At 61.4% G+C, this 55,778-nt stretch carries 52 protein-coding genes (2 of these 52 only partly in view); 22 read left to right on the top strand and 30 right to left on the bottom strand.

Annotation, left to right across the window (positions count from 1 at the left end; all coding sequences use genetic code 11):
- The 4 genes in view from ACFSM5_RS01370 to ACFSM5_RS01355 are tightly spaced (at most 36 nt apart) and all read right to left on the bottom strand, a layout consistent with a single transcriptional unit that may run on beyond the window.
- Positions 1 to 447: the start of an ABC transporter substrate-binding protein gene (locus ACFSM5_RS01370; RefSeq protein WP_379874418.1), read on the bottom strand. It extends 840 nt beyond the left edge of the window; only the first 447 of its 1,287 coding nucleotides appear in the window; the start codon lies at positions 445 to 447; its stop codon lies beyond the left edge, outside the window.
- A gap of 36 nt (positions 448 to 483) precedes the next feature.
- Complete coding sequence (locus tag ACFSM5_RS01365) at positions 484 to 1,569, bottom strand: ABC transporter ATP-binding protein (RefSeq protein ID WP_379874415.1); 1,086 nt, start codon at positions 1,567 to 1,569, stop codon at positions 484 to 486.
- A gap of 15 nt (positions 1,570 to 1,584) precedes the next feature.
- Positions 1,585 to 2,460, bottom strand: coding sequence for a carbohydrate ABC transporter permease (locus tag ACFSM5_RS01360; protein WP_379874411.1), 876 nt, complete (start codon positions 2,458 to 2,460; stop codon positions 1,585 to 1,587).
- Complete coding sequence (locus ACFSM5_RS01355; protein WP_379874408.1) at positions 2,453 to 3,382, bottom strand: carbohydrate ABC transporter permease; 930 nt, start codon at positions 3,380 to 3,382, stop codon at positions 2,453 to 2,455. The genes ACFSM5_RS01360 and ACFSM5_RS01355 overlap by 8 nt, the downstream gene beginning before the upstream one ends.
- 201 nt (positions 3,383 to 3,583) lie before the next feature.
- On the opposite strand from ACFSM5_RS01355, the gene ACFSM5_RS01350 reads away from it, so the two are divergent.
- The 3 genes from ACFSM5_RS01350 (at position 3,584) to ACFSM5_RS01340 (ending at position 6,767) form a co-directional block, all read left to right on the top strand.
- On the top strand, positions 3,584 to 4,789 hold the full coding sequence (locus tag ACFSM5_RS01350; protein ID WP_379874405.1) for a hypothetical protein: 1,206 nt from the start codon (positions 3,584 to 3,586) through the stop codon (positions 4,787 to 4,789).
- A gap of 64 nt (positions 4,790 to 4,853) precedes the next feature.
- Positions 4,854 to 5,894, top strand: coding sequence for a LacI family DNA-binding transcriptional regulator (locus ACFSM5_RS01345; protein ID WP_379874403.1), 1,041 nt, complete (start codon positions 4,854 to 4,856; stop codon positions 5,892 to 5,894).
- A 414-nt stretch (positions 5,895 to 6,308) separates the two neighbouring features.
- Positions 6,309 to 6,767 (top strand): hypothetical protein, encoded by a 459-nt coding sequence (locus ACFSM5_RS01340; RefSeq protein WP_379874400.1) that lies wholly within the window; start codon positions 6,309 to 6,311, stop codon positions 6,765 to 6,767.
- A 140-nt stretch (positions 6,768 to 6,907) separates the two neighbouring features.
- Here ACFSM5_RS01340 and ACFSM5_RS01335 read toward each other — a convergent pair whose 3' ends face one another.
- Entirely contained in the window at positions 6,908 to 7,504 is a 597-nt protein-coding gene (locus ACFSM5_RS01335) for a TetR/AcrR family transcriptional regulator (RefSeq protein WP_379874398.1), read from the bottom strand.
- Between the two features lie 89 nt (positions 7,505 to 7,593).
- Between ACFSM5_RS01335 and ACFSM5_RS01330 the strand changes: the two genes are divergently transcribed.
- A complete protein-coding gene (locus tag ACFSM5_RS01330) occupies positions 7,594 to 8,244 on the top strand; it encodes an NIPSNAP family protein (RefSeq protein ID WP_379874395.1) in 651 nt (216 codons plus the stop codon).
- On the opposite strand, the gene ACFSM5_RS01325 is transcribed toward ACFSM5_RS01330, so the two are convergent.
- Together ACFSM5_RS01325 and ACFSM5_RS01320 are read right to left on the bottom strand one after the other, a co-directional pair.
- On the bottom strand, positions 8,185 to 9,120 hold the full coding sequence (locus ACFSM5_RS01325) for a DMT family transporter (protein ID WP_379874393.1): 936 nt from the start codon (positions 9,118 to 9,120) through the stop codon (positions 8,185 to 8,187). The two genes, ACFSM5_RS01330 and ACFSM5_RS01325, sit on opposite strands and share 60 nt — an antisense overlap.
- A 51-nt stretch (positions 9,121 to 9,171) precedes the next feature.
- Positions 9,172 to 10,128, bottom strand: a complete 957-nt coding sequence (locus ACFSM5_RS01320; RefSeq protein ID WP_379874391.1) for a homocysteine S-methyltransferase family protein — start codon at positions 10,126 to 10,128, stop codon at positions 9,172 to 9,174.
- A gap of 162 nt (positions 10,129 to 10,290) precedes the next feature.
- On the opposite strand from ACFSM5_RS01320, the gene ACFSM5_RS01315 reads away from it, so the two are divergent.
- Complete coding sequence (locus ACFSM5_RS01315; RefSeq protein WP_379874389.1) at positions 10,291 to 10,914, top strand: TetR/AcrR family transcriptional regulator; 624 nt, start codon at positions 10,291 to 10,293, stop codon at positions 10,912 to 10,914.
- A gap of 54 nt (positions 10,915 to 10,968) precedes the next feature.
- Here ACFSM5_RS01315 and pheT read toward each other — a convergent pair whose 3' ends face one another.
- The 4 genes from pheT to rpmI form a co-directional block, all read right to left on the bottom strand.
- Positions 10,969 to 13,374 (bottom strand): phenylalanine--tRNA ligase subunit beta, encoded by a 2,406-nt coding sequence (pheT, locus tag ACFSM5_RS01310; protein ID WP_379874386.1) that lies wholly within the window; start codon positions 13,372 to 13,374, stop codon positions 10,969 to 10,971.
- On the bottom strand, positions 13,371 to 14,471 hold the full coding sequence (pheS, locus tag ACFSM5_RS01305) for a phenylalanine--tRNA ligase subunit alpha (RefSeq protein WP_379874384.1): 1,101 nt from the start codon (positions 14,469 to 14,471) through the stop codon (positions 13,371 to 13,373). Before pheS ends, pheT begins: the two co-directional genes overlap by 4 nt.
- Positions 14,472 to 14,563: 92 nt before the next feature.
- Positions 14,564 to 14,923: a 50S ribosomal protein L20 gene (gene rplT / locus ACFSM5_RS01300; RefSeq protein ID WP_379874381.1), complete on the bottom strand. Its 360-nt coding sequence runs from the start codon at positions 14,921 to 14,923 to the stop codon at positions 14,564 to 14,566.
- Positions 14,924 to 14,931: 8 nt separating this feature from the next.
- Positions 14,932 to 15,132, bottom strand: a complete 201-nt coding sequence (gene rpmI, locus ACFSM5_RS01295) for a 50S ribosomal protein L35 (RefSeq protein WP_379874378.1) — start codon at positions 15,130 to 15,132, stop codon at positions 14,932 to 14,934.
- Positions 15,133 to 15,343: 211 nt separating this feature from the next.
- On the opposite strand from rpmI, the gene ACFSM5_RS01290 reads away from it, so the two are divergent.
- Positions 15,344 to 16,504, top strand: a complete 1,161-nt coding sequence (locus ACFSM5_RS01290) for a DUF3095 family protein (RefSeq protein WP_379874376.1) — start codon at positions 15,344 to 15,346, stop codon at positions 16,502 to 16,504.
- Between the two features lie 370 nt (positions 16,505 to 16,874).
- Positions 16,875 to 19,022, top strand: coding sequence for an anthranilate synthase component I (locus ACFSM5_RS01285; protein WP_379874373.1), 2,148 nt, complete (start codon positions 16,875 to 16,877; stop codon positions 19,020 to 19,022).
- A 258-nt stretch (positions 19,023 to 19,280) separates the two neighbouring features.
- Here the strand turns inward: ACFSM5_RS01285 and greA are convergent, their stop codons facing one another.
- The 3 genes from greA to carA all read right to left on the bottom strand — a co-directional run bounded on the left by greA (position 19,281) and on the right by carA (position 24,423).
- The gene (gene greA, locus ACFSM5_RS01280) at positions 19,281 to 19,754 is read right to left on the bottom strand and encodes a transcription elongation factor GreA (protein WP_379874371.1); all 474 of its coding nucleotides are present in this window, start codon (positions 19,752 to 19,754) and stop codon (positions 19,281 to 19,283) included.
- A 230-nt stretch (positions 19,755 to 19,984) separates the two neighbouring features.
- Positions 19,985 to 23,239, bottom strand: a complete 3,255-nt coding sequence (gene carB, locus ACFSM5_RS01275) for a carbamoyl-phosphate synthase large subunit (protein ID WP_379874368.1) — start codon at positions 23,237 to 23,239, stop codon at positions 19,985 to 19,987.
- A gap of 26 nt (positions 23,240 to 23,265) precedes the next feature.
- Positions 23,266 to 24,423: a glutamine-hydrolyzing carbamoyl-phosphate synthase small subunit gene (carA, locus tag ACFSM5_RS01270; RefSeq protein ID WP_379874365.1), complete on the bottom strand. Its 1,158-nt coding sequence runs from the start codon at positions 24,421 to 24,423 to the stop codon at positions 23,266 to 23,268.
- A 251-nt stretch (positions 24,424 to 24,674) separates the two neighbouring features.
- On the opposite strand from carA, the gene ACFSM5_RS01265 reads away from it, so the two are divergent.
- From ACFSM5_RS01265 to ACFSM5_RS01240, 6 genes are all read left to right on the top strand, one after another.
- Positions 24,675 to 25,136 (top strand): GatB/YqeY domain-containing protein, encoded by a 462-nt coding sequence (locus tag ACFSM5_RS01265; RefSeq protein ID WP_379874363.1) that lies wholly within the window; start codon positions 24,675 to 24,677, stop codon positions 25,134 to 25,136.
- Positions 25,137 to 25,161: 25 nt separating this feature from the next.
- A complete protein-coding gene (gene dnaG / locus ACFSM5_RS01260; RefSeq protein WP_379874361.1) occupies positions 25,162 to 27,156 on the top strand; it encodes a DNA primase in 1,995 nt (664 codons plus the stop codon).
- A 77-nt stretch (positions 27,157 to 27,233) separates the two neighbouring features.
- A complete protein-coding gene (rpoD, locus tag ACFSM5_RS01255) occupies positions 27,234 to 29,237 on the top strand; it encodes an RNA polymerase sigma factor RpoD (RefSeq protein WP_379874358.1) in 2,004 nt (667 codons plus the stop codon).
- Between the two features lie 54 nt (positions 29,238 to 29,291).
- Positions 29,292 to 29,750, top strand: a complete 459-nt coding sequence (locus ACFSM5_RS01250) for a GNAT family N-acetyltransferase (protein WP_379874356.1) — start codon at positions 29,292 to 29,294, stop codon at positions 29,748 to 29,750.
- Positions 29,751 to 29,980: 230 nt separating this feature from the next.
- Positions 29,981 to 31,540, top strand: a complete 1,560-nt coding sequence (locus ACFSM5_RS01245; RefSeq protein ID WP_379874354.1) for a methyl-accepting chemotaxis protein — start codon at positions 29,981 to 29,983, stop codon at positions 31,538 to 31,540.
- A gap of 278 nt (positions 31,541 to 31,818) precedes the next feature.
- A complete protein-coding gene (locus ACFSM5_RS01240; protein WP_379874352.1) occupies positions 31,819 to 32,739 on the top strand; it encodes a DMT family transporter in 921 nt (306 codons plus the stop codon).
- A gap of 30 nt (positions 32,740 to 32,769) precedes the next feature.
- On the opposite strand, the gene ACFSM5_RS01235 is transcribed toward ACFSM5_RS01240, so the two are convergent.
- The 4 genes from ACFSM5_RS01235 to hflK form a co-directional block, all read right to left on the bottom strand.
- Positions 32,770 to 34,263, bottom strand: a complete 1,494-nt coding sequence (locus tag ACFSM5_RS01235) for a DegQ family serine endoprotease (RefSeq protein WP_379874349.1) — start codon at positions 34,261 to 34,263, stop codon at positions 32,770 to 32,772.
- A 158-nt stretch (positions 34,264 to 34,421) separates the two neighbouring features.
- Positions 34,422 to 34,706 carry a hypothetical protein gene (locus ACFSM5_RS01230; RefSeq protein WP_379874347.1) on the bottom strand — a complete coding sequence of 95 codons (285 nt, stop codon included), beginning with the start codon at positions 34,704 to 34,706 and terminating at the stop codon, positions 34,422 to 34,424.
- 113 nt (positions 34,707 to 34,819) lie between these two features.
- The gene (gene hflC, locus ACFSM5_RS01225; RefSeq protein WP_379874344.1) at positions 34,820 to 35,698 is read right to left on the bottom strand and encodes a protease modulator HflC; all 879 of its coding nucleotides are present in this window, start codon (positions 35,696 to 35,698) and stop codon (positions 34,820 to 34,822) included.
- Positions 35,695 to 36,813 (bottom strand): FtsH protease activity modulator HflK, encoded by a 1,119-nt coding sequence (gene hflK, locus ACFSM5_RS01220; protein WP_379874342.1) that lies wholly within the window; start codon positions 36,811 to 36,813, stop codon positions 35,695 to 35,697. Before hflK ends, hflC begins: the two co-directional genes overlap by 4 nt.
- A gap of 144 nt (positions 36,814 to 36,957) precedes the next feature.
- Between hflK and ACFSM5_RS01215 the strand changes: the two genes are divergently transcribed.
- On the top strand, positions 36,958 to 38,055 hold the full coding sequence (locus tag ACFSM5_RS01215; protein ID WP_379874340.1) for an Mrp/NBP35 family ATP-binding protein: 1,098 nt from the start codon (positions 36,958 to 36,960) through the stop codon (positions 38,053 to 38,055).
- 114 nt (positions 38,056 to 38,169) lie between these two features.
- Here the strand turns inward: ACFSM5_RS01215 and ACFSM5_RS01210 are convergent, their stop codons facing one another.
- The 5 genes from ACFSM5_RS01210 to ACFSM5_RS01190 form a co-directional block, all read right to left on the bottom strand.
- Entirely contained in the window at positions 38,170 to 38,490 is a 321-nt protein-coding gene (locus ACFSM5_RS01210; protein WP_379874338.1) for a heavy metal-binding domain-containing protein, read from the bottom strand.
- Positions 38,491 to 38,561: 71 nt separating this feature from the next.
- The gene (locus ACFSM5_RS01205) at positions 38,562 to 39,515 is read right to left on the bottom strand and encodes an acetyl-CoA carboxylase carboxyltransferase subunit alpha (protein WP_379874496.1); all 954 of its coding nucleotides are present in this window, start codon (positions 39,513 to 39,515) and stop codon (positions 38,562 to 38,564) included.
- A 59-nt stretch (positions 39,516 to 39,574) separates the two neighbouring features.
- A complete protein-coding gene (locus ACFSM5_RS01200) occupies positions 39,575 to 40,489 on the bottom strand; it encodes a tyrosine recombinase (protein ID WP_379874336.1) in 915 nt (304 codons plus the stop codon).
- Between the two features lie 5 nt (positions 40,490 to 40,494).
- A complete protein-coding gene (locus ACFSM5_RS01195) occupies positions 40,495 to 42,054 on the bottom strand; it encodes a hypothetical protein (RefSeq protein ID WP_379874334.1) in 1,560 nt (519 codons plus the stop codon).
- A 338-nt stretch (positions 42,055 to 42,392) separates the two neighbouring features.
- Entirely contained in the window at positions 42,393 to 42,533 is a 141-nt protein-coding gene (locus ACFSM5_RS01190) for a hypothetical protein (protein ID WP_379874331.1), read from the bottom strand.
- A 145-nt stretch (positions 42,534 to 42,678) separates the two neighbouring features.
- On the opposite strand from ACFSM5_RS01190, the gene ACFSM5_RS01185 reads away from it, so the two are divergent.
- The 4 genes from ACFSM5_RS01185 to ACFSM5_RS01170 all read left to right on the top strand — a co-directional run bounded on the left by ACFSM5_RS01185 (position 42,679) and on the right by ACFSM5_RS01170 (position 45,784).
- The gene (locus ACFSM5_RS01185) at positions 42,679 to 43,233 is read left to right on the top strand and encodes a shikimate kinase (RefSeq protein ID WP_379874328.1); all 555 of its coding nucleotides are present in this window, start codon (positions 42,679 to 42,681) and stop codon (positions 43,231 to 43,233) included.
- Positions 43,234 to 43,247: 14 nt separating this feature from the next.
- A complete protein-coding gene (gene aroB, locus ACFSM5_RS01180) occupies positions 43,248 to 44,357 on the top strand; it encodes a 3-dehydroquinate synthase (protein WP_379874326.1) in 1,110 nt (369 codons plus the stop codon).
- Between the two features lie 307 nt (positions 44,358 to 44,664).
- Positions 44,665 to 45,111: a CBS domain-containing protein gene (locus tag ACFSM5_RS01175; protein ID WP_379874323.1), complete on the top strand. Its 447-nt coding sequence runs from the start codon at positions 44,665 to 44,667 to the stop codon at positions 45,109 to 45,111.
- Between the two features lie 91 nt (positions 45,112 to 45,202).
- Positions 45,203 to 45,784, top strand: a complete 582-nt coding sequence (locus tag ACFSM5_RS01170; RefSeq protein ID WP_379874320.1) for a DUF2889 domain-containing protein — start codon at positions 45,203 to 45,205, stop codon at positions 45,782 to 45,784.
- Here the strand turns inward: ACFSM5_RS01170 and ACFSM5_RS01165 are convergent.
- The 3 genes from ACFSM5_RS01165 to ACFSM5_RS01155 form a co-directional block, all read right to left on the bottom strand.
- On the bottom strand, positions 45,775 to 45,990 hold the full coding sequence (locus ACFSM5_RS01165; RefSeq protein ID WP_379874318.1) for a ribbon-helix-helix domain-containing protein: 216 nt from the start codon (positions 45,988 to 45,990) through the stop codon (positions 45,775 to 45,777). The two genes, ACFSM5_RS01170 and ACFSM5_RS01165, sit on opposite strands and share 10 nt — an antisense overlap.
- Positions 45,991 to 46,122: 132 nt before the next feature.
- Positions 46,123 to 46,407, bottom strand: coding sequence for a BolA family protein (locus tag ACFSM5_RS01160; RefSeq protein ID WP_379874315.1), 285 nt, complete (start codon positions 46,405 to 46,407; stop codon positions 46,123 to 46,125).
- 140 nt (positions 46,408 to 46,547) lie between these two features.
- Positions 46,548 to 47,696: a glycerophosphodiester phosphodiesterase gene (locus ACFSM5_RS01155; protein ID WP_379874312.1), complete on the bottom strand. Its 1,149-nt coding sequence runs from the start codon at positions 47,694 to 47,696 to the stop codon at positions 46,548 to 46,550.
- Positions 47,697 to 47,872: 176 nt separating this feature from the next.
- Between ACFSM5_RS01155 and ACFSM5_RS01150 the strand changes: the two genes are divergently transcribed.
- The 3 genes from ACFSM5_RS01150 to cobT are packed head-to-tail and all read left to right on the top strand — an operon-like array spanning position 47,873 to position 51,469.
- A complete protein-coding gene (locus ACFSM5_RS01150; protein WP_379874309.1) occupies positions 47,873 to 48,487 on the top strand; it encodes a J domain-containing protein in 615 nt (204 codons plus the stop codon).
- A 57-nt stretch (positions 48,488 to 48,544) separates the two neighbouring features.
- Complete coding sequence (cobS, locus tag ACFSM5_RS01145; protein WP_379874306.1) at positions 48,545 to 49,564, top strand: cobaltochelatase subunit CobS; 1,020 nt, start codon at positions 48,545 to 48,547, stop codon at positions 49,562 to 49,564.
- A 42-nt stretch (positions 49,565 to 49,606) separates the two neighbouring features.
- Entirely contained in the window at positions 49,607 to 51,469 is a 1,863-nt protein-coding gene (gene cobT / locus ACFSM5_RS01140) for a cobaltochelatase subunit CobT (protein WP_379874303.1), read from the top strand.
- A gap of 6 nt (positions 51,470 to 51,475) precedes the next feature.
- Here the strand turns inward: cobT and ACFSM5_RS01135 are convergent, their stop codons facing one another.
- Complete coding sequence (locus ACFSM5_RS01135; RefSeq protein ID WP_379874301.1) at positions 51,476 to 52,642, bottom strand: hypothetical protein; 1,167 nt, start codon at positions 52,640 to 52,642, stop codon at positions 51,476 to 51,478.
- A 227-nt stretch (positions 52,643 to 52,869) separates the two neighbouring features.
- Here ACFSM5_RS01135 and ACFSM5_RS01130 point away from each other — a divergent pair, with 227 nt between their 5' ends.
- Entirely contained in the window at positions 52,870 to 54,291 is a 1,422-nt protein-coding gene (locus ACFSM5_RS01130; protein ID WP_379874298.1) for a methyl-accepting chemotaxis protein, read from the top strand.
- Here the strand turns inward: ACFSM5_RS01130 and ACFSM5_RS01125 are convergent.
- The 3 genes in view from ACFSM5_RS01125 to ACFSM5_RS01115 are tightly spaced (at most 60 nt apart) and all read right to left on the bottom strand, a layout consistent with a single transcriptional unit that may run on beyond the window.
- On the bottom strand, positions 54,288 to 55,133 hold the full coding sequence (locus ACFSM5_RS01125; protein WP_379874295.1) for an AraC family transcriptional regulator: 846 nt from the start codon (positions 55,131 to 55,133) through the stop codon (positions 54,288 to 54,290). The two genes, ACFSM5_RS01130 and ACFSM5_RS01125, sit on opposite strands and share 4 nt — an antisense overlap.
- Before the next feature lie 25 nt (positions 55,134 to 55,158).
- Complete coding sequence (locus ACFSM5_RS01120; RefSeq protein WP_379874292.1) at positions 55,159 to 55,377, bottom strand: hypothetical protein; 219 nt, start codon at positions 55,375 to 55,377, stop codon at positions 55,159 to 55,161.
- Between the two features lie 60 nt (positions 55,378 to 55,437).
- Positions 55,438 to 55,778 carry the 3' portion of a ferritin-like domain-containing protein gene (locus ACFSM5_RS01115; protein WP_379874289.1) on the bottom strand. The gene runs 469 nt beyond the window's last position, so 341 of the gene's 810 nt are visible here — the last part of the coding sequence; its start codon lies off the right edge, out of view; its stop codon occupies positions 55,438 to 55,440.

Raw genomic sequence — 55,778 nt, 5'->3', positions numbered from 1 at the left:
CAGCGAGAAGGCGTTGATCGACAGCGGAATGCCGGTGACCTTGCCGTCGACGGTGCCAAGCTCCAGGGCGCCCGGCGCGAACTTGTCGGTCTTGATGACGTTGCCGAGATACTTGTCCAGCGGCAGCAGGATGTTGCGCTTGGAATAGTCGGGCAGGGTGCTCGGTTCGTACTGGACGATATCGGGCATGTTGCGGCCCGCGATCATGGTGGTCAGCTTGGGCCAATAGTCGGCGCCATTGGCTTCGCCGACGATCTTGATGCCGGGGTTGGAGTGCTCGTACAGCTGGGCAACGTCCAGCGTGCGCTTGGAGCGGTCCTGCGAGCCCCACCAATAGAGGCGCAGGGACTTGTCCTGGGCAAAAGCGCGGGAGAGCGGCAGCTGCGAGGCCAGGGCACCCGCACCCATCAGCATCGTGTTCTTCAGAAGACTACGCCTGTTGATCATCGTTTCCTCCATGGCAGAGACATGTTGTTTTTGTTTTTAGGTGAGCGTGATGTTCGCGCCGGTTTCGTCGAACAGGTGGATAAGGTCGGCGGGCGCACTGACGGTCAGACTGTCGCCGCCCTTGATGGCTTTCTGGCCGTCGAAGGTGACGGTCAGTGTCTGGCCATCGGACAGACGGCCATAGATCAGGGTCTGGCCGCCCAGTTGTTCCACATGGTCGACGCGCACCTCGCCCAGGGCTAAGCCGCTTTCCGATCCGACGCGGATATGTTCGGGGCGGATACCCAGGGCGAGCGAACCGGAGCGTCCCTCCGCTACGCGCAGACCCGTGTGCAATTCGCGCCCGGCGAGGCTGAGCGCCAAACCGTCTTCCTTGATGCCCAGCGGTTGGACATTGAGAAAATTCATCTTAGGCGAGCCGATGAAACCGGCGACGAAGCGGTTGTTCGGGCGGTTGTAGATATCCAGCGGTGTGCCGAATTGCTCGACATTGCCAGCACGCAGCACGACGATCTTGTCGGCCAGCGTCATGGCTTCTACTTGATCATGAGTCACATAGATCATGGTGGCGTCGAGGTCGGCGTGCAGCTTGGCGATCTCCACCCGCGTCTGCACCCGCAGTTCGGCATCCAGGTTCGACAGCGGTTCGTCGAACAGGAAGATCTTCGGTTCGCGCACGATGGCACGGCCGATGGCGACGCGCTGACGCTGACCGCCCGAGAGGGCCTTGGGCTTGCGCTCCAGCAGCGGCACGATCTGCAGGATCTCGGCGGCTTTCTGCACCCGCACCTTGATCTCGTCCTTGGGCATGCCCGCGGTTTCGAGGCCGAAGGCCATATTCTTATAGACGCTCATATGCGGATAGAGCGCGTAGGACTGGAACACCATGGCGATGCCGCGATCGGACGCCGCCTTGTCGTTCATCCGCTCGCCCCCGATCAGCAGGTCGCCGCCGGAGATGGTCTCCAGCCCCGCGATCATGCGCAGCAGGGTGGATTTGCCGCAGCCCGACGGGCCGACGAAGACAATGAACTCGCCGCTTTTGATATCGAGGTCGATGCCGGGGATCACCTCCACCGGGCCGAATTTCTTGGCGACTTTCTTCAGGACTAAGCTTGTCATCGGTGTACTCGTGCCTCAGCGCTTCATGCCGGTGGTGGCGATGCCTTCGATCAGCAGGCGCTGGAAGAAGAAGAACAGGACGAAGATCGGCAGGACGGTCAGGGTCGACATGGCGAACAGCGCCGACCAATCGCTCTCGGCCGTGGCATCCACGAAGGTGCGCAGGCCCAACTGTGCCGTGTAGTTATGGATGTCGTTCAGATAGATCAGCGGCGCAAAGAAATCGTCCCAGGTCCAGATGAAGGAGAAGACGGCGGCGGTCGCCAGCACCGGGGTCGAGAGCGGCAGAATGATCTTCCAATAGATCCGCCAGGGGCTGCAGCCATCCATGGTCGCCGCCTCGTCGATCTCGCGCGGGATGCCCCGGAAGAACTGGACCATCAGGAAGATGAAGAAGGCATCCATGGCCAGGAACTTCGGCACCACCAGCGGCAGAATGGTGTTGACCCAGCCGAGGTTCAGGAACAGCACATACTGCGGGATCAGCACCGCATGCTGCGGCATCATCAAGGTGCCCAGCATCAGCGCGAACCAGAAGTTCTTGCCGAAGAACTTAAGCCGTGTGAAGGCAAAGGCCGCCAGCGAGCAGGACATGAGGTTGCCGACCACGGTCAGCACCGCGATCACCAGCGAGTTCAGGAAGAAGCGGTCGAAACCGACGCTCAATCCCTTCCAGCCGCGCGGATAGGCGTCCGTGCTGTAGTTCTGCGAAAAGAGGGTGGGCGAGCTGAAAATCTCGTTATTCGGGCGGAACGAGCTGATGACCATCCAGATCAGCGGATAGAGCATCACGAAGCTGACCACGATCAGCGCAGCATAGGCGAGCGCGCGCTTGGTCTGGCTGGCGACGGAACCGCTCGAAACCGGGGAGACGGCGGGGCTATCAATCATCGTAATGTACCCACAGCTTCGACGAGAGGAAGGAGAGGGCGGTGAAGAAGGCGATGATGATCACCAGCACCCAGGCGAGCGCCGAGGCATAACCGATGCGTAGGTGCGCAAAAGCTTCCTGATAGAGATACAGCGTATAGAAGAGCGTCGAGTCGATCGGGCCGCCACTGCCGTCGGAGATGACGAAGGCCGAGGTGAAGGCCTTGAAGGCATCGATGGTCTGCACGATCACATTGAAGAAAATGACCGGGGTCAACAGCGGCAACGTGATCTTCCAGAACTGGCGGCGCTGGCTGGCACCATCGATGCTGGCGGCCTCGTACATATCCGTGGGGATCTGACGCAGGCCCGCCAGGAAGATGATCATCGGCGAGCCGAACTGCCAGATCGACAGCAGCACCAGCGTATAGATCGAGGTCGAGGGCGAGGAGATCCAGCTCTGGCCTTCATAGCCGAACAGCGAATGCAGCAGCTTGTTCAGCAGCCCGTCGCCCGCGAAAATCTGGCGCCACAGGACCGCGACCGCGACGCTGGCACCCATCAGGGACGGCAGATAGAAGATCGCGCGGAACAGAGTCAGGCCGCGCAGTCCCTTGTTCAGCATCACCGCGATGCCAAGCGCGAACATCAGCTTCAGCGGCACCGACAGCACGACAAAGGTGAAGGTCACCGACATCGCCTTGGAAAAACGGCGGTCGTCCGTGAACATCTTCACGTAGTTATCGCCGCCGATCCAATAGGGATCCTGCGTCAAATCATAGTTGGTGAACGACAGCAGCAGCGAGCTGACGGCCGGACCCAGGGTCAGGAAAAAGAAACCCAGCAGCCAAGGGGTCAGAAAGCCATAGGCCGCCCAGCTGGACCGGATGGTCGCCAGGATGCGGACCGACAGCGGCTGTTTCAGCACAAGCCCTTCGCTCATGCTGTCAGCGCCTTACGCTGTTTCGGAGTTTCGCGAAAGTTTCGCGACATTCCTTGGCCTCCCCATAGGTTTAGGGGCGATTCCGCCCTCAAATTATGAAAAATCGTGGCGGCGATCCCGATTTTCGTCAATAGAAATTTTCTTGTTGACGAAATTTTCGCGAAAATGAGAAAACATTTTCGTGAACCAGGAGGAAGCGCCGTGTCCGCTCAACAAGAAACCGCCGCCCTGTCGAAAGCTGCCAAACCGACACTCGTCAAGCCTGCCTATCGCCCCGTTGCACGCTATCAGGCGGCGCTGGAGCGGTGTGTTGCCAAGCTGAAGACGACGATGCCGGTTATCGGCCTGCGCAACCCCAAGATCGGGCTTGCCGACAATAGCTGGAAATACTGCAGCGATATCGATTGGGTCATCGGTTTTCAATCGGGGCAGCTGTGGCTGGCTCTGCAGCTGACCGGCGATCCGGTGTTTCTGAATGCGGCGCGGGCCCGGCGCCCGGCCTTCCGCAAGATCCTGAATAATCGCCTCGCCCGCGACCATGACCTGGGTTTCCAGTTTTCGCTGTCCTGCGTTGCCGACTATATGATGACCGCCGACCGCGAGGCCCGCGATATGGGTATCAAGGCAGCCGAGGCGCTGGCCAGTCGGTTCCAGGACGAAGGCGGCTATATCCAGGCCTGGCATCCCAAATCCCATCCGGAGCCTGAGCACGCGTCGTTTGTCGCCGGCCGCGTCATCGTCGATTGCATGCAGAATCTGGCGCTGCTCCATTGGGCCTATGCCGAGACGGCGGTGAAGGACTTCCAGGAGATCGCGCTGATCCATGCGGAAACCAACGCCAAACACCTGATCCGGGCCGATGATACCAGCTTCCATACCTTCATCTTCGATGCGGCAAGCGGCAAGCCGGTGCGGGGCGAAACTCATCAGGGGTATAAGGACGACAGCTGCTGGTCGCGCGGTCAGGCCTGGATGATCCATGGCTATGCCCAATGCGCCCTGACCACCGGCCGCCAGGAAGACCTCACCATCGCCAAGCGTCTGGCCGCCAAGGCCGAACAGCTGATGGGCAATGATAAGGTCCCGATCTGGGACTATAACGTCACCGATCCGGCCATCTCTCATCGCGACAGTTCGGCAGGCGCCATCATGGCCGCCGGTGCCTATCTGATCGCCGATCAATGCGAGGGCGATGAGGCTGCGCGCTGGGCCGCCTGGGGCGACCGGCTGCTCGACGGGTTGCTGGAAACCTGCGACCTGACGGAAGATCCGAATGCGCTGGGCCTGCTGGCCCATGGTGCCTCGCACGTCGGGCGGGGCTTGAGCGACGCCATGCTGCCCTATGGCGATTATTACTTCATGGAAGCGCTGATGCGCGCTGTCGGGCATCGGCACTTCTTCTGGTAGAGGCTGTTGCATGCGGGCGCCATTTACCCCCTTAATGGCCCCGTTCCTCGGTTAGGCATGGGATATGGTTGAAAAAACTTCGGCGACCTTAAGCGACATAGCCCTCAAGGCAGGGATATCGGTCGCATCGGTTTCCAAGGTGCTGAACAACCGCCCCGGTGTCAGCCTCAAGGTGCGCGAGCTGGTGTGGGCGATTGCCAACCAGATGGGCTACGCGCCCAAAAGCGCCCGTTCGGACGTGCCGGGGGTGGTCAGCAATGTCACCATCGCCACCCCGGCCGAGTTTTTTGCCAGCGGCCAATTCTATGAAGAGATCATGCGGGGCATGCTGGATGCGGCAACCGCTGCTCAGCTGAACGCCAATGTGCGCCTGCTGCCCAACAATGAAGCGACGACCCGGGCCGAGATCGAGGATCTGATCGCGACCGCCGCGCCGGAATCGCTGCTGATCCTGGGGCTCGACCAGCCGGAAATCCTGGAGCCCGTCGTGGCCTCCAAAATTCCGACTGTGCTGGTGAACGGCATGGATCGGATGATGCGCCTGGATGGGTTGACCCCCGATAATCGCTTCGGCGGCTGGCTTGCCACCAAACAGCTGATCGATGCCGGACATCGCGAGATCGTCCATGTGACGCGCAAACACCGCATCTCACGCAAACGCCGTCTGGACGGGTTTCAGGACGCGCTGGCCGAGGCGGGGCTTGTCTATGATGAGAAGCGCCATCTGATCGATCTGGAAGAGAACGACCTGCTGGAATTCGAAGCCGGCATCGCCATCGACAGGGCGTTCGAGCGCGGCATGCTGGACAAGGTCACTGCGTTCTCTTGCTGCACGGATGTGATCGCTATCAGTGTGCTCCAGGCCCTGGAGGCGCGGGGACTGTCGGTCCCGGGCGATTATTCCGTCATGGGGTTCGATGATGTGACCATCGCCCATCATTCGCGCCCGCCGCTGACCACCATGCGGGTCCAGCGCGAGGAGATGGGGCGGCTGGCGGTCGCGATGCTGAAGGACCGTATCGCGGACCCCGACGCCAGCTCCCGCCGGATGTCGGTCGGCGTCGAACTGGTGGAACGCGCCACCATCGGGGCGCCTCGGAAGTAGCTTTTGTGTTGGCCTACCGCGCTTTGCGCTACATGAGGCCGTTTCCCCTTAGAGACTCGTCATCCCGGGACTTGATCCCGGGATCTTAGGTGGCCGAACTCCGTTCGGCTTTTGACGCGGTTGGTCTACACGAGATCCCGGGATCAAGTCCCGGGATGACGAGTATTGTCTATTGCGTGCCGAGGGGCGCCTCGTCCCAAATCGGAACCTTTCGCCCCTCCGCGACATTTAATTACCAGAACCGATGGCAAAGCGGCAGCTTAGGCGCCGATACCATATTTAGTATGCGATGACCCTGTTCAATCTCACAGGTCACCAACCTGTGGGTAATACGAGCTGTCGGGATTGCGAGCTTGATCTGCGTTTGTTCTCGCTGTATGTTCCCCTCATGTTCCTATTCCAAGGGAGGGCGTCATGAGTGTTCTTCGCTCGATTTATCAAGGTGCGGTTGCTGCCGGTTGGCAGCCTTTCGATTGCCAGCACGGTGAACAGCGCTGGATGCCAAAAGAGTCCCTGGCGTTCTGCCGCCCTGAAACTCCCTATTGCGGAATCATCTTCGCGCGTCCCGATGCGCGGATGAGCATGAATGATATTCTCGATTTCCAGATCCGCAGCCTTCCCCATGGATTGCGTGTCTGCTGGCTGTTGGATCATGTGCCGAACGTGAAGTTCCGCCGGGTCGCTATGGTCCGCCTGATCGATGACGAATGGGTCAAGATGCCCGGCGAACGCCCGATGCTGGTGGCGGAGTTTGTCGAGCAGGCGCTGCTCGACTGGCCGGAATTCAGCGACAAACTGACCGGCAAGACCGCCGCCCCGCAGCTCTATCCGCCTGCTAACCGCCGCCAGGGTTATCTGCAACTCGCGTCGTAAGGTTTGAAAGAACTCGTCACCCCGGGACTCGATCCCGGGGTCTCCTCCGGGTGTGTTCCGCGCCGTTTGGATCAGAATTGGACAAGCTCCCGGAGGAGATCCCGTGGTCAAGCCACCGGATGACGACCTCAAGGTAGGTTTCACTCCACCTTCCACAATTTCGCCAAGGCCAGGGCGCCGTTCCGAAGAGGGGCGGCGCTCTGGTCCGTTTTGGCCAATGCCATGGCGCCGGAATATGTGGCGACGATAAGATCCGCCATGTCGGAAGCGGGCAGGGGCGTTGCCTCCGTTGCCAGCCGGTCGCGCAAGGCCGCGCGCCAACGGTCGAAGAGACCTTTCAAGGCTGCCCGGAAATCGGGGTCGGCCAGCGACAGTTCCAGCGCCAGGTTATTGACCGGACAGCCCTGAACGCGCTGCCGATCCTCCAGGCCTGCCGCGATCTCCTCGAAAATGCCGAGGATCGCTTGCCGGGCAGGGGCCTTGAGGAGCGGATCGATCCAGGTGGCCTGCACCTCGGCCGCCACAGTCTCCGTAATCACCGCCAGCGCCAGGGCCTTTTTGGTTGGGAAATGATGGTAGAGCGCGCCGCCGGTCATCTGGGCCAGCGCCATGATGTCATGCATCGAAGTGGCGTGATAACCGCGCGCCTGGAAGGCCTCGGCTGCCACAGACAGCACCCGCCTGCGCATGCCTTCGGGATCATTGGTGCGCTTGCCGCGCGGTTTGCTTTCGCTCATGCGTTCAAAATAGCAGATTGACAAAACCGGACAATCGGTTTGTTTTTAAAACAGGACAATCATCCTGTTTTTACAAAAAGGAAAAGCCGATGCCCGTCAGCCCTATCGTCGAACTGCGCCGCTATACCCTGAAGCCGGGGCAGCGGGATGTCCTGATCGAGCTGTTCGACCGCGAGTTTGTCGAAACGCAGGAGGCCTGCGGCATGTCGGTCATCGGGCAGTTCCGCGATCTCGACCGGCCCGATCATTTTGTCTGGCTGCGGGGCTTCGCAGATATGGAGGCGCGCCGGAAAGGCCTGGAGACTTTCTACGGCGGTCCCGTCTGGGCGGCGCAGAAGGAGGCCGCCAACGGCACCATGATCGACAGCGACGACGTCTATCTTCTGCGGGCGGTCAAGGGGTTTCAGCTTCAGGGATTAAGCCGCACTGGCGGCCCTGCCGGTCTGCTGGTGGCGGCTCTGTTTCCGCAGGATGCCGTGTTGCCGGACTTCGGCGATGCGCTGTTGGCGTCTTTTGTGACGGAGGAAAGCCCGAATACATTTCCACGCCTGCCGGTCTGGGAAGATCGCAAGGTACAGGCGGTGTTCCTGACGTTTGCCAATGAGGCGGCTTTCGAGGCCTATCCGGTATCGCTGGCGGGGGCGGATGTCGCGCGGTTGCAGCCGACGGACCGCTCGCTGTTACGCGCGGCGCCTGGTGCTGAGCGCGACCAGGGCGGCGGCCCCAACGATCAGCGCTGAACCGAGCAGGGTCTGCGGCCCCGGCCAGACGCTGAAGATGATGATATCCGCCATCAGCGCCCACATCATGGAGGTATATTCAAAGGGCGCGAGGGTGGAGGCCGGGGCGCGGGCAAAGGCTTCCGTCATCATGATCTGCGCGATGCCGCCCAGGATGCCGCCCATGATCAAGGCGATCAGTGGGGTTCCGTGCGGCAGGTTCCAGGCAAGGCTCGGGAAAACCCAGCCCAGTGGCAGGGTCGCAAGGCCGACAATGGAACAGGTGATGGCGAAATAGAGCGCGATGGTCGCCGGAAGCTCGGTCTTGGTCAGCTTCTTGACCTGGGTGATGACAGCGGCCGACGACATGGCCGCCGCAATGCCTGCCGCTGTTCCGATCAGGGTGTGATGATCGAGGCCGGTGGAGCGCAGAGCAGGCGACAGCATGGTGATGATGCCGCAGAATCCCATGGCCAGGGCAATATAGACGATCAGCTTTGGCCGCTCCCCCAGCAGCAGGATGGCTGCAACAACCGTCACCATGGGGGTGATGAAGGCCAGCGCCGTGGCATTCGCGAGCGGCAGGTAGCTCATCGAGGTGAAGCTGGTGGCCATCGCCGTGCAGCCGAACAGACTGCGCAACACATGACCCCAGGGGTATTTGGTGCGGAAGCCGGTCAGAAACTCCCCGCGGATCGCCAGATAGATCCCCAGCGGAATGAGCGCGACGGCCGAGCGGAAGAACATCAACTCGCCCAGCGGCACATCGGCGGCGCTGAGGCGGATACAGATATTGAGGCCCGCAAACAGAAGGACCGATGACAGCCGCAGGGCAATGCCGGTTTGGATCGGGGTAAGGGGCGACACCGGAAGGCGGTCCTGGATAATAAAAACCATCGGCAGGGGTTCCCGCCGATGGTTAATCGTTAGGTCAGGTGCCTTGTCCCGTCAACCGCCCCAAACGGCAGGGCTGCATGCCAATCTTATCGCGTTGACATGGCGATGATCGGTGCCGCAGCAGCCACCGAGGATGGTCAGATGCCGATGGTCCTGGCGCAACTTTCGATAAAGTATGCCGAGTTCCACCGGATCGCCTGCATCAAGATCGCTGGAATTATCCAACTCCTCATGGCTACGGCGGGAGGCATTGGCCCGGACACCCCGGATGCGTTTCATCCAGGCGGCCCCGGCTTCCAGAATGGCGCTGAAGTGATCCGGGTGGGCGCAATTGATCATGTAGTAGGCGGGATAGGCGCCGGTGGCGGCATCCACCGCCTGGATGGCGTCGGAGAGAGTGTCGCTGGTCGGAAGACGCCCATCGGTTTCCAGCGTGAAGGACAGGACGACCGGCAGCCCGGCCCGTTTCGCTGCCAGCGCTATGCCGGTGGCTTCGGGGATATTGGTCATGGTGAAGGCACTGACCATATCGATGGCGGTTTGGGTGAAGAGGCCGATCTGGATGCCGTGATAGGCCTCGGCCTCTGCGACACTCATCTGCTGGCCAGGATTATAGCCGTCGCCGCGCGGGCCGATATTGCCGCTGATGACCATGGGGGAAGCCGGTGTCTCATATCGGTTCCGCACCTGCTCCATCAGGTCGACCGAGGCATTGATGGCGTCGACCAGCTGACGGTCGGTATAATTCATCTTGCGGGTCCAGTCGGGATTGGCGCGCCAGGTGACGCCCTCCAGCACGAAGCCCAGGCCGCTCTGCACCGCCATATCGGCGTAAAGCTCGTAATAGTCCTTTAGGCGCCGGGTGCCTTCGACGGTCCGCAGCAGATCGAAGGACGCGAAATAGGGCAGATCCAGCCCATCGTGGAAAATCAGCGTCGTTTCCAGACCGCCATCGGTCAGGAAAAGCTTGTCGGTCAGTTGCGGCAGGGCATTGCGATATTTGGCCATTCGTCGGGGTCCATAACAAGGGGCGATGGCCGGGCAGTCTAGGCAGATGCCGCCTGTGTTCTAGTCGACCCATGGTCGGGTGGTTTTGCGCATCCAGAGGGCGGGAAGCGGCGTAAAAGGGTTAAGTTTAAATTAACAACCCTACCTCTGGTATAGTCGACCATGAATGATATGACCCCGATGCGGGGCGTCTCCACCCGCGACCGCCTGCTCGATCTGGCGGAAGAGGCCATCCTGGCCAAGGGCTTCGCCGCCACCTCCATCGAGGAGCTGATCACGGCGGTCGGCATCACGAAAAGCGGCTTTTTCTATCATTTTCGCGACAAGAACGCCCTCGCCAAGGCCCTGATTCAGCGCTATCTGGAGCGGGATGACGCCATCTTCGATGCGCTGTTCGCCCGCGCGGACGAGCTGAACGAAGATCCGCTGCATGGGCTGCTCGTCGCCCTCAAGCTGCTGGCCGAGGAACTGGCCGATCTGCCCCAGGCTCATCCGGGGTGCCTGGTGGCGACCTTCTGTTATCAGAGCCAGCTCTTCAATCAGGAGATCCGCGACCTCAATGCCGCCGGCATCCTGGCGTGGCGGGCCCGCTTCCGGGGGCGGTTCGCCTTGATCGAGGCGCGCTATCCTCCGCGTCCCGGTGTCGATCTCGATGCGCTGGCCGATATGGCGATGGGGATCATCGAAGGCGCCATCCTGGCTGGGCGGGCCCTGAAGGATCCGCGCATTCTACCGGGGCAGATCCTGCTCTATCGGGACTATGTGCGGACGGTGTTTGCCGGATGAAACAAAAAAGGCGCCGGATTTCTCCGACGCCTTTTTCTTTTCTGACAGGAACCCTTACCCGCGCAGGCTGCCGCCGGTGACCTTCACCACATCGGCCGTGACCTTGGCGGCGACGGCTTCGATTTCGGCATCGGTCAGAGTCTTTTCGGTCGGCTGCAGCGTGATGCTGACCGCGACCGACTTCTTGCCTTCCGGCACACCCTTGCCCGCATAGACGTCGAACAGGCTGGCGTCTACGATAAGGCCCTTATCGGCATCCTTGACCGCCTTCAGCAACACCGACGCCTCAACCGAGGCATCGACCAGGAAGGCGAAGTCGCGACGGACCGGCTGCAGGCTGGCGAGCTTCAGCGTCGGACGCGCGCGACCCTTGGTCTTGGGCATCGGCACCATGTCGAGGAACAGTTCGAACGCCACGGCGGGCGCATCGATGCCGAAATCCTCCAGCAGGCTCGGGTGCAGGGCGCCGAAGCGCGCCAGCACGTTCTTAGGGCCGAGCTTGATCACACCTGAACGGCCCGGATGGTACCAGTCGGGAGTGTCGCGGAAGACCGGCATGCCGTCGGGAGCAAGACCCAGGTCGCGCAGGGCGACATAGAGGTCTTCCTTGGCATCGAAAGCATCGACCGGACGGTTGCCGCCGCGCCAATGGCGTTCAGTTGCCGGGCCGACGCGCAGGCCGATGGCGACCTGGGTCTGACCATCCGGCTTGATGCTGTTGAAGGCCGGGCCGACTTCGAACAGGGCGACGCTTTCCGCACCACGAGCCAGATTGCGTGCAGCAGCACGCAGCAGGTTCGGCAGGGCGGAGGGGCGCATCTGATCGAGATCGGAGGCGATGGGGTTAGTGAGGGTCAGCGAGGCATCGCCGCCGCCAAAGCGCACCGCCGTCGCATGGTCGAGGAACGACCAGGTAACGGCTTCCATCAGGCCCTGACCGGCCAGGATGCGGCGCACGCGACGGTCACGCAGCTGCTTCGGGGTGATCGCCGGGGTAGGCAGACCTTCGGGGCGGGGCAGCGGGGTTTCCGGCACCTGATCGATGCCATGGACACGCATGACCTCTTCGATCAGGTCGGCTTCGCCTTCCACATCGCCGCGCCAGGAGGGCGGCACCACGGCCAGCTTCTCGCCGTCCTTGGTGACTTCGAAGCCCAGGGCTTCCAGGATCGCAACCTGTTCGGCCGTGTCGATCTTGATGCCCGTCAGGGCTTCGGTGCGGGCCGGGCGCAGGTGGATCGTGCGGGTGGTGTCGGGCGTATGGCCCGCGACCACGACGTCCGAAGCCTCACCGCCGCAGATCTCCAGGATCAGGCGGGTCGCGATCTCGATACCCTTGGCGGTGAAGGCCGGGTCGATGCCGCGTTCGTTGCGGAAGCGGGCGTCCGACAGGATGCCGAGCTTACGGCCGGTGCGGGCAATCGACAGCATGTCGAAATAGGCCATCTCCAGCACAACTTCGGTGGTGCCTTCGGTGACGCCCGTGGTCTCGCCGCCCATGATACCGCCGAGGCTGAGCACAGCCTTATCGTCGGCAATGACGGTCATGCCGTCCTCAAGGGCATATTCCTTGCCGTTGAGCGCCAGCAGCGTCTCGCCCGCCTTGGCCGGACGGACCACCAGATCGCCCGCGAGCTTGCCCGCGTCGAACACATGGGCCGGACGGTTGAGATCGAAGGTCAGGAAGTTGGTGATATCGACCAGGGCCGAGATCGGCTTCAGACCGATGGACTGCAGGCGCGCCTTCAGCCATTCCGGGCTTTCGCCGTTCTTCACGCCCTTGAAGTGGCGCGAATAGAAGACGGGGCAGCCCTTGGCGGCATCCGGGGTGATCGTCAGGCCGACCGGATGCTCATAGGTCCCGGTGACGGGCGCATCGGGATAGGGCAGGGGCTTCAGCTGGCCCAGACCCTTGGCAGCGAGATCGCGGGCGATGCCACGGACACCCAGCGCATCGGCGCGGTTCGGCGTGATGGCGATCTCGACCACCGGGTCGGCTAGGCCCATGGTTTCGGCAAATTTGGCGCCGATGGGAGCGTCGGCCGGAAGCTCCATGATGCCTTCATGGTCTTCGGTCAGGCCAAGCTCATAGCCCGAGCACATCATGCCTTCCGATGCCTCGCCCCGGATCTCGCCCTTTTTGAGGACGGTGCCGTTGCGCGGAATGGTCTGGCCGGGCACCGCAAGCACGGTCACGAGGCCGGTGCGGGCGTTGGGCGCGCCGCAGACGACCTGGATGTCCGGGCCGGTACCGGTTTCGACAGTGCAGACGCGCAGGCGGTCGGCGTTCGGATGCTGCTTGGCTTCCTTGATGCGCGCGATGGTGAAGCCCGCCAGCGCGGCAGCCTTATCCTCGACGCCTTCAACCTCGAGCCCGAGGTCGGTCAGGGTATCGAGCAGCAGTTCAAGCGGCGCCTGGGTTTCGAAATGTTCCAGCAGCCAGGAGAGCGAGAATTTCATCGGCCGAGCCCCGTAATGAGCGAGGGAATATCGAGCGGCGCGAAGCCGTAGTGATCGAGCCAACGCAGGTCGGCATCGAAGAAGGTGCGCAGATCGGGAATGCCGTACTTCAGCATCGCGATACGCTCGATCCCCATGCCGAACGCAAAGCCCTGCCACTCGTCGGGATCGAGGCCGCAATTGCGGATGACGTTCGGGTGCACCATGCCGGAGCCCAGGATCTCCAGCCAGTCGCCGAACTTGCCGATCTTGATCTCCCCGCCCTTGCGCGAACAGCCGATGTCAACTTCGGCGCTGGGTTCGGTGAAGGGGAAGAAGGAGGAGCGGAAGCGGACGGGGATGTCGTCCTGCTCGAAATAGGCGCGCACGAACTCGGTGATGGTGCCGCGCAGATGGCCCATGTTGATGTTGCGGTCGATCACCAGCGCTTCGATCTGGTGGAACATCGGCGTGTGGGTCTGGTCGCTGTCCGAACGGTAGGTGCGGCCGGGCACGATCACGCGGATCGGCGGCTTGCCGTTCAGCATGGTACGGATCTGCACGGGCGAGGTGTGGGTGCGCAGCAGCATCTTGTGGCTGCCGTCCTTACCCGCCTCGGGCGCATCGGGCAGATAGAAGGTGTCGTGCGCTTCGCGGGCCGGATGGCCGACCGGGAAGTTCAGCGCCGTGAAATTGTGGAAGTCGTCTTCGATGTCCGGCCCTTCGGCCAGCGTGAAGCCCATCTGTCCGAAGATGGCGATCAGCTCGTCGATGGTCTGGGTGATCGGATGCAGCTTGCCCGCGCCCTGACGTGCCACCGGCTGGGTGATGTCGATGGTTTCGGCAGCCAGCTTGGCGGTCATCGCCTCGCGCTTCAGGATCTCGAACCGGTCCTTGAGGGCGCTCTCGACCGCCTGCTTGACGACGTTCACCGCCTGACCGAAAGCCTTGCGCTCTTCGGGCGGGAGCTTGCCCAGCTTAGCCATTTCGGCCGAAACGCTGCCGCTTTTGCCCAGCAGATTGACGCGGGCGGCTTCCAGGGACGCAAGGTCGGAGGCCGATGCCACCTGAGCCAGCGCGCCATCCTTGAGGGCGTCGAGAGTCTGTCCGTCGCTCATTCCAGAAATTCCTTAGGGTTCGGACAAAAGAAAACGGGACCGTTCGACGGAACGGCCCCGTTTGCTACCACTAACCAGAAAGACGTTCGTCTTTAGGCGGAGAGGGCGGCCTGGGCCTGCTCAACCACCGCCTTAAACGACTCGGGCTCGCGGGTCGCGAGATCCGACAGGATCTTGCGGTCGAGCTCGATGCCGGCCTTCTTCACGCCGTTCATGAACTGCGAGTAGCTCAGCCCATAGAGGCGAGCACCAGCGTTGATGCGCTGGATCCAAAGAGCGCGGAAGGTGCGCTTTTTGACGCGACGGTCACGATAGGCATACTGCAGCGCCTTCTCGACCTTTTCGAGAGCGATGCGGTAGTTGGACGAATTGCGATCGCGATAGCCCTTGGCAAGACCCAGGAGCTTTTTGTGACGGGCGTGCGACGTTACGCCCCGCTTAACACGAGCCATTTAGCACCTCACCGGTCGTAGGGCATGTATTTAAGGACAAGACCGCGATCGCTCTCGCACATGATTTCCGTGCGACGCGAGGTGCGGATCATCTTCTTCGTGCGCTTGGACATGCCGTGACGCTTGTTCGCAACGCCGAACTTGACCTTACCGGTGGCGGTGAAGCGGAAACGCTTCTTGGCGCCGCTCTTGGTCTTCAACTTGGTCATTTCGATCCTCAACATAAGGGGTCGACAAACCGATTGGCCGGGCATGACCTCGTGGCCCAGACGCAATCGTTCCTCGCAGCCGACTGCCACGAAGGAGCGCGGAGTATAGCGATTGGCTTTCCTCGTGCAAGCCGATAATCACGAGGGACGGCTATACCCTGGACACAGGTTTGATCCATATAGCTTGGGGCATTGTTTTGAAAGGGTCTCCATGTCCGATCTGCCTTTGATCGATCGCTTCGACGCAGCGACCGATCCTGCCCGTTACCGGCGTCTGCCGCCCGATTGGGCGCTGGCCGTCTCCGATATCGTCGGCAGTACCAAGAAGGTGCAGAGCGGGCGCTACCGCGATGTCAATTTCGTCGCTGCCGCCGTCATCGCCGCGATCCAGGCCGAGGTCGCGAAATATTCACCCCATCCCGTCGCCTGCCAGTTCGGTGGCGATGGCGCCACGCTGGCAATCCCGCCCGAGGCCCGCGCCGGGGTGGAGCGCACCCTGGCGGCGCTGGGTTACTGGTCGCAGAATACCTTCGATCTTGAGCTACGCGTCGGGCTGGTCTCGGTCGCCGAGATCGAGGCGGCTGGCGGCGAGGTGCTGGCTGCCCTCTATGACGCGGGGCAGGGGAACTATTACGGCATGTTCCTGGGGGCGGGTGCCTCGATTGCCGACCGGCTACTGAAAAGCGATGCCGGTCATCAGCTGGTGCCGCAGGAAGGTCCCTTGGATGGGCTGGACGGGCTTTCCTGCCGCTGGGAGCCGATCAACAGTCGGAAAGGGACGATCCTGTGCCTGATGGCGGATCCAGTAGCCGAGGATGCCAGCGGCGCCCATGAGATTGAAGTCCTGCGGGCTGCCATCGACGCTATAGCTGCTATCGATGAGGCCGCCCCGCTGGGCGATGGGTCGAACATGGTGCCGCGTCTGCGTTCCATGATCCCGGCAGCCTGGAAGGAAACCTTGCTCGCCCGCAGCGGCGCCCGACTGAAGAAGCTGGCTTCCGTGGCGCTGGAGGTCGTTCTGATGTGGGGCCTCTATCGATTGGATCGGGGCATCGGGCGTTTCAATCCGCGCGATTATCGTGGCGCGGTTGCCCGGCAGACCGATTTCCGGCGGGTTGCCACGGGGCTGCGTCTCGTCATCGATGTGAGTCTGGATCAGGCCGAGCGGATCGAGGCTCTGCTGGAGGAGCGCACCCGGGCCGGAACAATCCTCTATGGCTCCTATCGCGCACCGGCCGCGACCATCACCTGCCTTGTCGGCAAGGTGGTGGAGGGCAAACATATCCATTTTGTCGATGGTGACGGTCTGGGCTTCTGGCAGGCCGCGAAAGCCTACAAGGCGCGCCGGGCGGCACTGGTCGGGGCGACTTGACCTAGGCACGCATCGTCTTGGGTTTTCTGATTAGAGGTCTCTTGCCATTTGTGCCTTGTCGTCACCCCGGGACTTGATCCCGGGGTCTCCTCCGGGAGCGTTTCCACATTGCCCGGGTGAGACTTGGACCAGCTCCCGGAGGAGATCCCGTGGTCAAGCCACGGGATGACGAGTTTTGTTTGACGGGTTGACCACGACGCGATGGCGATGGTATCGCCTTAAGGGTCGATTATTTCGAAAGACGTGACCGGTGCTGGATCAACGCAAGATTGGACGATGGCGTCGATGGCAGTCGCGGGGCTGATGCGCCCCCGCGAAAGTTATCCGCGCATTCCGATCTCCGTTTGAAAAGCAGCCACGAGGACTTCCCGTGACCGATCTCGTTTATCAGACCGCTGGCGGTCTGACCGTTACCCGTCGTGAATCCATCCATGCCATCGATACTGCCGTCGAAAGCCTGTTGAATCAGCTCGACAGCCGCCGTGGCGCCTTCCTGTCCTCTGCCTATGAATATCCCGGCCGCTATAAGCGCTGGAGCATGGGCTTTGCCAATCCGCCGGTCGAGATCACGACCCGCGACCGCGTTTTCTCGATGGTGGCGCTCAATGGACGTGGGCGCATCCTGCTGAAACTGCTACTGCCCGCCCTGGAGGCGCATCCGCATCTCGCGTCGCTCTCCATCGCTGAAACCCGGATCGATGGGGCGATCATCCCGCCGCCGCTGCGCTTTGCCGAAGAAGACCGCTCGCGTCAGCCGTCGGCCTTCTCGGTCCTGCGGGCGATCATCGGCCATTTCTTCTCGGATGAAGATCCGTACCTCGGTCTCTATGGCACCTTCGGCTTTGATCTGCTGCATCAGGTCGAAGGGATCGAGCGCAAGATGCCGCGCGCCGAAGACCAGCGCGACCTGGTGCTCTTCATCCCCGACCGGGTGACGATCGTCGATCACCATGCGGGCCGGGCGACCGTCTATTCCTATGATTTCACCGGAGATGGGGTGAATACCGAAGGCCTGTCGCGCGAAACGCCGGACGTGGATTATCGCGGCCTGCAGAAGACGCCGTTTCAGGCCTCGGAATTCCCCGAAGGCGGCTATGCCGGGATCGTCCGGGACGCGCTGGAGTACTTCAAGCGCGGCGACCTGTTCGAAGTGGTGCCGAGCCACACGTTCTTCGAGAAATGCACGGCACGGCCAACCGACCTGTTCCGCACCCTGCGCCGCATCAACCCCAGCCCCTATGGCTTCGTCTTTAATCTGGGCGGGGAATATCTCGTCGGCGCCAGCCCGGAGATGTTCGTCAGGGTCGAAGGGCGCCGCATCGAAACCTGCCCGATCAGCGGCACCATCGCCCGTGGCAAGAACGCCATCGAGGATGCCCGCCAGATCCGTGCGCTGCTCAACTCTGAAAAAGACGAGAGCGAACTCACCATGTGCACCGACGTCGATCGCAACGACAAGGCGCGCGTCTGCCAGCCGGGCACGGTGCGCGTCATCGGCCGCCGCCAGATCGAGATGTATTCCCACCTGATCCATACCGTCGATCATGTGGAAGGCACCCTGCGCGAGGGCTGCGATGCCCTCGATGCTTTCCTGACCCATTGCTGGGCAGTGACGGTGACCGGCGCGCCCAAGCGTTGGGCGGTGGAATTCATCGAAGCCAACGAGAAGTCACCGCGCCGCTGGTACGGCGGGGCAGTGGGCAAGCTGGGCTTCGATGGCGGCTGCAATACCGGACTGACGCTGCGCACAATCCGCCTGCAGGATGAGATCGCCGAAATCCGCGTCGGCGCCACGCTGCTGTTCGACAGTGACCCGGTGGCCGAAGAGGCCGAAACGGTGTTGAAGGCGGCGGCCTCCCGCCGCGCGCTCGCCACCGTCGGCCAGATCAGCAACAACCCGCCGGTCGCCGAACAGCCACCTGCCACCGGCAAACGGGTGCTGATGGTCGATTGCGAGGATAGCTTCGTGTTGACCCTGGGCGATTATTTCCGCCAGACCGGGGCCGAGGTCGTCACCATGCGCCATAGCCACGCCCTGCCGGTGATCGCCGATGGCGGCTGGGATCTGGTGGTCATGTCACCGGGGCCGGGACGGCCGGAGCAGTTCGGCGTGCCGGATATGATCCGTCAGGCCGACGAGATGGATATCCCGGTCTTCGGCGTCTGCTTAGGCCTTCAGGGGATGGTCGAGGCCTTTGGCGGCGAACTTGGGCAATTGCCGGAACCGATGCACGGCAAGTCATCCGAAGTGAGCTGTGCTGCCGATCAGTCGCGTCTGTTCGAAGGGCTGCCGGATCGCTTCGCCGTAGGCCGCTACCACTCGCTCTATGCCGAGCCCAAGGTGCTGCCGGAAGGCTTCCGCGTCACCGCCCAGACCGACGACGGCCTCATCATGGCAGTGGAGCATAAGAGCCGTCCCATCGCGGGCGTGCAGTTCCATCCCGAATCGATCATGTCGCTGGGCGATGGGGTCGGGCCGGGGATCATCCATAATGTGATGAAGAACCTGGCGCGGTAGATATCCTGGCTTTTCAGTTTATGTCGTCATCCCGTGGCTTGACCACGGGATCTCCAATCATTTGTGTTGGTCGTCATCCCGGTGCTCGACACCGGGATCTCCTCCGGGAGCTTGTCCAAATAGGACTGGGACAGGGTGGAAACGCGCTCGGAGGAGATGCCGGGATCAAGTCCCGGCATGACGAGTCTTCAAGATGGCCATAAACAAAAACGGCGCCCATTTGGGCGCCGTTTTCACGTCAGCGAACCTTCGGTCTTCTTATTTGAAGGCGAGGTCGATGATCTCGTAGGACTTCGAGCCGCGCGGCGTCGTCACTTCGACATTGTCGCCGACGGACTTGCCGATGAGGGCGCGGGACAGGGGGGCCGTGATGGACAGCAGCCCCGACTTGATGTCGCCTTCGACGGCGCCCACGATCTGATAGGTCTGTTCTTCGCCGGTATCGTCATCCGCCAGGGTGACGGTGGCGCCGAACTTCACGGTCGTTCCGGACAGCTTGGTCGGATCGATGATGTCGGCGCGCGACACCATATCCTCAAGCTCGGCCACACGGCCTTCAATGAAGCTCTGACGCTCACGGGCGGCGTGATATTCCGCGTTTTCGGAAAGATCGCCGTGGTCGCGGGCTTCTGCGATAGCTCTGATGACGGCGGGGCGTTCAACAGACTTTAGATTCTTTAACTCGGCCTCCAGACGGTTGAAACCGCCGGCGGTCATGGGAACCTTTTCCATACCCAAGGAACCTCAGTCGTCGTTCAGGCAATAGAATGCCGCGGCCAGATCGGTTTAACCGGTCTTGCCACGGTTCTGGGGCAGTAAGGATAGGCGCGCTGCTACCAGCTCGCAAGGGGAGAAACGTGACGTCATGCAACCTTCACGGAAGGTGAAGGTCATTCATCCAGCGTTAATAAGGTCTTAACGCTGGATGTTGACTTCGAAAATAGTTCTGCAGGTCCTGGGGTTTAGAAGGTCCCGGTGAAGTATTCCTGCAGGGGACGCACGCCGAGGGTTTCGCCGTTCAGGGCTTCGATGGCCCGAACGGTGGCTCTGGCGCCAGCGATGGTGGTGACGTAGGCGATGCTGGAATTCAGCGCGGTGCGGCGGATCGTCAACCCGTCGGACGAGGCTTGGCGGCCCGCGACGGTATTGATGACCAGCTGCACGCCGCCCGAGCGCATGAGGTCGGTCACATCCGGGCGGCCTTCCTGCACCTTGTTCACGCGGGTGGCATCAATGCCCTGGTCGGTCAGATAGTCGGCGGTACCTTTGGTCGCGACGATCTTGAAGCCGATCTGGATCAGGCTGCGGGCGAGCTGTGCCGCCTGCGGCTTGTCGCTGTCACGGACCGAGATGAAGCAGGTGCCCTTGGTCGGGATCAGGTTGCCCGCTGCGATCTGCGCCTTGGCAAAGGCGCGGCCGAAGTCGGCATCAAGACCCATGACCTCGCCGGTCGACTTCATTTCCGGGCCGAGGATGGTGTCGACGCCGGGGAAGCGGGCAAACGGGAAGACCGCTTCCTTGACCGCGACCTGGGCGATACCGGCCGGGGCGGGCGGGAAGGAGGCCAGCTTTTCGCCAGCCTGGATGCGGGCGGCCATCTTGGCGATGGGGCGGCCGGTGGCCTTGGCGACGAAGGGCACCGTGCGGCTGGCGCGCGGATTGACTTCCAGGATGTAGACCGTGTCGTCCTTGACCGCGAACTGGATGTTCATCAGGCCGACCACTTTAAGCGCCCGGGCGAGCTGTTCGGTCTGCTTCTTGATCTCCTCGACGATGGCGGCGGAGAGCGAGTAGGGCGGCAGGGCGCAGGCGCTGTCGCCCGAATGGATGCCCGCTTCCTCGATATGCTCCATGACGCCAGCGACCAGCACGTCCTTGCCGTCGGAAACGGCATCGACGTCCACTTCGATGGCATCGCGCAGATAGCTGTCGATCAGGACCGGCGTGTCACCCGAGACCAGCACGGCGGTGGTCACATAGCGGCGCAGACCTGCAACATCATGGACGATCTCCATGGCGCGGCCACCCAGCACATAGGACGGGCGGAGCACGACCGGATAACCGACTTCGGCGGCGACGCGCTCGGCTTCTTCTGCCGAACGGGCGGTGCCGTTCTTGGGCTGAAGCAGCTTCAGGTCCTGTAGCAGGGCCTGGAAACGCTCGCGATCTTCGGCCAGATCGATGGCATCGGGCGAGGTGCCGAGGATGGGGATATCGGCTTTTTCGAGAGCCGCCGCCAGCTTCAGCGGGGTCTGGCCGCCGAACTGCACGATGCAGCCCAGCAGCGTGCCCTTGGACTGTTCCTTGCGGGCGATCTCGATCACGTCTTCGGCGGTCAGCGGCTCGAAATAGAGACGGTCCGAGGTGTCATAGTCGGTCGAGACGGTTTCCGGGTTGCAGTTGACCATGATGGTCTCGAACCCGGCTTCCTTCAGCGCATAGGCCGCATGGACGCAGCAATAGTCGAACTCGATGCCCTGGCCGATACGGTTCGGACCGCCGCCGAGGATCATGACCTTCTTGCGCTCGGTCGGGACGCTTTCGCATTCCGGTGCCTCGAACAGGCCTTCGCCTTCGTAGGTCGAGTACATGTAGGGCGTGTCGCTGGCGAATTCGGCGGCGCAGGTGTCGATGCGCTTGAAGACCGGATTGACCTTCAGTTTGGCACGCAGGGCGGCGACATCCGCTTCCTTCTTGCCGGTCAGCTTGGCAAGGCGGGCGTCGGCAAAGCCTTGCGCCTTCAGGGCATGCAGGGCTGGAGCCGTCTGGGGCAGGCCCTTGGCCGCCACGTCATTTTCGGTCGCGATGATCTCGGCCATCTGGCGCAGGAACCAGGGGTCGATCTTGGTGACGGTATGGACGTCCTCGACGCTCATGCCCCAGCGCAGAGCCTGGGCAACGATACGCAGGCGATCCGGCGTCGGGGTGGCGAGAGCAGCGCGGATGACCTGGGTGTTGGCGCCATCTTCTGCGCCTTCGACCGCGATCTCATCCAGGCCCGACAGGCCGGTTTCCAGACCGCGCAGGGCCTTCTGCAGCGATTCTTTGAAGTTGCGGCCGATGGCCATCACTTCGCCGACCGACTTCATCGAAGTGGTCAGGGTGGTGGAGGCGCCGGGGAACTTCTCGAAGGTGAAGCGGGGGATCTTAGTGACGATATAATCGATGGTCGGCTCGAAGCTGGCCGGGGTCACCTTGGTGATATCGTTGGCAAGTTCGTCCAGCGTGTAGCCGACGGCCAGCTTGGCCGCGACCTTGGCAATTGGGAAGCCGGTCGCCTTGGAGGCCAGGGCGGAGGAGCGCGAGACGCGGGGGTTCATCTCGATGACGACCATGCGGCCATCTTCGGGATTGATCGCGAACTGCACGTTGGAGCCGCCGGTATCGACGCCAATCTCGCGCAGCACGGCGATGGAGGCATCGCGCATGCGCTGATATTCTTTATCGGTCAGCGTCAGGGCCGGGGCGACGGTCATCGAGTCGCCGGTATGGACGCCCATCGGATCGATGTTTTCGATGGAGCAGATGATGATGCAATTGTCCACGCGGTCGCGGACGACTTCCATCTCATATTCCTTCCAGCCGAGGACACTTTCCTCGACCAGGACCGAGCCGACCGGCGACAGCTTGATGCCGCCCGCGACGATATTCTCGAATTCCTCGGCGTTATAGGCGATGCCGCCGCCCTGACCGCCCAGGGTGAAGGAGGGGCGGATGATCGCGGGCAGGCCGACCTTGCCCAGGGCCTCACGCGCCTGCTCCAGGTTCGTCACCATGTGCGAGCGCGGGGATTCCAGACCGATCTTCTCCATCGCATCGCGGAAAAGCTGACGGTCTTCGGCCTTTTCGATGGCTTCCTGCTTGGCGCCGATCAGCTCGACACCCAGACGGTCCAGGGTGCCGTTCTCGGCCAGGGCCAGGGCGGTGTTGAGCGCAGTCTGGCCACCCATGGTCGGCAGCAGAGCGTCGACCTGTTCCTTTTCAAGAACGCGGGCGACGAATTCCGGGGTGATCGGCTCGATATAGGTCGCATCCGCCAGACCGGGGTCGGTCATGATGGTCGCGGGGTTCGAGTTCACCAGAACGACGCGATAGCCTTCCTGACGCAGCGCCTTACAGGCCTGCACGCCGGAATAGTCGAATTCGCAAGCCTGGCCTATGACGATCGGACCCGCGCCGATGATCAGGATGCTCTTGATGTCTGTACGTTTGGGCATCTTCTCTTCTTTCTTACGCGCGGGTCTTAGTTCTTGGCGGCGGTCATCAGTTCGGCGAAACGCTCGAACAGATAATGGCTGTCGGTCGGGCCGGGGCTGGCTTCCGGGTGGTACTGCACCGAGAAGGCAGGCTTGTCGGTCATGCGGAAGCCTTCGTTCGTGCCGTCGAACAGCGAGACGTGGGTGACGACCGCATTCTTGGGCAGCGTGTCGGGATCGACGCAGAAGCCGTGGTTCTGGCTGGTGATCTCCACGCGGCCATTCTCCAGGTTCTTGACCGGGTGATTGGCGCCGCGATGACCGCGCTCCATCTTCTTGGTCGAGGCACCAACCGCACGGGCCAGCAGCTGATGACCAAGGCAGATGCCGAAGACCGGCACATTCTTCTCGATCAGGCCCTGGATGACCGGCACGGCATATTTGCCGGTGGCGGCGGGGTCGCCGGGGCCGTTCGACAGGAACACGCCGTCGGGCTGATGGCGCATCACATCCTCAAGGCTGGCATCGGCCGGAACCACGACAACCTCGGCGCCGATGTTGGTCAGGCAGCGCAGAATATTGCGCTTGGCGCCATAATCGACGGCGACGACCTTGAACTTCTTTTCACCGAGCTTGCCGTAGCCCTTGCCCAGTTCCCAGGTATTCTCGTCCCAGCCATAGGACTGGCGGGTGGTTACTTCGATGGCGAGGTCCATGCCTTCGAGGCCTGCCCAGCTCTTCGCTTCGGCAAGGGCGGCGTCGATGTCGAGCTTGCCTGCCTCGCCATGGACGATGACGGCGTGCGGGGCGCCGAGGTCGCGGATGCGCCGGGTCAGCTTGCGGGTATCGATCCCGGCCAAGCCGACGATATTGTGGCTCTTGGCCCAGGCGTCGAGGTTCTGGGCGGCGCGCCAGTTCGACGGCTCGGTGATATCGGCCTTCACGATGAAGCCGCGCACGGCGGGGGTTACCGTCTCGATATCTTCGGCATTCGTGCCGACGTTCCCGATGTGCGGGAAGGTGAAATTGATGATTTCGCCAGCGTAGGAGGGGTCGGTCAGGATTTCCTGATAACCGGTGATCGAGGTATTGAAGCAGACTTCGCCGACCGATCGACCCTTGGCGCCAAGTCCTCGGCCCCAGAACACCGTCCCATCAGCTAATACGAGAGCGCCGGTGGCTTCGGGGGGCGGGGCGATGGTCATGGCGGAACCTTTCCGTAAGAATCTCTTCGACCTTATATTTCGGCGCGCGACAAGACGCCGGTTTCCCCGAACTTTCGGAAACCAGCCTCGTGGCTTTCGCTTCTTATGGCCAAATTGCGGACGCTATACGGGACAGGGGGGCTAGGGTCAAGAAAAGCCGACGCGCAGGCCCCCCTTGTCGAAGAGGGGTGGTCATGACCGAATAAGGTCGCTATTGTTACCGCTTTCCAAAGATCGATGGCTTTAAAGACATGCTGCGCCAGCAAATCAACGACGCTTACAAGGCGGCGATGGTCGCCCGCGACCAAGCGACGGTTTCCGCCGTTCGCCTTATCATGGCCGAGTTCAAGAAGAAGGACATCGACGGCCGCACCGAAGGCTATCCCGACGGCGTGCCGGACGATCAGCTGCTTTCGCTCATGCAGAAGATGATCAAGCAGCGCCAGGACTCGATCACAATGTACAATCAGGGCAACCGACCTGAGCTGGCCGCCAAGGAAGAGGCGGAGATCGCGATCATCGAGCGCTTCATGCCCAAGATGATGTCCGAGGCTGAAACCGATGCCGCCGTCGCCGCGACGCTGGCGGAAATCGGCGCGACCTCGGTCAAGGACATGGGCAAGGCGATGGCCGCGCTGAAGGAAAAATTCGCAGGCCAGATGGACTTCCAGAAGGCTAGTGCTATAGTTAAAAAGCATCTCGCTGGTGCGTAACTAGGCGCGGCTTTTTGGGTTTGGCATGGCATTTCCACCCGAGTTCCTGGAGGAACTGCGCGGGCGCATAACGCTTTCCAGCGTTGTCGGTCGACGGGTGAAGCTTGCCAAAAAAGGCCGGGAATTTTCCGGCCTTTGTCCTTTTCATAACGAGAAATCGCCCAGCTTCTTCGTTAATGACGACAAGGCTTTCTACCACTGCTTTGGCTGCGGCAAGCATGGCGATGCCGTCAGTTTTGTCATCGATACCGAGGGGCTGGGCTTCCGCGAGGCGGTGGAGCGTCTGGCGGGCGAGGCTGGGATGGAAGTCCCGACCGACACGCCCGTCGACCGCGAAGTGGTGGTGCGTCGCCAAGGCGCCGAGGCAGCTTGCGAGGCGGCGGCGGCCTATTTCCAGGAGCAACTGCGCACCAATGACGGCAAGGACGCGCTCGCGTATCTTTTGGGGCGAGGCGTCACCCAGCAGGATATCAGCCATCATCGCCTAGGCTGGGCACCAGATCGCCGTGAAGGGCTGAAACAGAGCCTTATCGCCAAGGGGTTCACTGAGGATGTCCTGATCGAGGCGGGTCTGATTATCCTGCCCGAGGATCGCCCCGGCACCTATGATCGCTTTCGCGGTCGAGTAATGTTCCCGATTGCGGATCGTCGAGGGAAAGTTATTGCCTTCGGTGGCCGTGCCATGGGCGACGCTAAGCCGAAATATTTGAACAGCCCAGAAACGTCACTTTTTCATAAAGGACGTACGCTTTATGCTCTTAATCACGCTCGTATCGCTGCAGCGCGTGAAGGGCGTGTAATTGTAGTTGAAGGCTACATGGACGTAGTGGCGATGCATCGCAAAGGTTTTGCGACCGCCGTTGCGCCGCTGGGGACTGCGCTTACAGAAGAGCAGATGGGGGAGCTCTGGAAGCTCGCGCCTGAACCAATCTTGTGTTTAGACGGCGATAGTGCCGGCCAACGAGCAATGGCCCGCGCTGCCGAGCGCGCTTTGCCTCTTTTAAAGCCGGGTAAAAGTCTTCGTTTTGCAACACTGCCAGAAGGACAAGACCCGGACGATCTGCTTGCTCAACCTGGTGGGGCTGAAAAGTTACGTCGAGCATTAGCTGATGCAATCCCACTGATTGAGGCTCTGTGGAGGATTGAAACGGGAGTACACTCTCTAGATACGCCCGAAAAAAAAGCAGAATTCAAAGTACGTTTACGTGATCGCGTGTCGTCTATCAAAAACGATGACGTGCGAGCTCTCTATGGGCAAGACATTCAAGCGAGACTTGAAGAAAAATTTGGGAGACTAGAACGATTCGCTCCTGGTGCGGTCCCTCCGCGGCATATCGATAGAGAAGCTGAAGTTTTCTTTAATGGTCGATTGTTTCAGGCGGGCAAATCATTCAGGGCAGGGGAGCGAAACGAAAGAAATAAAAAAAATAATAATAAAAAAAATCATTCCGCTGGGTTGCGTATGCACTTGGCTTCTCTTGAATATCAAGGCGCCTCTACTCCAATCGGCCCCAATGAAGATTTTATTAAAGTGTTGCCTGCGAACGCCGATCGAGTGACCTCTGCGATTGGCGCGGAGCAAGCTCTTGAGTTGCTTACATTGATGATTTTTAATCCTGTTCTGGCAGAAGAAGCATTAGAATCCCTTGCTGATATAACGTTAGCGGATGCAGCGCTTGACTCTCTATGTAGAGAAATCGTAAGCGTTACGGCCGCTCACCCTGGGCTTGATGTAGGGACGCTGCAATCACATTTAACGGAGAATGGTCACGCCTTGACCCTTCAGCAGGTCACTACGCCAGATGTACTTAATAGGTACCCTCTAGCCAGACCCGACGCGTATCTCCCCGATGCGAGAACGCGGGCGCGGGTTTTATTGGCTGATTTGAAGCGCAGTCGTCTGAAAGCTGATATGGAAGAGGCTAGTGCGGTTCTTGCGGCTGAAGCTAGCCCAGAAGCGTGGGAAAGAGTTAAACGCCTGCGCGAGCAGATCGCGACCATGGCGGCGGAACAGGAATAGTCGGGCAGGTGTTAGGCGGTCTTGACGGATCGCAACATCGGACGAGTTAGAAGATCGGGACGAAAGGGTATTCGGTAATGGCGCAGAAGGCGGCGAACGCTACGGAAGAGACGACGACGCAGGAAGAGGCGATCGAAAGCCCGCTTGTTGACGGTGTTGCCACTGCGGTCAAGAAGTTGGTCGCGCGCGGTAAAGAGCGCGGCTACATCACCTACGACGAACTGAATGGCGCGCTGCCGCCCGAACAGGTGTCTTCGGAACTGATCGAAGACACCATGACCATGCTGTCCGACCTGGGCATCAATCTGGTCGAAGCTGAAGAAACCGAAGAAACCGAGGAAGCCGAGGCCGATCCCGACGCCGAAGCGCGTGGTAACGTCGACGACGACGAAATCGGTCGCACGGACGATCCGGTCCGCATGTACCTGCGCGAAATGGGCTCGGTCGAGCTGCTGTCGCGCGAAGGTGAAATCGCGATCGCCAAGCGCATCGAGGCGGGCCGCGAGGCCATGATCTCGGGCCTGTGCGAAAGCCCCTTCACCATGCGGGCGATGATCGAGTGGCGCGATGCCCTCAACGACAGCAAGATGCTGCTGCGCGACATCATCGACCTCGAAACCACCTATGGCGCCAGCCTGCCCGGCGGCACCGCCGAGGGCGCGAGCGACGACGACCTGCCTCCTGAGTTGCTGGCCCAGGGCGGCGACAAGGACGAAGGCGACGACGTCGAAGGTGAAGGCGAGGGCGAACCCCGTCCGGAAGGCGAGGGTGAAGGTGAAGGCGGCGAGGGCGGTGAAGAAGGTGCCGAGGAGAGCGGTGTCTCGCTTTCGGCCATGGAAGCCGAACTGAAGCCGCAGATCCTCGAAAAGTTCGATGCGATTGCCGAAGCCTACGGCAAGCTCGCCAAGATGCAGGAAAAGCGCGTTGCCGCCCTGCGCAAGGGCGAAGAGCTCGTTCCGGCGAACGAGAAGAAGTACGAGAAGGCCCGCACGGAGCTGGTCGAACTGACCAAGGAAATCCGCCTGAATCCGGCCCGCATCGACGAACTGGTCGATCAGTTGGGTGGTCTTTCGAAGCGCCTGATCGGTTTCGATGGTCGTCTGCTGCGTTTTGCCGAAGGCGAGAAGGTGGCACGGGCCGACTTCCTGTCCAGCTACCTCGGTCACGAACTGAACCCGAACTGGCTGGCAGCCCAGGGCCGCCGCAGCCCGAAGTGGGCGAAGTTCTTCGAGAAGCATCAGGTCGAGGCCCAGAAGGCCCTGAACGAAATCGCTGTCATCGCCGAGATGGTCAGCCTGCCGATCGCCGAATTCCGTACCCTCGTCCAGAAGGTGCAGAAGGGCGAACGCGAGGCCAGCCGCGCGAAGAAGGAAATGGTCGAGGCGAACCTGCGTCTCGTCATCTCCATTGCCAAGAAATATACCAACCGTGGTCTGCAGTTCCTGGATCTCATCCAGGAAGGCAACATCGGCCTGATGAAGGCCGTTGATAAGTTCGAATATCGCCGCGGTTACAAGTTCTCGACCTATGCCACCTGGTGGATCCGTCAGGCGATCACGCGCTCCATCGCGGATCAGGCCCGAACGATCCGTATTCCGGTGCATATGATCGAAACCATCAACAAGCTGGTCCGCACCTCGCGCCAGATGCTCCACGAGATCGGCCGCGAGCCGACCCCGGAAGAACTGGCCGAAAAGCTCATCATGCCGCTCGAAAAGGTCCGCAAGGTCCTGAAGATCGCCAAGGAGCCGATCTCCCTCGAAACGCCGATCGGTGACGAGGAAGACAGCCATCTGGGTGATTTCATCGAAGACAAGAACGCCGTTCTGCCGCTCGATGCCGCCATTCAGGCCAACCTGCGCGAAACCACGACCCGCATTCTTGCGACCCTCACCCCGCGTGAGGAACGTGTCCTGCGCATGCGGTTTGGCATCGGCATGAACACCGACCACACCCTCGAAGAAGTCGGCCAGCAGTTCTCGGTTACCCGCGAACGTATCCGTCAGATCGAGGCGAAGGCGTTGCGGAAGCTGAAACACCCGTCGCGTTCGCGCAAGCTGCGCAGCTTCCTCGATAACTAAGATCCCAAAGGGCGGCACATCGGTGCCGCCCTTTTTCTTTCCAAGGTATTTCCCATGTCCCATCGTTTCATCGAACTCGACGCCAAAACCCCGGCCGCCGACATGGATGCGGCGCTCGCCCTGGTCGAACCGCTGCACCGGCAGCTTCGCCCGAAAATCCCGGCTCCCTATGCCGACTATCTGAAGCAGATGTTCGCGGAAGACGTCCGCATGAGCATTCTGCTGGAAGGGGACGTCCCCAAAGCCGTTGGCGTCTGGCGCGTGCGGTTGACGACCTATCAGGGGCGGCGCTTCTATGTGGACGATCTGGTGACCGACGAGAACAGCCGGGGATCGGGTCATGGCGGCATTATGCTGAGCCATCTCGAAGCCCACGCGAAGGCGTTGGACAGCGACTATTTCACCCTGGACAGCGGCACACACCGCACGCTGGCCCATCGCTTCTATTTCCGCCACGGCATGACGATCTCCAGCTTCAGCTTTCAGAAAGCGCTGACCAGTCGCTTCGGTTAAGCTTAACCGTATTACTTGCTGATTTTTTCGACAGGCCCTTCGCGTAAGCGGAGGGCTTTGTTTTTGTCGAAATTGACCGTACGTAAACAGTCGTTTTCGGCGCCCGCATCAATACTATTTTTATCTTTATAGGCCCCATACTTGTTGGTGCTTGGGATCGTCTGGGGAGAGTCGGCCCAAAATCGGCACGGTAGTTACCCGCGAAAACGCGGTAGGGGAGAGGGTCGAAGATGAATCAAGGGACACGGCGCGGTGTGGGGTTGCGGGGGCGGATCATCGCGGGCGCTATCGCCATCGTGGTGCTCAGCCTGCTGGTGATTGCGGGCTTGGGTCTGGTCAACGAGCGCAACAGCCTGACGGCAGCGCTGGAGAGCAAGGCCGATACGATGGCTCAGCTGCAGGCCAGTGCCATGGCGCAGCCGCTCTGGCGGTACGAGGAAGACGCTATCGAGCCCCTGATGAAGGACCTGGCGCGCGATCCCGACTTCCAAGCCATCTACGTCAAAACGCCTGCCGATCAGGAATTTAATTTCTCGGTCGAGAAAGCCAAGGGCGCCGGGACCATCGTGCGGTCTGTCGATATCAAGGGACCAGACAACTCCGATGTTGGCGATATGACGCTGACCCTGTCGACCGAGCGGATTGAAAAGCTGGGGCAGGAAGCCCTGCTCAAGCAGGCTGTTACCGCATTGATCGCCTGCGCCCTGATCTCGCTGGTGCTGTTCGTCATGCTGGGACGGGCGGTCGCGCCGCTGGGACGGTTGGCCGCGCTGATGCAAAATCTTGCCCAGGGCGATCTGACGGTGGAAATCCCACCGGCACGCCGGGCAGACGAAATCGGCGCCATGACGGATGCGGTGACCTTCCTGAAGGAACAGGCCGTTGAGAAGCAGCGCCTGGAACAGGAGGCAGCAGAAGCGAGCGCAGCCCGGCGTCAGGCCCGCACGTCCGAGATGACCGGGCTGGCCGATACGTTCGAGCGTGAGGTGCTGACCATCGCCGAGACGGTGGGGCAGGCGGCGGAACGCGCGTTGGTGGCTTCGACCCATCTGTCCGAGATGGCGGGCGACACCACGATGAAATCCACGACGGTTGCAGCTGCAGCCGAAGAGGCGAGTCACGCCGTGCAGACGGTCGCGGCGGCCTGTGAGCAACTCATGGCGGCAACCAATGAAATCTCCGGCCAGATCGGCCGTACCGCCGGCATCGCCAATCAGGCGGCATCGGAGGCAACTAGCGCCGCCGACCTTATCCGCAGCCTGGATGAGACGGCGCAGGCCATCGGCGAGGTTGTGACGCTGATCAATGGCATTGCGGCGCAGACAAACCTGCTGGCGCTGAATGCCACCATTGAGGCGGCGCGCGCCGGGGATGCCGGTAAGGGCTTTGCCGTGGTGGCCTCGGAAGTGAAGGCGCTTGCCAATCAGACTGCCAGCGCGACCGAGGAAATCGGCGGCCGCATCCGCGACATTCAGGACGCAACGGGCCGGTCGGTGGCAGCGGTCGACGGTGTGCGCGGCATCATCGAGCAGATCGCGGGGGCGGCCACCGGGATCGCCGGCGCTGTCGAGGAGCAGTCGGCCACCACAGCCGAAATCTCGCGCTCGGTTGGGCAAGTGGCCAGCGCCACTTCCGAAATCTCCGTCACCATGCAGGAGGTGCAGACGGCGGTCAGCAACAGCGGTTCGGCCGCCAAGCGCCTGGCCGAAGACAGCACGCTGCTGACGGGCGAATCGGGGCATCTGCGCAAGAGCGTGCATCACATGCTGGAGACATTGCGGAAGGCTTAGAAACGTTTCCCCATAGATCTCCTGCATCTAGGAAGCGCCTCAAACAAGAACCGTCATCCCGGACTTGATCCGGGATCTCTCTGTGGACCGGCTCTGTTCGGCGTCTCGACGCGGTGTGACTACACGAGATCCCGCATCACGTGCGGGATGACGAGGTCTGTGAGGAGAGGGAGCCCGGCTTTTCCCGGCGACGCCTCGGCATACCGGCAAGAAGCGGGCTGACGATAGGATCGTTCCCCCATAGGCTGCTCCATCCGATTAACCATGGAGCAGCCTTTATGATCTCCGTACCGCCGCGCCTGACGCCATACGACTGGTTTCTGCTGATCAGCCTGTCGATCCTGTGGGGCGGCGCTTTTTTCTTCGGCAAGGTCGCGATTGCTGAACTGCCGCCGCTGATCCTGGTCTTCCTGCGTGTATCCGGGGCGGCGGTATTGCTGATGCTGGTGGTGGCGGTGCTGCGCCTGCCGTTCCAGGGCGCCCGTATCTGGCTAGCCTTCGTCATCATGGGCGGTCTCAACAATGTTATCCCCATGGGGCTCATCTTCTGGGCGCAGAAGGAGCTGGGCGCGGGCATGGCGTCGGTTCTGAACGCCACCACGCCGCTTTTCTCGCTGCTGCTGGGCGCGGCGCTGGGGGCGGAGGCCCTGGGTGGGCGCAGGCTGTTGGGGATCCTGCTGGGGATCGCAGGTGTCGCGGTGATGGTCGGCCCTGCCGCCTGGAGCGGCTCCTCCGCGAGTGTTCTGCCGTCGCTGGCGATCCTGGTGGCCGCCGTGACCTACGCATTTGCAGGCGCCTTCGCCCGCCGCTTCTTCAAGGGCGTGCCGCCGCTGGTGCTGGCCATGGGGCAATTGACCGGGTCGACGCTGATCCTGGCCCCTGTCGTGTTCTTCCAGGAGGGGCTGCTTTCCCTGCCGATGCCGTCGACGCAGGTTATCTGGGCTGTCGGCTTGCTGACGGTCTTTTCGACGGCGCTCGCCTATATCTTGTTCTTCAGGTTGCTGACCCGCGCCGGGCCGACCAACGCGCTGCTGGTGACCTTGCTGATCCCCGTCAGCGCCAACGTGCTGGGCATAGTCTTCCTGGGTGAAAGCGTCGGCTTGGGGCAGGCGTTGGGGATGGTTGGGATCGGTTTGGGGTTGCTGATCATCGACGGTCGGCTGCTCACCCTGTTCAAAACAAAAGGGGCGCCGGTTTAGGGCGCCCCTTTCGTTCGGTCTGAAGCCGCTTTAGTCGACGCGGACGGCGACGAAGCGGGTTTCGCCACGGCTGGACAGGGTCAGCAGCACGCTCTTCTTCTTGCCGTCGCGGGCAGCCTTGATCTTGTCCGAGACGTCATTGGGCGTCTTGACGCTTTCCTGGCCGACTTCGGTGATCAGATCGCCCGGACGCACGCCCTTTTCGAAAGCGGGGCTGTCCTGGGCGGCATCGGTTACCAGAACGCCGACTGCCGATTCATCAAGGCCATATTTCTCGCGCGACTGGGCGTTGAGACCCGCCAGCGTGAGACCCAGGCTTTTGACTTCGCCGGTGACGGCCGGAACATTGGGATCGGCAGCAGCGGCGACTTCATCTTCCTTCAGCTCGCCCACGGTCACCTTGACGGTGATTTCCTTGCGGTTGCGCCAGACGGTGGCATCGACGGCCTTGCCGATGGGGGTGTCGGCGACGATGCGCGGCAGACGATCGCTTTCCGGCACATCCCGGCCGTCGAACTTCAGGATGACGTCACCCTGCTTGATCTGGGCCTTGGCAGCGGGCGAGTTCTCCTGCACCGAGGAGACAAGAGCACCGCGGGCTTTATCGAGGCCGAAGCCGGTCGCGACATCCTCGTCGAGCTTCTGGATGCGCACACCCAGCCAGCCGCGCTTCACCTGGCCGCCGTTGCGGATCTGCTCGATCACCGGCTTGGCAAGATTGGAGGCGATGGCAAAGCCGATACCGACCGAACCGCCGTTGGGCGACAGGATGGCACTGTTGATGCCGATGACTTCGCCCTTCATGTTGAACATCGGGCCGCCCGAGTTGCCCCGGTTGATCGAGGCATCGGTCTGCAGGAAGTCGTCATAGGCGCCGCCCATCGACCGGTTGCGGGCCGACAGGATACCGGCGGTCACAGTGCCACCCAGGCCAAACGGATTGCCGATGGCCAGCACCCAGTCGCCGATGCGGATATCGCCCGAGTTGCCCCAGGGAACGGCCGGAAGCTTGCGGCTGGTTTCGACCTTCAGCAGTGCTAGATCGGTACGCGGATCCTTGCCGACCAAAGTTGCCTTCAGTTCGGTTTCATCATGCAGGCGGACGCTGATCTCGTCGGCGCCATCGATGACGTGATTATTCGTCACGATGAAGCCCGACTCATCGATGATGAAGCCGGAGCCGAGCGAGGTCTGACGGCGGGGCGGAGCGTTCGGATTGCGCTGCCGGTTCATGAAGTCTTTGAAGAACTGCTCGAACGGCGAACCCGGGGGCAACTGCAGATCGGGGGCGGGGCCGCGCTGTTCGGGCTGCTTGGCTGTCTGGGTCGTATAGACGTTGACGACCGAGGGCAGAAGCTTCTGCGCCATATCGGCGAAGCTTTCGGGCGCGGAGGCGGCAAACGCCGGTGTGGGAGCCGCAAGGGGGCCAACGGCAAGGACGGCGGCCACAGCTGCCATCGCAAGGGCGCGGGGCAGGCGAACCAGAAGCGGGGCCGGGGAGATCGTCGAGATATTTTCGGTCATGGGCATAGACTCGAATTAAGTGCTGCGCAGGGAGCGACGCTGCCACCATGGAGCATCCGCGCCAAACCTGCGATCAATTTAACTTTAAGCGTCCGATTGTGGCGCAAACACGGTTGGAACTTTGTCGTGATTAAGGCGTTAGGGGCGTGGGGCCACCCCTACCTTGCACCGGCAGTTTTCAACTGGTGCTGATCACAGCCATCGGTCTGTTTGGTGAAGCGCTTCTTTTCGACATCACCGGATGCCGGGGCGGTGCAGCGGCCAAATCCATTGCTTTTCGCCCAATCGACGGCGCGCTGGCTGGGCACGATCTTGGTCGTGATGGCATTCGGTTCGACCCAGTGACGGCAAAGCACACATCCTGGATTAGATTTCGACCGCGCCTGGGGCTGGGGAGAATCCTCGGTACTCAGGAAGTGAAAGACTTTACCCCAAAAACCCATACCTAACGCCCCTCCCAATCGGCTGTCGCCTTTATAATTTAACCTCGTTAAACAAAAGAGGCGGTTGATAGTCTACCATCAACCGCCTCTCAAGTTAACGCTTTATTAGGGAACTAGGGCTGACCCGAAAGTTTCCCGCCGAAATACCTGAAAAACTCGGAATTCGGCGACAGAACCAGGGTCGTATCATTGCCCAGCGACTGGCGATAAGCCTGCAGCGAGCGATAGAAGCCATAGAACTCGACGTCCTTATTGAAGGCATCGGCATAGATCTGGATCGACTTGCCGTCGCCTTCGCCTCGGATCGTCTGCGACTCACGCTGGGCTTCGGCGATCAGGACCGTGCGGTCGCGGTCGGCGCGGCTGCGGATCTGCTGATACAGTTCCTGACCTTGGGCGCGCAGTTCGCGGGCTTCGCGGTCGCGTTCGGCCTTCATGCGGTTGAAGACCGCGGCCGAGGTCTGGTCGGGCAGATCGGCCCGGCGCAGGCGCACGTCCACGATCTCGATGCCGTAGGCAGCGGTGCGGTCCGACACTTCGCGCTGGATTTCTTCCATGATGCGGGTGCGGTCCGACGACAGCAGGGCGGCCTGGGTATTGCCACCCAGCACGCGGCGGATTGAGGTATTGATGATCGGCGCGATATTGCCCTGGGCACCGGCTTCGTTGGCGACCGTCTGATAGTATTTCAGCGGCACAACGATGCGGTAGCGGGCATAGGCGTCGACGACCAGACGCTTCTGGTCGACCAGCAGCACTTCCTGTGCAGCCGGATCGACTTCAAGCAGCTGACGCGAATAGACGCGCACATCTTGCATGAAAGGGACTTTGATGTGCAGGCCGGGGGTGCTGATGGCGTCGCCGACGGGGGCGCCGAACTGTGTCACGATGACCTGCTGGGTCTCGCGCACGGTAAAGAAAGTGTTCGCCGCGACAACCAGCAGAGCTACGACCGCGACGGCACCGCCGATGAGAAGACGTTGCGAGTTCATTGGCGGACTCCTTGTGCCGGCGATGCCGGTTTACGCAACTCGGGCAGGGGAAGATAGGGCAGAACGCCCTGCTGACCGGCTGCACCCGGCTCGATCACGATCTTCTGCGAGCGGGCCAGAATTTCTTCCATCGCTTCGATATAGAGGCGCTGCGAAGTTACGTCCTTGGAAACCTTGTAGGTTTCATAGATCGACAGGAAGCGCTGGGCGTCACCCTGGGCGCGATTGACGATCTCCTCGCGGTAAGCCTGGGCTTCCTGGAGCATACGCTCCGCCTCGCCGCGGGCGCGGGGGATGATGTCGTTGCGATAGGCTTCGGCTTCGTTACGGGTACGCTCACGGTCGGAGCGTGCGCGCTGAACGTCGTTGAAGGCATCGACCACGGGGGCGGGCGGATCGACGCGCGAGAGCTGAACCTGCCGGATTTCAACGCCGATATTATAGCTGTCGACAAGCCCCTGGATCTGGTCGCGAGCCGAGGTTTCAATACGGCCACGCCCTTCGGTCAGAGCCGACTGGATCGGGGTCTGGCCGATGATCTCGCGCACGACGCTTTCCGAGACGGCAGCGATCAGCACATCGGGTTTCTGGGCGGTAAACAGGAACTTCGGTGCGTCCTTGATGCGCCACAGGACGTTGAAATCGATGTTCACGATGTTCTCGTCGCCGGTGAGCATCAGATTTTCGCCGCCCTGCTGACGGCCGGTGACGTTGAGCAGACGGTCCTGCGTGACCGATGGCTTGTCGACCGACTGGATGGGCGAGGGCCAATGCCAGTTCAGACCGGGGGCAGTGACACCAGTAAAACGGCCAAAGGTCGTGACGACGCCCTGCTGATCGGGCTCGACCCGATAGAAGCCGGAGGCGAGCCAGACGCCAACTGCAGCCAGAATGACGAGCCCGATGCCCTTGGAGCCGCCAAAGCCGCCCGGAAGCATATTCTTCATCCGGTCCTGGCCCTTGCGGAGCATATCGTCGATGTCGGGCGGACGTTTATCGCCGCCGCCGCGTCCCCACGGATTGTTGTTGCCCGGACCGCCGGAACCACCGCTCCCGCCACCCGAACCACCGCCACCCCAGGGGCCGCCGCCCCCGCCATTATTCTGCCAACTCATCCAGCCCCTGTCCTTTTTATTGACTGTTTTAACGATCTAACGGCTTTCGCCACAGCTATCCTCCGTCCTATATGACGGAGAACGGGAAGCGAAGGCCAGTCTTTAGGCATCCCGAATATCGGAGCGGGGAAGGAGAGTTCAACCATGTCGGACCAAACTCAGGCCGAAACTTTTGTCCAAAAAGCCCTCGACACCATCGTCGATCCGGGTCGGGGACAAGGTTTGGTGGCTTCCGGCAGGCTGGAAGGGCTGGTCGTGAAGGACGGAAACGTTGCTTTCGCCCTGAAGATACAGCCCAGCGAAGCCCCGACATTCGAGCCGCTGCGCAAAGCCGCCGAGCAAGCTGTTCTCGCTCTACCGGGTATCAAATCGGTTTCTGCCGTTCTCACCGCCGAAAAAGCTCCAGCAGCGCCAGCGGCCCAGCCCCAGCGGCCAACTCTGTTGCCGGACGTGAAATTCATCGTCGCCGTGGCCAGCGGCAAGGGCGGCGTCGGCAAATCGACGGTCGCAACCAATCTTGCCGTGGCGCTGGCAGGGCAGGGGCTCAAAGTCGGCCTGCTGGACGCCGATGTCTTCGGTCCCTCCGGCCCCCGCATGATGGGCCTCGCCGGGCGCCCGGAGATTACGGCCGAACGCAAGCTGGTGCCGCCCGTCAATCACGGGGTGAAGGTCATGTCCATCGGCTTCCTGGTGCCGGATAACGAGGCCGTCGTCTGGCGCGGTCCGATGGTGATGGGTGCGCTGGAACAGATGATGAAGGATGTCGCCTGGGGCGCCCTCGATATCCTGGTCGTCGATATGCCGCCAGGAACGGGCGATGCGCAGCTGACCATGGCGCAGCGGGTGCCGCTGGCCGGTGCGGTCATCGTCTCCACCCCGCAGGATGTTGCGCTGCTCGATGCTCGCAAGGGGATCGCCATGTTCAAGAAGGTCGCCGTGCCGATCCTGGGGCTGATCGAGAATATGAGCTACTTCAGCTGCCCGGCCTGCGGCCATCGCACCGATATCTTCGCCCATGGCGGCGCCCGGCACGAGGCAGAGACGATCGGCGCGCCGTTCCTGGGCGAAATCCCCATCGAAACGGCGGTGCGGGTGGCAGGCGACAGCGGCAGCCCCATCGTGGCGGCTAACCCGGAAAGCAGCGTCGCCGGACTCTATCGCGACATGGCGGCAAAGCTGTGGGCCGGACTGAATGCCGGTGCCGAGGCGCCGCGCCCGGCCCCGACGATCCGGATGGGGTAGTTAAGGTTAAGTAGACTCTTCATCCCCGGATCAAGTCCGGGGATGAAGAGTTATGTTTGAAGGATTCCCGGCTCTATGGCTGGGATGACAGTTCTCTTTGGGGGAGGGGACCCCTCACCCCAGCGTCACCGCCGTGCCGGTGATGCTGACCATCAGCATGCCGTTGGTCTTGCCCAGCACCTCATAGTCGATATCGATCCCGATCACAGCATTGGCGCCGACTTTGCGCGCCTCGTCCATCAGATCGGCAAAGGCGGCGTTGCGGGCGTCTTTCAGGGCGTTCTGATAGCCGCCCGAACGCCCGCCGACGATATCGCGGATCGACGCGAAGAAATCCTTAAAGACATTGACGCCCATCACGGCGGTGCCGGTCACGATGCCGACATAGCTGGTGACCTTATGGCCATCCAAATTGCTGGTGGTGCTGAGGAGCATCAAAAACCTCCGAAAAAGAAAAAGGCCCGCCGGGTTGGGCGGGCCTTCATCCTAACAGAGTCTTCTTGCGATCAGAGGCTCTTGGAACCCATGGCGAGGAATTTCTCGCGGCGCTGGGCTTTCAAGGCCGGTGCATCAAGCAGAAGCAGCGATTTCAGCTGTTCCTCGATGGCATCGCCAACGGTGGCAATCGCAGCTGCCGGATCACGATGGGCGCCGCCCAGGGGCTCGTTCACCACCTGATCGATGACGCCCAACTTGTCGAGATCCTGGGCGGTCAAGCGCAGAGCTTCTGCGGCATCCTTGGCGTTTTCCGACGTCTTCCAGAGGATCGACGCACAGCCTTCGGGCGAAATGACCGAATAGATGGCATGTTCGAGCATCAGAACGCGGTTGCCGGTCGCAATCGCGATGGCACCGCCGGAGCCGCCTTCGCCGATAACGGTCGAAATCAGTGGTACGCCGACCTTGAGACAAACCTCAATCGAACGGGCGATGGCTTCGGCCTGACCGCGTTCTTCGGCTTCAAGGCCGGGGAAAGCGCCGGAGGTATCGACGAACGACAGGATCGGTAACTCGAACCGGTCGGCCAGTTCCATCAGGCGCTGGGCCTTGCGGTAGCCTTCGGGCTTCGGCATGCCGAAGTTATGGCGCACACGGGTCTCGATATCGTGGCCGCGCTCCTGCGCCATCACGACAACGCCGCGACCCCGGAAACGGCCGAGGCCGCCGATGATCGCCTGGTCTTCACCGAAATAGCGGTCGCCCGCCAGGGGGGTGAAATCTTCGATCAGGCTGTTGACGTAGTTCAAGCCATGGGGGCGCTGCGGATGGCGCGCCACCTGGACTTTCTGCCACGGGGTCAGTTTGGTGTAAGTCTGCTTAAGAAGCTTTTCGACCTTCTTCTCCAGCCGAGCCACCTCGTCGGCGATATTAACGCCGTCAGGGTTGCTCAGGTGGCGAAGCTCTTCAATCTTCGCCTCAAGGTCGGCAACGGGCTTCTCGAAGTCGAGGAATGTACGCATCAGGCTCGGATCGTCCCCAAAAACAATGCGGCGCACCATGGCGGGCGCGGGCAGCAATGTCAATCTTGTGCCGTCTTACCGCGTCCCAATTGTGCAAGCGGGTGGTGGCCCTCAACGGTGGCCTTCAGGCGCGGCTGGGCGACGTGGGTATAGATTTGTGTCGTCGTGATATCCGCATGGCCCAGCAGAAGCTGGACGGAACGTAGATCGGCATCACCCTCCACCAGATGCGTGGCAAATGCGTGGCGCAGAACATGGGAGGATACTTTTGCAGGGTCCAGGCCCGCCAGTTTGGCCAGCGTCTTCAGCCGCATCGTCACCCAGGTGCGATCGAGCGGGCGGGGGCCGGCGATGAAGAGATGCGGATTGCTTTTGGCTTTGCCCAGAAACTGCGGACGGACGGCAAGATAGGCGGCAATCGCGGCTTTGGCGGCATCGGTGACCGGCACCTGACGCTCCTTGTCACCCTTGCCGCGCACCAGAACATAGTCCGGCTCCCGCACCACCGACGCCAGCGGCAAGCTGCAAAGCTCCGACACACGCAGGCCGCTGCCATACAGAAGCTCGATAATCGCCCCATCTCGCTCGCGCGTCGGGCTATCCAGACCGGCCGCCGCTGCGGAGAGGCGGTCCATTTCGGCAGCGGTCAGATATTTCGGCAGGCTGCGCCCCTGTTTGGGGGCGACGAGGGTGCTGGTGGGATTGTCTTTGCGGACACCTTCGGCGGCCAGGAAGCCGAAGAGTTGCCGCAGAGCAGCGCGGCGCCGGGCCTGGGTGCGCGGGCTGAGATCGCGGTTCCCCAACTCCTGCATATAAGCGCGGAGATCTGCCTCACCGGCCTCGACCAGCGGGCGTTCTTTCAGGAATTCCGCCGCATCTTCCAGATCGTCGCGATAGGCGAGCAGGGTATTCCGGCTGACCCCGCGCTCGACGCTCAGCATTTCGAAGAAAGCGTCGAGGCCGGGCGCGCTCATCAGGCCTAGAGTCCGGCCATGATCGCCGCTTCAACTGCGATGCGCCGCGCTTCGGCCTCTAGGCCAAGCTGTCGCAGTGCGGCCACGGCATGGGAAAGGCGCAGGGGTTCGGAGGAGGGGATGGTTTCGCCCCGTGTCAGGATCAGCGCCAGGGCTAATGCTTCGCCGATACGGCCTGAAGTGGCAGCAGACGGCAGGCGCATCCAGACCAGGGCATCATCGATCGGCTGAGGCACCAGGGGTAACTGGGGCGGCAGTACATCCCACAGCGGGCTGGGGATCGGGTCGCTCAACCCCTGCATAGTGGCGAGCAGCAGAGCCGCCGATTGCCCGCCGTCACCAGCCAGCAGAGCCCAATCCGAAATCTGCGCGGGATCGAGGGGGCCTGCGATGTCGGGAGCAGCCAGACCGGTGAGAATCGACAGCCGCAAGGCCTGATCGGCGAGACCCGGATCGGTGCCTGCGGCTTCATGCAGGGATTTGGCCCAGGCAAGAGCGCCGTTCTGATCATCGGCCAGCAGCAGCATGCGGGCAAAACGCGGCGCGTGCTGAACAAGCGCCGGAGCGGGCGGGATTTTCTGCAGAACAGGCACCGCCAGTTCCGCCATCACCGGCAGCAACCCCACGGGCTCTGCCATATCGAAGGCGGTGGCCAACGCGTCGGCTTTTTTGGCAGGGTTGGTCTCGGTTTCCGCAAGGCGGAGGGCGCGGGCGCGGGCCAAAGGCGCATCGCTGGCGTCCTTGGGATTGGATTGCGCGGCCGCAGCCTCGTAAAGCGCTTTCAGGCGGTCGAGGGTCATGGCCCCCTGGCGGGCGGCGACTTCGGCGGCCGCCAGCCGACCCGGCAAATTCATTTCAGCAAAGGAGCGGGCAGGCGATCCGGCCATCCGCTCGATTTCCGGCACCGGAGGCAGGCGCCCGCTTTTGGCGTAGAGCGCAACGGCGGCAGGTGTGATTTCCAGATCGGCGGGGACATCGACGCGCCGTCCGGCCAGCCGCTCCACCAGCACCTTGATCGTTTCGTCTTCCAGCCCGTCTCGCATCAGGGGCGACAGGGCGGTGACCGCATCCCGTGCCTTGTCGGTCAGGGCGAGGCAAGCGACGCGCGCGTTCATCCAATAGGGATCGACACTGGCTTTATAGGCTTCGACCTGTGCGCAGGCTTCGCTGTCTCGGCCGCTCAGGAACGCATGTTCGACGCGGACGCGGGCGATTTCCTCCGGCGCATAGCGCGGCGGAACCTGCTTCAGGATGGATTCGACGCTAGCGACGTCGCCGATGGCATTCAGTTTGGAAAGGCGCAGGGCAAGCAGGCTAGGTGCCGGGGGGGGCTGGGTCGGAGGTGCCGAAGGGGCGGTCAAAAGCCGCCTGGCGAGGCTCCGCAAAGGCCGACTATTATAGGTTTCCGGCAGGCGCGATACCAATTGGAAGACGGTGTCACGGCTGACACCTTCCCAGGTGCGAGCTCCCAGGGGATCATCCTCATTAACGGCAAATCCCAGCCCGTCGGCCATTTCGGGCGTGACCGACTGCGCATGGGCGACGGTCGTAATACCCGGAAACATAGGGAGTCCAAGGCCGATCAACAGCGCAACGCGCCTAGCCAGCGATGTTCCCCAAGAGGGGCCGTTCAAATATGGATGGCGAACCATGAACCCGATCATTCCGAACTGCCGACATCAGTCAGCGACCATCGCCCGGCCCATATCCTTAAGGACGAGCCGAGACATAGATCACCCAACCGCGTCGGCATCCCCCTGCAACGCATTGGCCCAATTGGCCTGCCGACCAATATGAGCGGGTGCGCGAAGGTTAAAAAGTGGAAAGCTTTGCGAGTGTTGCGGAGTTGCTGTGAGTGTGACCTTGTGGTCACACTTGGGTATGGAGCAAACGGCCCTGCGGCTTACTTCGCAAGTCGGTCGTTCGGGATCACTTTCTCGACCTGTTTGCTCGGGGCGGGAATGTCCACGGTGGCGAACACGACAAAAAGAGCGGCAACAAGCACGACGACGGCGCCGAGGATAATAAGAGGCAGGCGGTTCATGAGGTCTTTCGCAGGTCCAACTTGATTTTAAACGTGCGGGTCGGGTGCCTTGGCTTGTGCCGACCCGAGAAGTTCGCGCATAGTGGTCGCAAATTGAGGGCGCCGCAATGCCGGTGCCGAACTCGAGTATAGTTTCCTGGGTGCCGTGACAAGTTCGCCTCATATAGAATTGACGCTGGACCGGCCGATTGTGCTGGTCGGTTTGATGGGCTGCGGCAAATCTTCCATCGGCAAGCGCTTGGCGATGCGCGCCGGGATTCCCTTCCGTGATGCCGACGTTGAAATCGAGGCTGCCGCCGGCCTGACCGTATCCGAAATCTTCGAGCGCCACGGCGAGCAGCATTTCCGGGAAGGGGAGCGCCGGGTGATCGCCCGCCTGCTCGAAGAGCCGCCCCATATTCTTGCAACGGGCGGCGGCGCCTTCATGGATGCCAGCACCCGCGCGAAGATCAAAGAGAGTGGCCTGTCGGTCTGGCTCAAGGTCGATCTGGACGAGCTGGTCCGTCGAACGGCCCGCCGCAACACGCGACCGCTCCTGAAGAACGGTGACCCGCGCGAAACCCTCGGTCGCCTGATCGACCTGCGCTATCCCACCTATGCTGAAGCCGACATCACAGTCGAAGGCAGCGCCCAGGACCATGACGAGATGGTGATGCGTGTCGCCAACGCCATCCGTGATTACCAGAAACCCAGCCTCTGAAAGCCGATCCTGTCATGAATATCCGCACCAAAGTACCGGTTGAACTCGGTAGCCGTGGCTATGAGATCATCATCGGTGACGGCCTGCTGGAGGCGGCGGGCGAACTGCTGGCGCCAGTCCTGGGCAAGCGCAAGCGCGTGGTGATTGTGACGGACAGCGCGGTTGCCGCTGCCGGACACCTCAAGCGCCTGGAAGAGGGGTTGGCCAAGACCGGCGTCTCCGCTGGTTCCGTCACGGTTCCATCGGGTGAGAAATCCAAGAGCTGGCCCCAACTGGCCGAGGTCTGCGACCAGTTGCTGGCGATGAAGGTTGACCGCGGCACGTTGCTGATTGCCCTGGGCGGTGGCGTAGTCGGCGATCTGGCCGGTTTTGCCGCCAGCATCGTGATGCGTGGGATCGATTTCGTTCAGGTACCGACGACCCTGCTGTCGCAGGTCGATAGTTCCGTCGGTGGGAAGACCGGCATCAATACCGTTGCTGGCAAGAACATGGTCGGCAGCTTCTATCAGCCGCGCATGGTTCTGGCCGATCTCGATTGTCTGGCGACTTTATCTGCCCGTGAGCTGCGTTCGGGTTATGCCGAGATCGCGAAGCACGCTGCGATCAGCGATGCGCCTTTCTTCGGTTGGCTGGAGGACAATGGTGGTCTGGTGGTGACGGGCGACCGCGATGCCCAGGCGGTGGCTATCGAACATTCCTGCCGCACCAAGGCTGCTATCGTGGCGGAGGATGAGCGCGAAGGCGGGCGTCGTGCGCTGCTGAACTTTGGCCATACTTTCGGCCACGCGCTGGAAGCGGAAACCGGCTTTGGCGAGAAACTGCTCCACGGCGAGGCAGTCGCCGTCGGCATGGTTCAGGCCATGGACTTGTCGGTCCGCCTGGGATTGGCTCCCCGGAGCGATGCCTCGCGGCTGGCCTCCCATCTGCGGGCCGTAGGGTTGCCGTTCTCTACCACGGTTATCCAGAACGCCCCCTTCGATGAAGATCGTCTGCTGGCCCACATGGCCCATGACAAAAAGGCCAGCGATGGACGTCTGACCTTTGTGGTCTCCCACGGCCTGGGATCGGCGGCTGTTCTGAATGACGTACCGGCCGACCAGGTCCGGCCATCCCTGGGTATCTAAGTCCGTTCTTTTGCGACGCATCCATAAGAAGCGCCTGTTAAACAGGCGCTTCTTTCGCATGGGCGAGATGCTGCATAATATTCGCCGGACTTTCAGTCTGATTTTTCAGCATAGCCCATTCTTGAGGCAAGGCCGCTGCTGTATTGGCGCGGAACTATCGTGACAAGGGCTGGATAAATTTTGTCAGAAGGGGTTATCCCCCTTGCATCGTTCCTTCGGCTACCGCACCTTAATTTATAGGTGCGGCGGAAGGTCGCTCCGCCAAACAGGTGAGAAGACTATCTGAATAACAAGTCGGGAGGGCAGCATGCAGCGTCGAATCGTCCCTGACATCGTTTCCGATCAGCAACGCTACACCCTGGTTACCGAAGATATGACCGTGCGTGCGACGGCCGAGATTATGGCCGAGAAACGCATCGGTGCCGTGATGGTCGCCAAGGCCGGTAAATTGATCGGCGTTTTTTCCGAACGCGATATTCTCAACCGTGTGGTAGCCAAGGGGCTCGATCCCCAAGCCGTCAAGATTGCCGACGTCATGACCCGCAATCCACAGACGGTTTCCCCCGATGTAACCGTGGGGGAGGCGCTGGATCTGATGCAATCCAGGGGCTTCCGCCATTTGCCGATCCTGGACGGCGAGCGGATTGTTGCCATATGCTCGATCCGCGATCTTTTCGCAGCGGTGAACGAGGAACTGACCGAGGATCTCAAGCAACGGGATGAGATCATGTTTGGCGCCGGCTACGGCGGTTAGCGACCAGGGACTTTTCCTGGACGCTTGCAGTCGCGGCGGGGCGGGTGCACATCTTGGGCAACGATAAATCAAAGATGCTCAAGGGTTCAGAATGCCTCTCCCGCCGCCCACGGCTACGCGCCAGCCGCTGCATCGCCGCCAGATCACGCTCGACGGTTATCGCCGTGAAGACGGGCTTTGGGATATCGAGGGCCGTCTCGTGGATACCAAAGCCTATGCCTTCGAGAATGCCTGGCGCGGTACGCTGACACCCGGCATGGCGCTTCACGACATGAGTCTGCGCCTCACGCTCGACGAGACTTATACCATCCGCGATGTGGCGGTCTGCCACGACGCGACACCTTTCCCGGAATGTCCTGCTATCCTGCTCAACTTCCGCAAACTGATCGGAGAGCGGATTGCCAAGGGCTGGAACCAGAAGGTCCGCGATATGCTGGGCGGCATCGAAGGCTGCACTCATCTGGTGGAGATGCTTGGGCCTATTGGGACAGTGGCCTTCCAGACCATTGCCCATGACCGCTATCGTGACCGCAGCGGAGAGGGTGGGCCGCCGCAACCACCCAAGGGGAAACGCCCGCCGATCCTCGATACCTGCCACGCTCTGGCCAGCGACAGTACCGTGGTTCAACGCTTCTACCCGGAGTTCTATACAGGCAAGCCTAATCAGCCCTGAGAGAGAAGGGGGGCCAATTTCTCGGCCTTGGCACGGTAATAGGAAACGACAAACACCCGGACCGACGCTGAAAGCTGGCCCTTCACGACGCGATCCCGCAGGCGGGCCACCAGATCGGATGCCTCGCACCCTTCGGCGAGCGCGATATCGAACAGCGCTGCCCAGATTTCTGGCTCCAACCTCAGGCTCGTGCGATGGCGTCCCATTCTGACTGTTCGGGCTTGTAGACCCCTGCCGATCGCCGCTATGGCCACCGGATCCTCCTGCCAAGTTCCTGACCCGATATGATGGTTACCTAGAATAATCGGATATTCAATCGGAAAGCGACAGCTGTGGCTTTATGTCGTCTTTTGCGCTTCCTCGGCGGGGGTCAATACGCGCAATGCAAGTGCATGAATAGGGCCTGCCAATTCTTCCGATAGAGTCTGATAGATCCGGCGCTGCCGGTCGACCCGGCTTAGGCCGGAAAAGGCTTCTGAAACGATATAGACATTGAAGTGGCTTTCGCCACCTGCCCTGGCCCCGGCATGTCCTGCATGGCTCGCGCTGTCGTCTTCCACGATCAGGCGAATAGGGGTGAAGGCGGCCTGGAGTTTCTGTTCAATCGCCTGGGCGACGGTCATGTCGGATCTTTTCCCAAAAAGTCTCTGCAACGGAAGCGGGCGGCGCACTCTGCACCGCCCGCTCTTTTTCGATACCAGAATAATATCGGAAATCCCGCAAAACTACTCCCAAGCATCCTTGGGTAGCGGGATAGCGGCTTTTAGCGGCGTGCCTTTACTGCCGTGTCCGGGAAGTCGCTGAAAAGGCCGTCGATACCGAGGGCGAAGAAGGCCTTATATTCGGCTTCTTGATTGCCTTTGTAGTCCGAGGTCAGACGCTTGGCTTCGTTGCGGAAGGTCCAGGTATGGACCTGCAGCCCGATGGCATGGGCGTTCTTGATGATGTCGGTGGCGGGCAGATTGACGCGGTCCTGTTCGTCGATCTTGCCATCCTTGTTCAGATCATCCGGCTTGCCATCCTTGTCGGCATCGACCTGCTTGGAGGGCAGCAGATAGGGCTTCCAGGGGGCGACGCCATCGGCATAAGTCTTGATCTCGGCAAGGCCTTCCTTGGTCAGCTGTGCCGCGTTGGTGCGCTTGTCACCGGCAACGGTCCAGTCGTAGGGCTGGCCATAGGGGGCGCCGAACATCATGTTGCCGTCCTTATCCACATCTTCGCCGTCGATCAGCTGGATAAGGCGGACGTTGGTCTGCTTGCGCAGATACTTCAGGTTCGACACCTCGAAGCTCTGGATGATCACCGGGCTCGACTTTTCGGTCCAGCCTTCCTGCTTCAGGCGGGCCAGCAGGCGGTCTTCCAGCGGCAGGCCGACGGCATTGTGGAACGTCGGATGCTTGGTTTCCGGATAGATGCCGATGGTGCGGTTGCGCGCGGCAGATTCGGTCTTCACCAGGGCGATGATCTCGTCCAGGGTCGGGACTTCGTATTTGCCATTGTGCGACTGGTCGCGGTCGCCAAACGCCTGCTTGGCGCGCAGGGTCTTAATTTCGGCAAGGGTGAAGTCGCTGGCGAACCAATCTTCGGTCTCGACGCCATCGACCGGCTTCTTGGTCTTGCGGCTGGCGAATTCCGGGCGGTTGGCAACGTCGGTGGTGCCGGACATCATCGGCTCGTGGCGGGCGATCAGCACGCCGTCCTTGGTCACGACCAGATCGGGCTCGACAAAATCGACGCCCATCTCGATCGCCATCTTATAGGCGGCGAGAGTATGTTCGGGCAGATAGCCGCTGGCGCCGCGATGGCCGACGATCAGGGTCGGCTTGCCATCGAGCGTCGGAGATTGGGCCTGGGCTGCGCCCGTCGCCATCAGCAGGGCGAGACCGGTTGCGCCGATAAGGGTGTACTTCATGGTTAGGCCCTCAGGTTTGGTGGAGAAAGCGCATAACCATGCAGCCATTTGGCGACATTCCCATGACGACAAGCTGGTGATTTTATTTCAAAAGAACGGAGGCATGTCGGAAAAGCAGGGGCGTATTGCAGCGGTCCGCTTGTGTCCGACCGTCTGTATTTCCATACTGTGATGCGATGACGAGAACCAGGACCTCCAGCAGCCGTCGACCGAGCGGCTTTTTTGACGAAGCCCCGACCTTGCGCCGGTGCGAAGCACCCGGCTGCGAGCATGGCGGGGAATTCCGCGCGCCCAAAAGCCGGGACGCGCTGACCCAATATTATTGGTTCTGCCTCGATCACGTGCGCGAGTATAATTCGGGCTGGAACTACTACCAGGGCATGACCCCGGAAGAGATCGAAGCCCACGTCCGCAAAGATACCACCTGGCAGCGGCCCAGCTGGCCATTTTCCAGAGGTGGCGCGACCGACGGCACCCGGCCGCGGGCACGCGAACCCTGGCGCGATCCGCCCATCCGCGACCGCTACGGCTTCTTCAATGAGGATGGCGAGCCGACAGGCGGCCGGCGCAAAGCAGGGGAGCGGCGCGGCGGCCTGACGCCGGAGCAGGAAGAGGCGCTGGAGCTGTTCGACCTGGCGATCCCCTTGGATCCGGTCGAGATGAAGAGCCGTTACAAGGCCCTGGTGAAACTTCACCACCCGGACACCCATGGCGGTGCCAAGGAGGCGGAGGAGAAGCTGAAAGATATCAACCGCGCGTATGCAACATTGCGCGCAGCCCTATCGGCATGATTTGCTGCATGGCCCGTTTAACGCGGGTGTCATATCTACAAGGATGGATTGCCTAAAATGAGTAACGCGCAGAACCAACAGCCTGCCCACTCCTTGCCCGCTCCGGACATCACCGTCTCGGCCCGTGAGGTCTTCGGCATCGACAGCGACCTGCGCGTTCCCGCCTTTTCGGTAAAAAGCGATTACGTCCCGGACGCCGATCCTTCCTATAAATTCGACCCGGAAACCACCAAGGCGATCCTGGCAGGCTTTGCCCATAACCGACGCGTCATGGTCCAGGGCTATCACGGCACCGGCAAGTCGACCCATATCGAGCAGGTCGCCGCCCGCCTGAACTGGCCCTGCATCCGCGTCAACCTCGACAGCCATATCAGCCGTATCGATCTGATCGGCAAGGACGCCATCGTGCTGCAGGACGGCAAGCAGGTGACGGCCTTCCGCGAAGGCATTCTGCCCTGGGCCCTGCAGAACCCGGTCGCGCTGGTGTTCGACGAATATGACGCCGGTCGCCCCGACGTGATGTTCGTGATTCAGCGTATCCTGGAAGTCGAAGGCAAGCTGACGCTGCTCGATCAGAACCGCGTCATTCGCCCGAATGCGAATTTCCGCCTGTTCTCGACCGCCAATACCATTGGTCTTGGCGATACCACCGGCCTCTATCACGGCACGCAGCAGATCAACCAGGGTCAGATGGACCGCTGGAACATCGTGACGACCCTCAACTACCTGCCGGCCGAGCAGGAAGAAGAGATCGTTCTCGCCAAGCATCCGTCCTATCAGAACGAAGCGGGCCGCAAGACCATCGCTCAGATGGTGGCCCTGGCCGATCTGACCCGCGCGGGCTTCATCAATGGCGATATCTCGACGGTCATGTCGCCGCGTACAGTCATCACCTGGGCCGAGAATGCCTCGATCTTCGGTGGTGACGTCGGCTTTGCCTTCCGCGTGACCTTCCTCAACAAGTGCGACGAGGTCGAACGCCCTGTAGTGCTGGAATATTACCAGCGCTGCTTCGGCACCGATCTGTCGGGCAAGGCCGTGGAGGCCAAGGGCCGTCCGGTAGGGCGGGTCGCGTAAAGCGACCCTCCTTTTTCCGAGGCCATTGCAGGAGTAAGGGACGTGTCCCAACCGGAATCCCCGGTCGAAACATTCAAGCGCGCCACGGCGGCAGCCTTGCGCGCCATGTCGGGCGAGCGTGAAGTCGAAGTGGGCTTTGGTGCCGAAACGCCGGGTCTGGCGGGCAAGCGCGCCCGTCTTCCGGCCCCCTCGCGCGGACTTCCCGACGAGGATCTGGTGCGCCTGCGCGGCGAGGCAGATAGCCTGGCCCTGCGCCTGAAGCATCATGACGATGCCGTCCATGCCCGCCGCGTTCCCGCGACCCCGACCGGCCGCGCGATCTATGAGGCCTTGGAACAGGTTCGCTGTGAGGCCCTGGGCTCCCGCCGCATGGCCGGTGTGGCCGATAATCTGGCCGCGAACCTCGAACAGAAATACCGCCGTCTCGGCTATGACCGGGTCATGGAAGCCTCCGAAGCGACCTTGCCCGAAGCCATCCGTTTTCTGGCGCGCGAAGCCCTGACCGGCGAAGTGCCGCCGCCGTCGGTGCGCAAGATGGTCGACCTCTGGCGCCCGGACCTTCAGCCGAAGATCGCAGGCGATCTGCGGGTGATGAAGGAAGCGATGTTCGACCAGGACCGTTTCGCGAAATCGATCCGCCAGCTGCTGGTCGATCTCGATCTCGATGCTGCCGAAGATCTGGAGCAGACGGAAGAGGACGAGGAAGGCGACGACGGCGAGGCCCAGGATGACGCCGGTGACGGCGAAATGCGCGGTGAAGCTGGCGAGCGTGGCTCGGAAGAAGATCCGCAGGACCAGGAAAAGGGCGACCCCGACCAGCGTCCAGGCTCTGAAAGCGCCACTGACGCCGATCAAGATGGCGAAATGGAGCCGGGCGACGGCGAGGAACAGCCGGGCGAGGCTGCGCCGCCACAAGGGCAGCGCCCGCAGTCCGGCGCCACCTCCGATGCCACCTATAAGGCTTTCACCACCCAGTTCGACGAGGTGGTGCAGGCCGATGATCTATGCGACGGGGAAGAACTGACCAAGCTGCGCCTGCTGCTCGATCAGCAGCTGCAGAATATGCAGGGCGTCATCTCGCGTTTGGCCAACCGCATGCAGCGCCGCCTGCTGGCCAAGCAGTTACGGTCCTGGGAGTTCGATCTGGAAGAGGGGATCCTGGATGCGGGGCGTCTTGCCCGCGTCGTGGCGAACCCCACTGTGCCGCTGTCCTATAAGCGCGAGCGCGATACCGACTTCCGCGACACCGTGGTGACGCTGCTGATCGATAATTCAGGCTCCATGCGTGGACGTCCGATCACGATTGCCGCCATGAGCGCGGACATCCTGGCCCGCACGCTGGAACGCTGCAACGTGAAGGTCGAAATCCTGGGCTTCACCACGCGCGCCTGGAAGGGCGGTCAGTCGCGGGAAAGCTGGATCGCTGCGGGCAAGCCGGTGCAGCCGGGTCGCCTCAACGATCTGCGGCATATCGTCTATAAACCGGCGGATTCGCCCTGGCGCCGCGCCCGTCGTTCGCTGGGTCTAATGCTGCGCGAAGGGTTGCTGAAGGAGAATATCGACGGCGAAGCCCTGCGCTGGGCGCACGAGCGCTTACTCGGTCGCCCGGAACAGCGCCGCATCCTGATGGTGATCTCCGATGGTGCGCCGGTCGATGATTCGACTCTGTCGGTCAATCCGGGCAACTATCTCGAAAAGCACTTGCGCGATGTTATCGCGGAGATCGAGAACCGCTCGCCGGTGGAACTGATCGCCATCGGTATCGGCCATGACGTCACCCGCTACTATCGCCGGGCAGTCACCATCGTCGATGCCGAACAGTTGGGCGGCACCATGATGGACAAGCTGGCCGAACTGTTCGACGAAGATACTCCCGGCGCCCGCAGACGGACCCGTGCCGCTTGAGGCGATCTAAACGAAGATCTTATCGAGCGGCGTCTTGCCGATTTTGGCACTCACGCCCAGGACCGATCGGTAACTGACGGTGCCATTGGCATCGAACAGGGTTCCGTTGTTTGCCACATTGCCCTTTCCGTCCATCCCGACGAATAGATGGATCGGGCAGGAGACGCTGTCCGGGATCTTATAGGGCAGCATCGAGTTCGTGATGTTATAGAAGGTCGGCGTGCTGACCTGAGTCGCTTTGACGATCTTCAACTGGACTGGATCGATCTCGTAGTGCTGTTGATAGGTCTTGAGCGCTAGCAGGCTTTTGGGCGGCGGTATCAGGAGGGGTTTGATTTCCTCCAGGGCGACGATTTCATAGTCCAGAATCGGGGTCGGCTTTATCGATGTGGTGATTTGGCCGCTCATCAAGCCGCCCGAGCCGATGGGAGGTTTGAATTTTGTCGATAGGAATGACGGCTTGATGCCGATGCTGCTACTGCCGCCGAGTCCGAGCATGCTCTGTTTGGAATCCGACTGTGACGGCTTGGAGGATTTGCCGACGGATGCGATTTTTGAGCGGGCCGTGCTGCTGATCCCCGCAAAATATAGATAGAATTTCTCGGGTTTGACGCCTTGTATCTTTGAGGCATGGCGCAGAATATTACTGGCCTGAGTGCCGCTATAGCTCGCATCATCGACATAAATGAAAATGTATTTATTAGGCATTTTCACCGTGTCTGGCAGCTTGGGGGCCATTTCACCCATCTCGATGCCGGAAACGGTAAAGCCGATATTCTGTGTATTCAGAAGCCAGCCGTCCTGATCGAGGTAATCGCAGATAAGCCCGACCAACCAGGCATCGCTTTTGAAATCCGAGTTGATGATCGGGAAAACTTCAGTGTCGTTGCCGCATATTTTTTTGAAGTGCTCGAAAACAAAATTCAGATATTCTAAGGGTCCGCCTCTCATTATTAGCTGGGTGTTGGCGAGTATTTCCTGAATGTATTTTTCAGTTTCTGCAAATTTTGTGTCAAATTCATTCGGAGCAAAGGATGTGCCCTTCAATCCGCTGAAATCAATTTTCAGACGCTCAATATAGTCAGTGTATTTTACCTTATCTATCTTTCCGAAGCTTGAATGAGTGACCTTGCTCGCCAGTTTTCCCAGAAGTTCAAGATCAATAACGCGCATCTTAATATTCCTTGTGGTAGCAAATTTCCTATCTTATATGCATCTAAGGTATATGTTGAGGGATTTTCCTCGCCGCCGCGACAATCCGCCTCACGCCTACTCCCACACCGCTTTCCCATAGCGCTATACGCCGTTGTTCCCTACAACTGGTAGATGGAGAGCCGCCAAATAACGAGCGGCTCCCATCAGGGGCATGGCAACGTCGACTAAGGGGAGAGCGGCCAGTCATGGACGGGATGCATGGGGATGTCGATTCAGCACTGGCGCGTGAATTGCGGCAGGGCTTCCAGAAAGTCGCCGGGGTCGCTGGAACACTTGGTATCGAGATCACGGATATTTCCGGATCGGTCGATTTAGTTTCGGACACGGTGACGGCTCAGGCGGCGATCTGCGAGCAGTTGCGCTCGTCCTCGCTGACGCTGGACGCCAAAAATCAAGCAATTGCCAAGGCGACCGGCACGGCGCGCCAGATCGCGGGCAATGCCCGTGAAGAAGTCGACCGCTCGCAGGCCAGCATCGACCGCGCCATCGGCGATATCCGGGAACTGGCCGATACGGTCGGGGCCATCGAGTCGGATCTGGCAGGGCTCAAAGATGCCTTGGCGCGCATCAGCCGCGTTGCCGGTGGGATTTCCAATATCGCCCGCCAGACCAACCTTCTCGCGCTCAACGCCACCATCGAAGCGGCGCGCGCGGGGGAGGCGGGGAAGGGCTTTGCCGTCGTTGCGGGTGAAGTGAAGCAACTGGCCCGGCAGACAGCCGAGGCTACCCAGGAAATCGACGCGACCCTGCGGGAACTGGCAACCCAGGCCCAGCGCCTGACCGACCGTTCGGTTGCCGGCGTGCAGAAGGCGACGGCGGCCCGCGAAGGCACAGAAGCTATCGGCGGCGTCATAGCCACTGTTCACCGGGCCATGGGGCAGGTGGATGATGGCGCGAGCGATATCTCCGAAGCGGCAGGTGCCATCGATACCGAATGCCGCCGCCTGATCGAGGGGACGGCTGCGCTGTCCGGTGGCCTTAAGGAATCTGCGACAGCGCTTTCAGCGGCCAAGGAACGGCTGCATCGCTTGAATGGACAGTCGGAAACCCTGATGCGGGTCACGGCGGATGCGGGTGTCGATACGGTCGACAGCCCCTTCATCCATGCCTGTGTGGAGGCCGCCGCCGAGATCAACCGCCGTCTGGAGGCCGCGGTGGATCGGGGCGATATCTCGCTTAGCGATCTCTTCGACGAACAATATCAGCCGATCGCGGGCAGCAATCCGCCGCAGTTCATGGCGCGCTTCACCACGCTGACCGACAGGCTGTTCACGGACCTGCAGGAAAAGGCCTTGGCGCTTGATCCCAAGGTGGTCTTCTGCGCGGGCATCGACCGCAACGGCTATCTTCCGACCCACAATAAGAAGTTCAGTCATCCCCAGGGGCAGGATGTGGCCTGGAACACCGCCAATTCGCGCAACCGCCGGATGTTCAACGACCGGGTTGGGCTGGCGGCAGGGCGCAACAAGGATCGTTTCCTGCTGCAGACCTACCGGCGCGATATGGGCGGCGGCACCTTCTTGATGATGAAGGATGTCTCGGCTCCCATTACCGTGAAAGGGCGGCATTGGGGCGGGCTGCGGCTGGCCTATAAGGTCGCGGATTAGGCGGCGCGCCCGGCCTTGCGGAAGGCGCCGGGGGTGACGCCGCGATAGCGCTTGAAGGTCCGGGTCAGATGCGCCTGATCGGCAAAGCCGCTGGCTGCCGCCACCTCGGCAATCGTCTCGCCAGACCGCAAGGCGGCTTCGGCCATCCGTAAGCGCGCCTGGGTCTGGAAGGCGTGGGGCGTCTGGCCATAGGCAGCGCGGAAAGCGCGCAGCAGATGATAGGGACTTAGGTCGGCCGTACTCGCCAGATCATCCAGCGAAAACGTAACCTCGGGCGTTGAGAGCAGGCGATCCCGAACCTGGCTTAGGCGTTGATTGTCGGCCCGGATCAGTGAGGGGCGGGGATGGCTGTGGGAGTGCCGTCCGACGAGGGCGGTGAGGACGCTCAGAAGCTCACTCTCCCTGGCCAGCCGGTCGGCTTCGCCCAAGGCATCGAACAGGGCGACTGCGCCGCTGAAAAGGTCGGGGTCGCGGATGATGGTTCCGGCAAATCCCGGTAAACCCGACCAGCGCTCGCCATAGGCTGCCTTGGCGGCCTGCTCCAGCAACTCCGGCTCCAGATAAGCCATGCGGTAAGCCCAGCCATCTTCGACAGCGGCGAAACCGTCGTGCAGTTCGTCGGGCTCCAGGATCGCGATGCTGCCCTGGTCGCAATAGTGGGTTTCGCCGCGATAGGAAAAGCCCTCGACCCCCTTGGTGACGATCCCGAAGACATAACGGTCGTGAACATGGGGCGTGAAGACATGGCGACGGAAGCGCGCTTCGAGGATCTCTGTATCCCCCTCGGGCACGCGAAAGAAGCGGGCCTGCTCGCCCGAGAAGTCCAGATCGTCATGGGACATGGGGCGAGGATACGCCCCTATCGGCTCAGTGGAAACTGGCTTCCATACACCATTGCCCATAGACCTCGTCGATGACAGTGACCAGTTGCTCCCCGGCATCATTCTGGATTGTCAGCTGTTCCGGAGTCACTCCTGCCTCGAACAATTCGAACAGGCGCCCTTCGATATCGACACTCAGGAGATTGGGAATCGGGTCTCTATCAATAACACGAATGGTCCAGAGGGGGTTTTTGTTCGTGCTCATAAGTAATGCCTCGCCATAAATATTTCGATTTGGCGAGTATATCTAAGTATAAATGAAAATCTATTCTTGAATCGATATGACGAGGGGTTCGTACCAGTCGGCGGGGAAGTCCGCTTTGGTGCGGGAAGGTTCATTAAAGGGGCGTTTCAGACCGCCCCGGAAACGTTCAGTCACGATCTCCTGCCAGGTCGCGCGCGGCTCGAACCCCCGTTCCAGGGCCAGGTGGTCGAACCAGCGGCGGCCGGAGGCGACATGGCCGATCTCGTCATCATGGATGCGTTTCAGAATGGCGGCGCTGGCGGGATCCTCGACCGCTTCCAGCCGTTCGATCATCTGCGGCGTGACATCCAGGCCGCGCGCCTCCAATACCATCGGTACGATGGCGAGACGGGCAAGCAGAT

Source organism: Lacibacterium aquatile (assembly GCF_042683105.1).
In the GTDB taxonomy this organism is placed as follows: domain Bacteria; phylum Pseudomonadota; class Alphaproteobacteria; order Elsterales; family Elsteraceae; genus Lacibacterium; species Lacibacterium aquatile.
Note: the sequence above shows the minus strand (reverse complement) of the source record. Positions and strands in the feature narration are given on the sequence as shown.

What these genes read in the sequence shown, in the direction of transcription:
- ACFSM5_RS01250 (WP_379874356.1), top strand. Translation starts at nt 29,292, where the DNA reads ATGTCCCATCGTTTCATCGAACTCGACGCCAAAACCCCGGCCGCCGAC.
- ACFSM5_RS01335 (WP_379874398.1), bottom strand. Translation starts at nt 7,504, where the DNA reads ATGAGCGAAAGCAAACCGCGCGGCAAGCGCACCAATGATCCCGAAGGC.
- ACFSM5_RS01265 (WP_379874363.1), top strand. Translation starts at nt 24,675, where the DNA reads ATGCTGCGCCAGCAAATCAACGACGCTTACAAGGCGGCGATGGTCGCC.
- ACFSM5_RS01245 (WP_379874354.1), top strand. Translation starts at nt 29,981, where the DNA reads ATGAATCAAGGGACACGGCGCGGTGTGGGGTTGCGGGGGCGGATCATC.
- ACFSM5_RS01315 (WP_379874389.1), top strand. Translation starts at nt 10,291, where the DNA reads ATGAATGATATGACCCCGATGCGGGGCGTCTCCACCCGCGACCGCCTG.
- ACFSM5_RS01330 (WP_379874395.1), top strand. Translation starts at nt 7,594, where the DNA reads ATGCCCGTCAGCCCTATCGTCGAACTGCGCCGCTATACCCTGAAGCCG.
- carA (WP_379874365.1), bottom strand. Translation starts at nt 24,423, where the DNA reads ATGACCATCGCCCCGCCCCCCGAAGCCACCGGCGCTCTCGTATTAGCT.
- ACFSM5_RS01325 (WP_379874393.1), bottom strand. Translation starts at nt 9,120, where the DNA reads ATGGTTTTTATTATCCAGGACCGCCTTCCGGTGTCGCCCCTTACCCCG.
- ACFSM5_RS01340 (WP_379874400.1), top strand. Translation starts at nt 6,309, where the DNA reads ATGAGTGTTCTTCGCTCGATTTATCAAGGTGCGGTTGCTGCCGGTTGG.
- ACFSM5_RS01230 (WP_379874347.1), bottom strand. Translation starts at nt 34,706, where the DNA reads ATGGGTTTTTGGGGTAAAGTCTTTCACTTCCTGAGTACCGAGGATTCT.
- ACFSM5_RS01155 (WP_379874312.1), bottom strand. Translation starts at nt 47,696, where the DNA reads ATGAAGTACACCCTTATCGGCGCAACCGGTCTCGCCCTGCTGATGGCG.
- cobS (WP_379874306.1), top strand. Translation starts at nt 48,545, where the DNA reads ATGAGTAACGCGCAGAACCAACAGCCTGCCCACTCCTTGCCCGCTCCG.
- ACFSM5_RS01135 (WP_379874301.1), bottom strand. Translation starts at nt 52,642, where the DNA reads ATGCGCGTTATTGATCTTGAACTTCTGGGAAAACTGGCGAGCAAGGTC.
- ACFSM5_RS01320 (WP_379874391.1), bottom strand. Translation starts at nt 10,128, where the DNA reads ATGGCCAAATATCGCAATGCCCTGCCGCAACTGACCGACAAGCTTTTC.
- pheS (WP_379874384.1), bottom strand. Translation starts at nt 14,471, where the DNA reads ATGAGCGACGGACAGACTCTCGACGCCCTCAAGGATGGCGCGCTGGCT.
- ACFSM5_RS01365 (WP_379874415.1), bottom strand. Translation starts at nt 1,569, where the DNA reads ATGACAAGCTTAGTCCTGAAGAAAGTCGCCAAGAAATTCGGCCCGGTG.
- greA (WP_379874371.1), bottom strand. Translation starts at nt 19,754, where the DNA reads ATGGAAAAGGTTCCCATGACCGCCGGCGGTTTCAACCGTCTGGAGGCC.
- ACFSM5_RS01150 (WP_379874309.1), top strand. Translation starts at nt 47,873, where the DNA reads ATGACGAGAACCAGGACCTCCAGCAGCCGTCGACCGAGCGGCTTTTTT.
- ACFSM5_RS01205 (WP_379874496.1), bottom strand. Translation starts at nt 39,515, where the DNA reads ATGCGTACATTCCTCGACTTCGAGAAGCCCGTTGCCGACCTTGAGGCG.
- ACFSM5_RS01240 (WP_379874352.1), top strand. Translation starts at nt 31,819, where the DNA reads ATGATCTCCGTACCGCCGCGCCTGACGCCATACGACTGGTTTCTGCTG.
- ACFSM5_RS01125 (WP_379874295.1), bottom strand. Translation starts at nt 55,133, where the DNA reads ATGTCCCATGACGATCTGGACTTCTCGGGCGAGCAGGCCCGCTTCTTT.
- rplT (WP_379874381.1), bottom strand. Translation starts at nt 14,923, where the DNA reads ATGGCTCGTGTTAAGCGGGGCGTAACGTCGCACGCCCGTCACAAAAAG.
- ACFSM5_RS01190 (WP_379874331.1), bottom strand. Translation starts at nt 42,533, where the DNA reads ATGAACCGCCTGCCTCTTATTATCCTCGGCGCCGTCGTCGTGCTTGTT.
- ACFSM5_RS01195 (WP_379874334.1), bottom strand. Translation starts at nt 42,054, where the DNA reads ATGTTTCCGGGTATTACGACCGTCGCCCATGCGCAGTCGGTCACGCCC.
- ACFSM5_RS01160 (WP_379874315.1), bottom strand. Translation starts at nt 46,407, where the DNA reads ATGACCGTCGCCCAGGCGATTGAACAGAAACTCCAGGCCGCCTTCACC.
- ACFSM5_RS01165 (WP_379874318.1), bottom strand. Translation starts at nt 45,990, where the DNA reads ATGGGACGCCATCGCACGAGCCTGAGGTTGGAGCCAGAAATCTGGGCA.
- ACFSM5_RS01210 (WP_379874338.1), bottom strand. Translation starts at nt 38,490, where the DNA reads ATGCTCCTCAGCACCACCAGCAATTTGGATGGCCATAAGGTCACCAGC.
- ACFSM5_RS01175 (WP_379874323.1), top strand. Translation starts at nt 44,665, where the DNA reads ATGCAGCGTCGAATCGTCCCTGACATCGTTTCCGATCAGCAACGCTAC.
- pheT (WP_379874386.1), bottom strand. Translation starts at nt 13,374, where the DNA reads ATGAAATTCTCGCTCTCCTGGCTGCTGGAACATTTCGAAACCCAGGCG.
- ACFSM5_RS01130 (WP_379874298.1), top strand. Translation starts at nt 52,870, where the DNA reads ATGGACGGGATGCATGGGGATGTCGATTCAGCACTGGCGCGTGAATTG.
- hflK (WP_379874342.1), bottom strand. Translation starts at nt 36,813, where the DNA reads ATGAGTTGGCAGAATAATGGCGGGGGCGGCGGCCCCTGGGGTGGCGGT.
- ACFSM5_RS01355 (WP_379874408.1), bottom strand. Translation starts at nt 3,382, where the DNA reads ATGAGCGAAGGGCTTGTGCTGAAACAGCCGCTGTCGGTCCGCATCCTG.
- ACFSM5_RS01235 (WP_379874349.1), bottom strand. Translation starts at nt 34,263, where the DNA reads ATGACCGAAAATATCTCGACGATCTCCCCGGCCCCGCTTCTGGTTCGC.
- dnaG (WP_379874361.1), top strand. Translation starts at nt 25,162, where the DNA reads ATGGCATTTCCACCCGAGTTCCTGGAGGAACTGCGCGGGCGCATAACG.
- aroB (WP_379874326.1), top strand. Translation starts at nt 43,248, where the DNA reads ATGAATATCCGCACCAAAGTACCGGTTGAACTCGGTAGCCGTGGCTAT.
- ACFSM5_RS01215 (WP_379874340.1), top strand. Translation starts at nt 36,958, where the DNA reads ATGTCGGACCAAACTCAGGCCGAAACTTTTGTCCAAAAAGCCCTCGAC.
- ACFSM5_RS01345 (WP_379874403.1), top strand. Translation starts at nt 4,854, where the DNA reads ATGGTTGAAAAAACTTCGGCGACCTTAAGCGACATAGCCCTCAAGGCA.
- carB (WP_379874368.1), bottom strand. Translation starts at nt 23,239, where the DNA reads ATGCCCAAACGTACAGACATCAAGAGCATCCTGATCATCGGCGCGGGT.
- ACFSM5_RS01360 (WP_379874411.1), bottom strand. Translation starts at nt 2,460, where the DNA reads ATGATTGATAGCCCCGCCGTCTCCCCGGTTTCGAGCGGTTCCGTCGCC.
- hflC (WP_379874344.1), bottom strand. Translation starts at nt 35,698, where the DNA reads ATGAACTCGCAACGTCTTCTCATCGGCGGTGCCGTCGCGGTCGTAGCT.
- ACFSM5_RS01120 (WP_379874292.1), bottom strand. Translation starts at nt 55,377, where the DNA reads ATGAGCACGAACAAAAACCCCCTCTGGACCATTCGTGTTATTGATAGA.
- ACFSM5_RS01290 (WP_379874376.1), top strand. Translation starts at nt 15,344, where the DNA reads ATGTCCGATCTGCCTTTGATCGATCGCTTCGACGCAGCGACCGATCCT.
- rpoD (WP_379874358.1), top strand. Translation starts at nt 27,234, where the DNA reads ATGGCGCAGAAGGCGGCGAACGCTACGGAAGAGACGACGACGCAGGAA.
- ACFSM5_RS01200 (WP_379874336.1), bottom strand. Translation starts at nt 40,489, where the DNA reads ATGAGCGCGCCCGGCCTCGACGCTTTCTTCGAAATGCTGAGCGTCGAG.
- ACFSM5_RS01170 (WP_379874320.1), top strand. Translation starts at nt 45,203, where the DNA reads ATGCCTCTCCCGCCGCCCACGGCTACGCGCCAGCCGCTGCATCGCCGC.
- rpmI (WP_379874378.1), bottom strand. Translation starts at nt 15,132, where the DNA reads ATGACCAAGTTGAAGACCAAGAGCGGCGCCAAGAAGCGTTTCCGCTTC.